Source organism: Neorhizobium galegae, from assembly GCF_021391675.1.
GTDB classification, from domain to species: domain Bacteria; phylum Pseudomonadota; class Alphaproteobacteria; order Rhizobiales; family Rhizobiaceae; genus Neorhizobium; species Neorhizobium galegae_B.
The window spans coordinates 4,576,963-4,632,562 of record NZ_CP090095.1 but is presented as its reverse complement, the minus strand read 5'-3'; the positions used below and the strand labels follow the sequence as shown (position 1 = coordinate 4,632,562).

At 60.6% G+C, this 55,600-nt stretch carries 53 protein-coding genes, 1 tRNA gene and 6 pseudogenes (2 of these 60 running past the window's edge); 23 read left to right on the top strand and 37 right to left on the bottom strand.

Annotation, left to right across the window (positions count from 1 at the left end; genetic code table 11):
* Positions 1-272, bottom strand: the 5' portion of a protein-coding gene (locus tag LZK81_RS22695) for a metallopeptidase family protein (protein WP_007764405.1). It extends 166 nt beyond the left edge of the window; only the first 272 of its 438 coding nucleotides appear in the window; it begins with the start codon at positions 270-272; its stop codon lies off the left edge, out of view.
* Between the two features lie 171 nt (positions 273-443).
* On the opposite strand from LZK81_RS22695, the gene LZK81_RS22690 reads away from it, so the two are divergent.
* From LZK81_RS22690 to bfr, 5 genes and pseudogenes are all read left to right on the top strand, one after another.
* Positions 444-1,382 carry an ImuA family protein gene (locus tag LZK81_RS22690; RefSeq protein WP_233954769.1) on the top strand — a complete coding sequence of 313 codons (939 nt, stop codon included), beginning with the start codon at positions 444-446 and terminating at the stop codon, positions 1,380-1,382.
* A gap of 40 nt (positions 1,383-1,422) precedes the next feature.
* Positions 1,423-2,844: a DNA polymerase Y family protein gene (locus LZK81_RS22685; protein WP_233954768.1), complete on the top strand. Its 1,422-nt coding sequence runs from the start codon at positions 1,423-1,425 to the stop codon at positions 2,842-2,844.
* Positions 2,841-6,278 carry an error-prone DNA polymerase gene (locus LZK81_RS22680; protein ID WP_233954767.1) on the top strand — a complete coding sequence of 1,146 codons (3,438 nt, stop codon included), beginning with the start codon at positions 2,841-2,843 and terminating at the stop codon, positions 6,276-6,278. The genes LZK81_RS22685 and LZK81_RS22680 overlap by 4 nt, the downstream gene beginning before the upstream one ends.
* Before the next feature lie 57 nt (positions 6,279-6,335).
* A pseudogene (locus LZK81_RS22675) lies at positions 6,336-6,739 on the top strand ((2Fe-2S)-binding protein).
* Positions 6,705-7,190 (top strand): bacterioferritin, encoded by a 486-nt coding sequence (bfr, locus tag LZK81_RS22670; protein WP_046606668.1) that lies wholly within the window; start codon positions 6,705-6,707, stop codon positions 7,188-7,190. Before LZK81_RS22675 ends, bfr begins: the two are co-directional and overlap by 35 nt.
* Positions 7,191-7,306: 116 nt before the next feature.
* On the opposite strand, the gene LZK81_RS22665 is transcribed toward bfr, so the two are convergent.
* The 10 genes from LZK81_RS22665 to obgE form a co-directional block, all read right to left on the bottom strand.
* A complete protein-coding gene (locus LZK81_RS22665; RefSeq protein ID WP_046606669.1) occupies positions 7,307-7,852 on the bottom strand; it encodes an RNA pyrophosphohydrolase in 546 nt (181 codons plus the stop codon).
* Positions 7,853-7,868: 16 nt separating this feature from the next.
* Positions 7,869-9,068 (bottom strand): divergent polysaccharide deacetylase family protein, encoded by a 1,200-nt coding sequence (locus LZK81_RS22660; protein WP_233954766.1) that lies wholly within the window; start codon positions 9,066-9,068, stop codon positions 7,869-7,871.
* A gap of 88 nt (positions 9,069-9,156) precedes the next feature.
* Positions 9,157-10,491, bottom strand: coding sequence for a S41 family peptidase (locus LZK81_RS22655; protein ID WP_046606671.1), 1,335 nt, complete (start codon positions 10,489-10,491; stop codon positions 9,157-9,159).
* Complete coding sequence (locus tag LZK81_RS22650) at positions 10,481-11,896, bottom strand: murein hydrolase activator EnvC family protein (protein ID WP_233954765.1); 1,416 nt, start codon at positions 11,894-11,896, stop codon at positions 10,481-10,483. The genes LZK81_RS22655 and LZK81_RS22650 overlap by 11 nt, the downstream gene beginning before the upstream one ends.
* Positions 11,897-11,987: 91 nt before the next feature.
* Positions 11,988-12,470, bottom strand: a complete 483-nt coding sequence (gene rlmH, locus LZK81_RS22645) for a 23S rRNA (pseudouridine(1915)-N(3))-methyltransferase RlmH (RefSeq protein WP_233954764.1) — start codon at positions 12,468-12,470, stop codon at positions 11,988-11,990.
* A 108-nt stretch (positions 12,471-12,578) separates the two neighbouring features.
* Positions 12,579-13,040, bottom strand: coding sequence for a ribosome silencing factor (rsfS, locus tag LZK81_RS22640; protein WP_046612078.1), 462 nt, complete (start codon positions 13,038-13,040; stop codon positions 12,579-12,581).
* Positions 13,041-13,156: 116 nt separating this feature from the next.
* Positions 13,157-13,753, bottom strand: coding sequence for a nicotinate-nucleotide adenylyltransferase (locus LZK81_RS22635; protein WP_233956670.1), 597 nt, complete (start codon positions 13,751-13,753; stop codon positions 13,157-13,159).
* Positions 13,754-13,795: 42 nt separating this feature from the next.
* On the bottom strand, positions 13,796-15,079 hold the full coding sequence (locus LZK81_RS22630) for a glutamate-5-semialdehyde dehydrogenase (RefSeq protein ID WP_233954763.1): 1,284 nt from the start codon (positions 15,077-15,079) through the stop codon (positions 13,796-13,798).
* On the bottom strand, positions 15,072-16,250 hold the full coding sequence (gene proB, locus LZK81_RS22625; protein WP_233954762.1) for a glutamate 5-kinase: 1,179 nt from the start codon (positions 16,248-16,250) through the stop codon (positions 15,072-15,074). The genes LZK81_RS22630 and proB overlap by 8 nt, the downstream gene beginning before the upstream one ends.
* Positions 16,247-17,308: a GTPase ObgE gene (obgE, locus tag LZK81_RS22620; RefSeq protein WP_233954760.1), complete on the bottom strand. Its 1,062-nt coding sequence runs from the start codon at positions 17,306-17,308 to the stop codon at positions 16,247-16,249. Before obgE ends, proB begins: the two co-directional genes overlap by 4 nt.
* A 114-nt stretch (positions 17,309-17,422) precedes the next feature.
* Between obgE and LZK81_RS22615 the strand changes: the two genes are divergently transcribed.
* Complete coding sequence (locus LZK81_RS22615) at positions 17,423-18,286, top strand: endonuclease/exonuclease/phosphatase family protein (RefSeq protein WP_046612081.1); 864 nt, start codon at positions 17,423-17,425, stop codon at positions 18,284-18,286.
* A gap of 45 nt (positions 18,287-18,331) precedes the next feature.
* On the opposite strand, the gene LZK81_RS22610 is transcribed toward LZK81_RS22615, so the two are convergent.
* The 4 genes from LZK81_RS22610 to rplU all read right to left on the bottom strand — a co-directional run bounded on the left by LZK81_RS22610 (position 18,332) and on the right by rplU (position 20,294).
* Positions 18,332-18,919: a GNAT family N-acetyltransferase gene (locus LZK81_RS22610; protein WP_233954758.1), complete on the bottom strand. Its 588-nt coding sequence runs from the start codon at positions 18,917-18,919 to the stop codon at positions 18,332-18,334.
* On the bottom strand, positions 18,916-19,551 hold the full coding sequence (locus LZK81_RS22605) for a GNAT family N-acetyltransferase (RefSeq protein ID WP_046606681.1): 636 nt from the start codon (positions 19,549-19,551) through the stop codon (positions 18,916-18,918). Before LZK81_RS22605 ends, LZK81_RS22610 begins: the two co-directional genes overlap by 4 nt.
* Positions 19,552-19,680: 129 nt before the next feature.
* Positions 19,681-19,950 (bottom strand): 50S ribosomal protein L27, encoded by a 270-nt coding sequence (gene rpmA, locus LZK81_RS22600; protein ID WP_046606682.1) that lies wholly within the window; start codon positions 19,948-19,950, stop codon positions 19,681-19,683.
* 32 nt (positions 19,951-19,982) lie between these two features.
* Complete coding sequence (rplU, locus tag LZK81_RS22595; RefSeq protein WP_007757413.1) at positions 19,983-20,294, bottom strand: 50S ribosomal protein L21; 312 nt, start codon at positions 20,292-20,294, stop codon at positions 19,983-19,985.
* 320 nt (positions 20,295-20,614) lie between these two features.
* Here rplU and LZK81_RS22590 point away from each other — a divergent pair.
* Both LZK81_RS22590 and LZK81_RS22585 read left to right on the top strand, forming a co-directional pair.
* Positions 20,615-20,704 (top strand) — tRNA-Ser (locus LZK81_RS22590).
* A gap of 91 nt (positions 20,705-20,795) precedes the next feature.
* The gene (locus LZK81_RS22585; RefSeq protein ID WP_233954756.1) at positions 20,796-22,697 is read left to right on the top strand and encodes a hypothetical protein; all 1,902 of its coding nucleotides are present in this window, start codon (positions 20,796-20,798) and stop codon (positions 22,695-22,697) included.
* A gap of 250 nt (positions 22,698-22,947) precedes the next feature.
* Here LZK81_RS22585 and LZK81_RS22580 read toward each other — a convergent pair whose 3' ends face one another.
* The 5 genes and pseudogenes from LZK81_RS22580 to LZK81_RS22560 form a co-directional block, all read right to left on the bottom strand.
* Entirely contained in the window at positions 22,948-23,259 is a 312-nt protein-coding gene (locus LZK81_RS22580) for a hypothetical protein (protein WP_233954754.1), read from the bottom strand.
* 410 nt (positions 23,260-23,669) lie between these two features.
* A complete protein-coding gene (locus LZK81_RS22575) occupies positions 23,670-23,834 on the bottom strand; it encodes a hypothetical protein (RefSeq protein WP_233954753.1) in 165 nt (54 codons plus the stop codon).
* A 55-nt stretch (positions 23,835-23,889) separates the two neighbouring features.
* Positions 23,890-24,171 (bottom strand): hypothetical protein, encoded by a 282-nt coding sequence (locus tag LZK81_RS22570; RefSeq protein ID WP_233954752.1) that lies wholly within the window; start codon positions 24,169-24,171, stop codon positions 23,890-23,892.
* Positions 24,172-24,452: 281 nt separating this feature from the next.
* A pseudogene (locus LZK81_RS22565) lies at positions 24,453-24,596 on the bottom strand (ANTAR domain-containing protein); the annotation flags it as partial.
* Positions 24,597-24,692: 96 nt separating this feature from the next.
* Positions 24,693-25,739 carry a LacI family DNA-binding transcriptional regulator gene (locus LZK81_RS22560; protein WP_233954750.1) on the bottom strand — a complete coding sequence of 349 codons (1,047 nt, stop codon included), beginning with the start codon at positions 25,737-25,739 and terminating at the stop codon, positions 24,693-24,695.
* A 297-nt stretch (positions 25,740-26,036) separates the two neighbouring features.
* Here LZK81_RS22560 and LZK81_RS22555 point away from each other — a divergent pair, with 297 nt between their 5' ends.
* The 5 genes from LZK81_RS22555 (at position 26,037) to LZK81_RS22535 (ending at position 31,647) form a co-directional block, all read left to right on the top strand.
* A complete protein-coding gene (locus tag LZK81_RS22555) occupies positions 26,037-27,068 on the top strand; it encodes a sugar ABC transporter substrate-binding protein (RefSeq protein WP_418936510.1) in 1,032 nt (343 codons plus the stop codon).
* A gap of 73 nt (positions 27,069-27,141) precedes the next feature.
* Complete coding sequence (locus LZK81_RS22550) at positions 27,142-27,960, top strand: ATP-binding cassette domain-containing protein (protein ID WP_233954748.1); 819 nt, start codon at positions 27,142-27,144, stop codon at positions 27,958-27,960.
* Complete coding sequence (locus tag LZK81_RS22545; RefSeq protein WP_233954746.1) at positions 27,957-29,207, top strand: sugar ABC transporter permease; 1,251 nt, start codon at positions 27,957-27,959, stop codon at positions 29,205-29,207. Before LZK81_RS22550 ends, LZK81_RS22545 begins: the two co-directional genes overlap by 4 nt.
* Positions 29,208-29,228: 21 nt before the next feature.
* The gene (locus tag LZK81_RS22540; protein WP_046668777.1) at positions 29,229-29,957 is read left to right on the top strand and encodes an SDR family oxidoreductase; all 729 of its coding nucleotides are present in this window, start codon (positions 29,229-29,231) and stop codon (positions 29,955-29,957) included.
* Between the two features lie 52 nt (positions 29,958-30,009).
* Complete coding sequence (locus LZK81_RS22535; RefSeq protein WP_233954744.1) at positions 30,010-31,647, top strand: FGGY-family carbohydrate kinase; 1,638 nt, start codon at positions 30,010-30,012, stop codon at positions 31,645-31,647.
* 325 nt (positions 31,648-31,972) lie between these two features.
* Here the strand turns inward: LZK81_RS22535 and LZK81_RS22530 are convergent, their stop codons facing one another.
* Positions 31,973-32,878, bottom strand: a complete 906-nt coding sequence (locus LZK81_RS22530) for a LysR family transcriptional regulator (RefSeq protein ID WP_046604172.1) — start codon at positions 32,876-32,878, stop codon at positions 31,973-31,975.
* Between the two features lie 208 nt (positions 32,879-33,086).
* Here LZK81_RS22530 and LZK81_RS22525 point away from each other — a divergent pair, with 208 nt between their 5' ends.
* The 3 genes from LZK81_RS22525 (at position 33,087) to LZK81_RS22515 (ending at position 36,628) form a co-directional block, all read left to right on the top strand.
* Positions 33,087-33,968: a tripartite tricarboxylate transporter substrate-binding protein gene (locus LZK81_RS22525; protein ID WP_233954743.1), complete on the top strand. Its 882-nt coding sequence runs from the start codon at positions 33,087-33,089 to the stop codon at positions 33,966-33,968.
* A 300-nt stretch (positions 33,969-34,268) separates the two neighbouring features.
* On the top strand, positions 34,269-35,354 hold the full coding sequence (locus LZK81_RS22520) for a tartrate dehydrogenase (protein WP_046604590.1): 1,086 nt from the start codon (positions 34,269-34,271) through the stop codon (positions 35,352-35,354).
* Positions 35,355-35,464: 110 nt separating this feature from the next.
* Positions 35,465-36,628, top strand: a complete 1,164-nt coding sequence (locus LZK81_RS22515; protein ID WP_233954742.1) for a mandelate racemase/muconate lactonizing enzyme family protein — start codon at positions 35,465-35,467, stop codon at positions 36,626-36,628.
* 50 nt (positions 36,629-36,678) lie between these two features.
* On the opposite strand, the pseudogene LZK81_RS22510 reads toward LZK81_RS22515, so the two are convergent.
* A pseudogene (locus LZK81_RS22510) lies at positions 36,679-36,824 on the bottom strand (integrase); the annotation flags it as partial.
* A 157-nt stretch (positions 36,825-36,981) separates the two neighbouring features.
* Complete coding sequence (locus LZK81_RS22505) at positions 36,982-37,860, bottom strand: SDR family oxidoreductase (RefSeq protein ID WP_233954740.1); 879 nt, start codon at positions 37,858-37,860, stop codon at positions 36,982-36,984.
* A gap of 125 nt (positions 37,861-37,985) precedes the next feature.
* Between LZK81_RS22505 and LZK81_RS22500 the strand changes: the two genes are divergently transcribed.
* Complete coding sequence (locus tag LZK81_RS22500; protein WP_233954739.1) at positions 37,986-38,630, top strand: TetR/AcrR family transcriptional regulator; 645 nt, start codon at positions 37,986-37,988, stop codon at positions 38,628-38,630.
* A 98-nt stretch (positions 38,631-38,728) separates the two neighbouring features.
* Here LZK81_RS22500 and LZK81_RS22495 read toward each other — a convergent pair whose 3' ends face one another.
* Complete coding sequence (locus LZK81_RS22495; RefSeq protein ID WP_046628720.1) at positions 38,729-39,112, bottom strand: winged helix-turn-helix transcriptional regulator; 384 nt, start codon at positions 39,110-39,112, stop codon at positions 38,729-38,731.
* A 135-nt stretch (positions 39,113-39,247) separates the two neighbouring features.
* On the opposite strand from LZK81_RS22495, the gene LZK81_RS22490 reads away from it, so the two are divergent.
* Entirely contained in the window at positions 39,248-39,982 is a 735-nt protein-coding gene (locus tag LZK81_RS22490; protein ID WP_233954738.1) for an NADPH-dependent F420 reductase, read from the top strand.
* Positions 39,983-40,202: 220 nt separating this feature from the next.
* Here LZK81_RS22490 and LZK81_RS22485 read toward each other — a convergent pair.
* The 6 genes and pseudogenes from LZK81_RS22485 to LZK81_RS22460 form a co-directional block, all read right to left on the bottom strand.
* Positions 40,203-40,831: pseudogene (locus LZK81_RS22485) on the bottom strand (tyrosine-type recombinase/integrase).
* A gap of 130 nt (positions 40,832-40,961) precedes the next feature.
* Positions 40,962-41,333: a nuclear transport factor 2 family protein gene (locus LZK81_RS22480; RefSeq protein WP_046604588.1), complete on the bottom strand. Its 372-nt coding sequence runs from the start codon at positions 41,331-41,333 to the stop codon at positions 40,962-40,964.
* Positions 41,334-41,510: 177 nt separating this feature from the next.
* Positions 41,511-41,582 (bottom strand): annotated as a pseudogene (locus tag LZK81_RS22475) (nucleoside deaminase); the annotation flags it as partial.
* A gap of 296 nt (positions 41,583-41,878) precedes the next feature.
* Positions 41,879-43,111, bottom strand: a complete 1,233-nt coding sequence (locus tag LZK81_RS22470) for a type II toxin-antitoxin system HipA family toxin (RefSeq protein WP_233954736.1) — start codon at positions 43,109-43,111, stop codon at positions 41,879-41,881.
* Positions 43,108-43,380: a helix-turn-helix domain-containing protein gene (locus LZK81_RS22465; protein WP_233954735.1), complete on the bottom strand. Its 273-nt coding sequence runs from the start codon at positions 43,378-43,380 to the stop codon at positions 43,108-43,110. The genes LZK81_RS22470 and LZK81_RS22465 overlap by 4 nt, the downstream gene beginning before the upstream one ends.
* A gap of 492 nt (positions 43,381-43,872) precedes the next feature.
* Complete coding sequence (locus LZK81_RS22460) at positions 43,873-44,694, bottom strand: SHOCT domain-containing protein (RefSeq protein WP_233954734.1); 822 nt, start codon at positions 44,692-44,694, stop codon at positions 43,873-43,875.
* A gap of 343 nt (positions 44,695-45,037) precedes the next feature.
* Between LZK81_RS22460 and LZK81_RS22455 the strand changes: the two genes are divergently transcribed.
* Complete coding sequence (locus tag LZK81_RS22455; protein ID WP_267967547.1) at positions 45,038-45,643, top strand: RibD family protein; 606 nt, start codon at positions 45,038-45,040, stop codon at positions 45,641-45,643.
* Positions 45,589-45,864 carry a dihydrofolate reductase family protein gene (locus LZK81_RS29275; protein WP_267967546.1) on the top strand — a complete coding sequence of 92 codons (276 nt, stop codon included), beginning with the start codon at positions 45,589-45,591 and terminating at the stop codon, positions 45,862-45,864. Before LZK81_RS22455 ends, LZK81_RS29275 begins: the two co-directional genes overlap by 55 nt.
* On the opposite strand, the gene LZK81_RS22450 is transcribed toward LZK81_RS29275, so the two are convergent.
* Genes LZK81_RS22450 through LZK81_RS22435 form a run of 4 tightly spaced genes read right to left on the bottom strand, consistent with a single transcriptional unit; the run spans position 45,823 to position 49,057 of the window.
* Positions 45,823-46,608 carry a class I SAM-dependent methyltransferase gene (locus LZK81_RS22450; RefSeq protein WP_233954733.1) on the bottom strand — a complete coding sequence of 262 codons (786 nt, stop codon included), beginning with the start codon at positions 46,606-46,608 and terminating at the stop codon, positions 45,823-45,825. The genes LZK81_RS29275 and LZK81_RS22450 overlap by 42 nt on opposite strands.
* Positions 46,605-47,648, bottom strand: a complete 1,044-nt coding sequence (locus tag LZK81_RS22445) for a glycosyltransferase family 4 protein (protein ID WP_233954732.1) — start codon at positions 47,646-47,648, stop codon at positions 46,605-46,607. The genes LZK81_RS22450 and LZK81_RS22445 overlap by 4 nt, the downstream gene beginning before the upstream one ends.
* Positions 47,645-48,043 carry a 6-pyruvoyl trahydropterin synthase family protein gene (locus LZK81_RS22440; RefSeq protein ID WP_046612005.1) on the bottom strand — a complete coding sequence of 133 codons (399 nt, stop codon included), beginning with the start codon at positions 48,041-48,043 and terminating at the stop codon, positions 47,645-47,647. Before LZK81_RS22440 ends, LZK81_RS22445 begins: the two co-directional genes overlap by 4 nt.
* A 12-nt stretch (positions 48,044-48,055) precedes the next feature.
* A complete protein-coding gene (locus LZK81_RS22435; protein WP_233954731.1) occupies positions 48,056-49,057 on the bottom strand; it encodes a zinc-dependent alcohol dehydrogenase in 1,002 nt (333 codons plus the stop codon).
* Positions 49,058-49,276: 219 nt separating this feature from the next.
* Here LZK81_RS22435 and LZK81_RS22430 point away from each other — a divergent pair, with 219 nt between their 5' ends.
* Together LZK81_RS22430 and LZK81_RS22425 are read left to right on the top strand one after the other, a co-directional pair.
* Positions 49,277-50,071 carry a CDP-alcohol phosphatidyltransferase family protein gene (locus LZK81_RS22430; RefSeq protein WP_052753635.1) on the top strand — a complete coding sequence of 265 codons (795 nt, stop codon included), beginning with the start codon at positions 49,277-49,279 and terminating at the stop codon, positions 50,069-50,071.
* Positions 50,058-50,807, top strand: coding sequence for an FkbM family methyltransferase (locus tag LZK81_RS22425; protein WP_046628413.1), 750 nt, complete (start codon positions 50,058-50,060; stop codon positions 50,805-50,807). Before LZK81_RS22430 ends, LZK81_RS22425 begins: the two co-directional genes overlap by 14 nt.
* Before the next feature lie 4 nt (positions 50,808-50,811).
* Here LZK81_RS22425 and LZK81_RS22420 read toward each other — a convergent pair whose 3' ends face one another.
* The gene (locus LZK81_RS22420; RefSeq protein WP_233954730.1) at positions 50,812-51,738 is read right to left on the bottom strand and encodes a lysylphosphatidylglycerol synthase transmembrane domain-containing protein; all 927 of its coding nucleotides are present in this window, start codon (positions 51,736-51,738) and stop codon (positions 50,812-50,814) included.
* 30 nt (positions 51,739-51,768) lie between these two features.
* Between LZK81_RS22420 and LZK81_RS22415 the strand changes: the two genes are divergently transcribed.
* The gene (locus LZK81_RS22415) at positions 51,769-53,421 is read left to right on the top strand and encodes a sulfatase-like hydrolase/transferase (RefSeq protein WP_233954729.1); all 1,653 of its coding nucleotides are present in this window, start codon (positions 51,769-51,771) and stop codon (positions 53,419-53,421) included.
* Between the two features lie 253 nt (positions 53,422-53,674).
* Here the strand turns inward: LZK81_RS22415 and LZK81_RS29470 are convergent.
* Both LZK81_RS29470 and LZK81_RS22405 read right to left on the bottom strand, forming a co-directional pair.
* Positions 53,675-54,082, bottom strand: a pseudogene (locus LZK81_RS29470) (ABC transporter ATP-binding protein); the annotation flags it as partial.
* Positions 54,083-54,159: 77 nt separating this feature from the next.
* Positions 54,160-55,600 carry the 3' portion of an ABC transporter permease subunit gene (locus tag LZK81_RS22405; RefSeq protein ID WP_233954727.1) on the bottom strand. 329 nt of this gene lie beyond the right edge of the window, so the window shows 1,441 of its 1,770 coding nt (coding positions 330-1,770); the start codon falls outside the window, past its right edge — the gene reads right to left on this strand; it ends in the stop codon at positions 54,160-54,162.

Below are 55,600 nucleotides of genomic sequence, written 5' to 3'. Positions count from 1 at the left end.
ATCCGGTTCGGCAATTCGCCCGTTTCCATGTTGAAACGCTCGGAAATGCCGCGGCCTTCAAAAAGGCCGAGCAGGTCGAAGGGGGTCTCGAGCGCCATGTCCTCGAAAACGTCGTCGTCCGGGAAATCCTCGATCTCGATTGTCAGGTTGACGGTGAGAGCCCGGAATTCCTCCGGCAAATGACCATAGGCCTCGATTGCCAGCGACTCGAACGTGCTGATCGTCGGTGCGTGGCGATCCTGCCAATCGTCGGTCTGGTCGATGCGGGCCATAGGCTCTCCTTCTGATAAGGCCCATATAGTACCTCCCACGATATTTTTCGAGTGAAGAATCATCGGCCTAGGATCCAAGGAAAAGATTCCCATGATTTGGCTGTTGACTCTTACCGGCAGCTCTGGAATCCATAAGAACATAAAGAGAACATTACGGATGGAGCTGACGCCATGGCCGAGCACGCCACGGCGCAGGAGACGCTTTTTGCCCTGCGCGAACAGATCGCCAGACTGGAAGGGAAATCCCTGCCGGCGCTTGCAGCGGCGGAACAGGCGGACTCGGCCGTCGATCCGGAAGGCCGGAAAGCCAGGGACAATCAGCCCCGCCTGCCATTCGGCATAACGCAGATGGACACCGCATTGGAAGGCGGCCTGCCGCTCGACGGCATCACGGAAATCCGCTCGCTCCTGATGGGGGATGCCGGGGCAGCAAGCGGCCTTACTCTCTCGCTGGCGTCTCACCTCAAAGCGAGACAGCCGAGCGAGGCGCCGCTTCTCTGGATCTGTGATGCCCTCTCCACGCAGGAAGCCGGTATTCCTTATTCCGTCGGCCTCAAACAGTTCGGATTGAGCCACCGGGATGTTCTTTACGCCTCGCCGCGCAAGCTGGACGATGCCCTGTGGCTTGCCGAGACCGCATTGGCGAGCCGGGCTCTTGTCGCCGTCATTCTCGAAATCCGGGGAAATCCTAAGCATTTCGGGCTCACCGAAAGCCGCCGGCTGGGTCTCAGGGCAAAGGCGGCGGGGCGGCCGCTCTTTCTATTGCGGCATGCGGGTGAGGAGGAGGCGAGCAGCGCCTCGTTCCGCTTTCTTGTCGAACCGGCGCCGGCGGCTCACCGGCATCTTCCGGATGGATCCGTGCTTGGCGGCAGCATCGGTCATCCCGTTTTTAAACTCACCCTGGAGAAGAGCCGCAACCCGGCTCCGCTGTCCTTGCTTCTGGAGTGGAACCCCCATGACCGTCAATTTTCCCTCGGCCGAGACACAGGAGAGGCTTTCTCTTTCCGCAACCCGCCAGCGCATCCTGGCGCTCTTCTTCCCGCATCTGCCGACCGACAGGATCGCGCGCCGGCTCTGGGGACTGTCATGGCGTTCGAAAGGGCGTCCTGAACATCCTCCGATCCTCTGTGCGGGCCGGCGAGAAAACGCCATGCGGCTCACAGCGCTCGACGAGGTTTCCGAACGTCTTGGGCTGAAACGCGGGCAGGGGCTTGCGGAGGTGCGCGCCATGTTTCCGAAGATCGACGTGGTGGACGAAGACGACGCTGCGGATCAGGGCCTTCTCGAGGCGATTGCCGATTGGTGCGATCGTTATACCCCACTGGTGGCGCTGGACGGCCGCGAAGGCCTGTTTCTCGACATCACCGGCTGCGCCCATCTCTTCGGTGGTGAAGGAGCCCTGCTGAAGGATATTCTGGGCCGGCTTTTGCAGATGGGGTTCGACGTCAAAGGGGCGATCTCCTCGTCGCCGGGCCTGTCCTGGGCGGCCTGTCGTTTCGGCCGTGGCGGCGTGATCGCCGATCAGGTGACGGAGGAGGTGCTGGCGCCTCTACCGGTCAACGCTCTGCGCATCGATGAGGCCACCGTCGCATCGCTTTACAAGCTCGGACTGAAAAGGATCGGCGATCTTCTGCCGATGCCGCGTGCGCCGCTGGCTCGCCGTTTCGGCATGCACCTGTTGCTTCGGCTGGATCAGGCACTCGGGCACAATGAGGAAGCCATCTCGCCTCGCCGTCCGGTGGCGGCCCTTTCCGCCGAGCGGCGGCTTCCCGAACCGATCCAGGCGGAAGAGCATATTCTCCAGCTCACCGGCCAGATTGCCATTTCGTTGAAATCGGAACTGGAGGCTCGCGGTGTCGGGGGGCGGGTTTTCGAACTGGTGCTTTTCCGTGTCGATGGCCGGGTGTTTCGCATCGCGGCCGGTGCCTCGCAGCCGTTGCAGGATCCGAAACGAATCTCGTCGCTGTTTTCCGAGCGGCTGAACGCCGTGCACGATGATCTCGACGCCGGTTTCGGTTTCGAACTCCTGCGCCTCAACGTGCTGCAGCACGACGTCTTCAGGATTTCGCAGGGCGATTTCACCGGCAATGGCGACAGCGAAATCTCACTCGCCGATTTTATCGACCGGGTTTCGGCCCGGCTCGGGGCCGACTGTCTGCAGGTCGCCGATCCCAAACAAAGCCATATGCCGGAGCGCGGGGAAATATTTGTGCCGGCGATCGCGGCACGGATCGTCCGGGAAGAAACCCGGGAGCTTTCCGCCTTCGTGCCGAGAAGCGATCGGCCCTTGCGGCTTTTCCGGCATCCGGAGCTCGTGGAAGCCTTTGCGGCAACGGTGCCGGATGGGCCTCCCCGGCGTTTCCGCTGGCGCCGCATCGTCCATGCGGTCATCCGCGCCGAAGGACCGGAGCGGATCTCGCCCGAATGGTGGCATGACGAGGAGGATGTTGAGGAACGCGATTATTTCAGGCTTGAAAGTGAAGCCGGCCGCCGCTTCTGGATTTTCCGCGCAGGTCATTACGTTGCCGGCAAGGCTGCACCGACCTGGCGGGTGCACGGGATTTTCGCATGACCGATGCTCCCGCCTTTTTCGAGATCGGCGCCAAGACCAATTTCTCCTTCCTGGAGGGAGCGGCCAAACCGGAGGAGATGATCATCGCGGCCAGCGTGTCCGGCTTGTCCGGTCTCGGTATCGCCGACAGGAATTCCGTTGCCGGCGTGGTGAGGGCGCATAGCCAAGTCAGGAACATGAAGGAAACCTTCGAGCTTCAGCAGAAACAGGGCAGAAAGAAAGACGAGGAAGCGGCCATCCTCCCTTGCGCGTTTTATCCGGGAGCGCGGCTCGTTTTTTCCGACCAGACGCCGGATGTTCTCGCCTATCCGCAGAACCGGAAGGGTTGGGCCAATCTCTGCCGCCTGCTGAGCCGGGGGAAACTCAGGGCAGACAAGGGGGCCTGCATTCTGGAAGAATGGGATCTTCTGGAATGGTGCGACGAGATGATGCTGGCAGTCGTGCCGGATTTTTCCCGCGCGGAAGAGATGACCTATCGGCATCATTTGGAAAGCTGCCTCCGTAAATACCGGGAGCGGTTCAAAAAGAACATCTATCTGGTTCTGTCACCGACCTATGATGGACGAGATGCCTTTGTCTTCAGCTCGCTTGCCCAGATTGCTGCGGGCAGCCGGGTGCCTTTGGTTGCGACCAATCTGCCCCTTTTCCATCTCCCTTATCGGCGTTCCCTGTCGGATGTGGTGACGGCGATCCGCGAACATGTGACGATCCAGGAAGCTGGATTTCGGCTCTCGCCGAATGGAGAAAGGTACATCAAGCAGGCCGCCGAAATGGCGCGGCTCTTCCGAGCCTATCCAGACGCTATCGCCAATACGGGAAAGTTCTTCAGCGGGCTGAAATTTTCGCTCGATGAACTCAGCCATAACTATCCCGACGAGAGCGTCCCGGGCGAAACTGTGTCCGAAACCCTGGAACGGTTAACCTGGGAAGGCGCAAAGCGCCGATATCCCAACGGCATCGAGGAAAAGGTCTCCAACCAGATCAGGTACGAACTCGATCTGATCAAGGAGATGGAATACGAACCCTATTTCCTGACGGTGCGCCACATCGTCTGGCATGCCAGATATGTTCTCAAAATCCTCTGCCAAGGGCGTGGATCCGCCGCCAATTCCACCGTCTGTTTCTGCCTCGGCATCACCGAGGTCGATCCCACATTCACGACGCTTCTCTTCGAACGGTTCATTTCGACGGAGCGGAACGAGCCGCCGGATATCGACGTGGATTTCGAGCATGCGCGACGCGAGGACATTATCCAGTATATCTACCAGCATTACGGCTATCGCCATGCCGGTTTGACGGCGGCGGTCACCAGTTACCGGACCCGCATGGCAGGCCGCGAAGTCGCAAAGGCTTTCGGCCTTTCCGAAGATGTGCAATCGGCGCTTTCCAGTACCGTCTGGGGCTGGTCGGAGGATGGGCTTTCGGAGCGGGACGCCAAAGTCGCCGGCCTGGATGTGACGGACAGGACGACACTCAAGGTGATCGCCCATGCGAAGGAACTCATGGGCTTTCCACGCCATCTTACCCAGCATGTCGGCGGGTTCCTGATAACCCGCGACCGGCTGGATGAAGTCGTGCCGATCATGAAGACGGCGATGCCCGGCCGTTACATGGTCGAATGGGACAAGGACGACCTCGATACGCTGAAGCTTTTGAAGATCGATGTGCTGGCGCTCGGCATGCTGACCTGCCTCAAAAAGGCATTCGAGCTTATGAAACAGCATTACGATCGGGAAGAGACATTGGCTGGCCTGCTTCAGGATAAGCAGGATGATGTTTACGACATGATCTGCCGTGCCGATACGATCGGGGTTTTCCAGATCGAAAGCCGGGCTCAGATGAGTATGTTGCCCCGTCTAAGGCCACGGAAATTTTATGATCTTGTCGTTGAGGTGGCGATCGTTCGGCCCGGCCCCATCCAGGGCAACATGGTCCATCCCTATCTGAAGCGGCGCGAAGCCAAGCGGAACAATCAGCCTATCGAATACCCCGGTCCTGAATTGGAGAAGGTTCTTGAACGGACGCTGGGAGTGCCGCTTTTTCAGGAGCAGGCGATGCAGATCGCCATTACTGGAGCCGGCTTTTCGCCAGCGAAGGCGGACAAGCTGCGCCGGTCGATGGCGACGTTCAAGCGTTCCGGAAGGGTGGAGGAATTCAGGCGGGATTTCATTGCCGGCATGCTGGAGAATAAGTATCCCAGAGAATTCGCAGAAAGCTGCTTCAGTCAGATCGAGGGCTTTGCCGAATACGGGTTTCCGGAAAGCCATGCAGCTTCATTCGCTCTGCTTGTCTATGCCTCTTCCTGGATCAAAACCTATTACCCGGATGTCTTCTGCACGGCGATGTTGAATTCCCAGCCAATGGGCTTTTATGCGCCAGCGCAGCTCGTTCGCGATGCGCGGGAACATGGCGTCAAAATTCTTCCCGTCGATATCAATCGCTCGGATTGGGATTGCACTTTGGAAGCGGCTGCCTTCGACAGGAATGCGATCGATAAGCGCCACGAATCCATGCGGGATGTCATCAAGACCCGGCGGGCCGTGCGGCTTGGGTTTCGACAGGTCAAGGGCCTTGCCGAAAAAGACATGGTCGAGAAGCTCATTGCCAACCGAGGAGAGGGCTATACCTCAATCCACGATCTCTGGCAGCGGTCCGGCCTCGACAAGTCGGATATCGAGCGGCTCGCGGACGCCGATGCCTTCAACTCCGTAGGTCTCAATCGCCGTGAGGCGCTCTGGGCGGTCAGGGGGCTCGATGCCAGGAGGGCTGCCGAGAAACTGCCTCTGTTCGAAGTGGCCGATCGCATGGATCTGAGGCCAGAGGCGAAAGCGACGCTGCCTGAAATGCTGCCTGGCGAACAGGTGATTGAGGATTATCGGTATCTCTCGCTTTCGCTGAAAGCCCACCCGGTCTCTTTCCTGCGCGAGGAATTCAAGACCATGGGGATTACCCGTAGCGTCGATCTTTTGACGGTTCCAAACGGGCGAAGGGTGACGATCGGCGGGATCGTTCTCGTCCGTCAGCGGCCTGGCTCAGCCAAGGGCGTCATCTTCATGACGCTGGAAGACGAGACCGGCGTTGCCAATGCGATTGTCTGGCCGAAGATTTTCGAACGCTACAGGCCGGTCGTGATGGGCGCGCGGCTGGTGAAGATCCGGGGGAGGCTGCAAAGCCAGAGTGGCGTCATCCATACCGTGGTCGAGCATATCGAAGACATTACGCCGATGCTGGGTTTGCTGCAGAAGGAGGCGAGGCGGTTCGGCGTATCGGCCCGCTCGGACGAGGCGTTGCAATCGAGCGGCGACCACCGTCAGAAGAGGCGTTCGAATGGAATGGAGGAGGCACGCAGGGGAAGTGCAAAGGAGGCGGTGCCTCGCGATTCCTACGAAGCCGGTCCAGGGAGCGTCATGCCGAAAGGCCGCAATTTCCACTAATTACCGATGCAATGATACAAAGGAAGAAGCCGTGGGTATGGCAGCCTCCCTTAAGAAGTGACTCATATATGTCGATTCTTTCTTGACATCCACTGTCCGCTTTCGCAAAAAGAAGATGTTACAGGTCATGTTTGGCAGGTCGACCGAGAATGCTGGTTTGCAGTTGCAATTACATCACCGACAGGGAAATCAAGGACGTCATCACGCAACTCCTTGACGAAGACTGTTGGCAGCTCATCGTACCGTCAAAGGTCTATCATGCCATGGCGAAACGCGGTCGCTGCTGCGGCTGCTTCCCGGGCGTTGTCGACCTGATCATCCGCACGACCGAGGAATATCACGACGCGCACCACTCGACGGAAGACGAGGTGGTCGTATATATGTCCCGCCTGAGACAATTCCATGAGGAAAACAGGAGAGCGGACATTGAAAGGCGACTCAAAGGTCATCGAGCGGCTTAACGAGGCACTTTTTCTCGAGCTAGGCGCAGTCAATCAGTATTGGCTGCATTATCGCCTGCTGGACGATTGGGGCTTCAAGAAGCTTGCAAAAAAAGAGCGGGCGGAGTCGATCGAAGAAATGCATCATGCCGATCGTCTTATCGATCGCATCATCTTTCTCGAAGGCCACCCCAACCTGCAGACGCTTGCCCCGCTGCGCATCGGTCAGAACGTCAAGGAAGTCCTGGAGGCGGATCTTGCCGGCGAATATGATGCCCGCACGGCCTACAAGGCTTCCCGCGATATCTGTCACGCGGCTGGCGACTACGTCTCGATGAAGCTCTTCGAAGAGCTTCTGATGGACGAGGAAGGCCATATCGACTTCCTCGAAACCCAACTCGATCTGCTGGCAAAAATCGGCGAGGAGCGTTACGGCCTCCTCAACGCGGAACCTGCCGATTCTGCCGAATAATCGGCTGTACCCGAATATACAAACCCGGCGAAGCATCCGCTTCGCCGGGTTTTTCATTGCGCCTACGAAGCCGTTTCACATGGCGGCCGGCCGATTCGGATGCCCACTCCCGCGGGTCAGAGCCGTTCGGTCGCCACCTTGGCCAGGTGGGTGAACTCCGCGACGACCTGATCGTAGACGGCGCGCTTGAAGGGCACGATCAGGCCGGGAAGGTCGGCCATCGGCTTCCATTCCCAGGCATCGAACTCCGGCGCATGTCCGCCAGGCGGCGGGTTGATGGCAATCTCGCTTTCGTCGCCATCGAAGCGAAAGGCGAACCAGCGCTGGGTCTGGCCGCGATATTTTCCTTTCAGCCCGATGCCGATCAGATGTGCGGGCAGATCGTAATTGATCCAATCCTTCGCCTCGGCAAGCAAGGTGACGGAGCGCATCCCCGTTTCCTCGTAAAGCTCGCGATAGGCAGCCGGAAGCGGCTCCTCGCCCTTGTCGATGCCGCCCTGGGGCATCTGCCAGAGCTGCGGCGAACCGTCAAATTCGCTGTTGCCCTTGCTGATGCGCCGACCCGCCCAGACAAGGCCTTCATGGTTCAGAATCATGATGCCGACGCAGGGGCGATAGGGAAGCTCTTCGGCGACGACCGAACGTTTGTCTTTCTTGCTCATGGATAACTCCGATCGACTACGGTCCGACGCTTTCGCCCGCAAGCGACGAGACGCCGACAATCTCGATACCGCGCTGCGAGACTTCCTCGCTCCATTGCCTTATCGCATCGATGCTCTCGTCGAAAGCCGAGGCGATGCCGATTGCCGTGCCCTTACGGCCGGCAATACGCTCGAGTTCGTCGAGCTTCTTGAGGATGGCGTCCTTCTGCAACTGCCCGTCAAGCGTCAGATCGCCAAAGGCATGGGGCAGTTCGATCGCCTTGGCAACGATCGCCGTCTTCGACTGCGCGGATGTCCCGTCGTCGAGGAAAAGCAGTCCCCGCTTGGAAATATCACGCAGGACCGGTTCCAACGCGCCGGCATCCGAGAGATAGCGGCCGCCGAGATAGTTCATGACGCCGGTATAGTTGGTAATCTCGCCCATGGCCCGGTGAAGGCGGCCGAGATTATCCTTCGCTGACATCTTGGTCAGCAGGGTCCCGGGGCCTGGATCGTTCGCCGGGTAATCAAATGGTTCAAACGGCACTTGGATCAGGATTTCGTGGCCGGCGCGGCGGGCTTCCTGCATCCAGCGCTGCAGGCTGTTGCCGCTGACGGCGAAGGCGAGCGTCACTGTCGGCGGCAGGTCGCGGATTGCCCGCTGGGTGCCCGTCTGACTGAGGCCGAGACCGCCGACGACGATCGCGATGCGGGTTCCGCGCGCGCCCGACCAGGGGCGCGCATATTGATCCATCGGCCGCTGCCCGCCGGGTCCGACAATCGGCAACCGGCCATGGGGCGAATCCTCCAGAAGCGCGTCGTTGGGCTGGGCAGCCATGCGAGGGTCCTGGCCGATCCGCTGGGTGCCGATCATTACCGGCCCGCTGCCATCGCGCGAGCGTGGCGTATACTTGGTCACGACCGACCCGTCATCGGTGAGCGTCCGCTCGATATTGGCCCCGGAACCGGGATCGGAACGAGGCATGCCGACGGATGGCTGCGGCGCCGCGTTCGGGTCGGGTTTGGCGGAGGGCTGGGTCTCTTCCGGCTTGGAAGCAGGCGGAATGTTGGAGGCGGTTCGCTTCAGGGCATCATCGCCGCGCATGGCGTAGAGCGAAAGTCCCAGGACGCCGGCAACCGTGAGCATCGCGAAAACGATTGCGAGAGAAAACCTTCGGTTCCGTCGCCGAGCGGCCGGCCGGTTCTGTCCGAGCGGTGCATGGAGATCGGTGCCCAAGGTCTGTTCCGCGTTTCTTCAGCAGATACGAAGAACCGGCCAGCGAGACGTTTTCGACGCGTCACGCTGGCCGGCCCGATGGATGTCTTTACTTCTTGATCGTGGCTGCCGCCGCCTTGTCCGGGCTGGGCGGGAAGGACGGGTCCTTCTTGGTACCGCGGAAGAGGTCGAGCGCATAGTTGAGCTGGATGTCGTCCTTGGCTTCCGGCGGCACGTAGGCTGCGGAACCGGAACCTTCGTCGGTCTCGGCTGCACCCTGGATGTGGCCGCGCAGGCTGGATTCACCTTCAGCCCGGATCTTGCCCTGCAGTTCCGGCGGCAGCGGCTGATCGACCTTGATATCCGGCTGGATGCCGGTGCCCTGGATCGACTTGCCCGACGGCGTGTAATAGAGCGCGGTGGTCAGACGCAGCGCGCCGGCATCGCCGAGCGGGATGATCGTCTGAACCGAACCCTTGCCGAAGGAGCGCGTGCCGAGAACCGTGGCACGGCGCAGATCCTGGAGCGCACCGGCGACGATTTCCGAAGCGGAAGCCGAGCCGCCGTTGACAAGTACGATGACCGGCTTGCCGTCGGTCAGATCGCCGGGGCCAGCGTTGAAGCGGCGGGTCTCGTCGGCATTGCGGCCGCGGGTCGAAACCACTTCGCCACGTTCCAGGAAGGCGTCGGAAACGTTGATCGCCTGATCGAGCAGACCGCCCGGGTTGAGGCGCAGATCGAGTACGTAGCCCTTCAGCTTGTCCGCCGGGACGTCCGCCTTGATCTTCTTGATCGCCTTTTCGAGGTCGTCATAGGTCTTCTCGGTGAAGGAGATGACGCGGACATAACCGACATCGCCGCCTTCGACACGGGACTTCACGGCGCGGACCGCGATGATGTCGCGTACCACGGTGATGTCGAGCGGCTTGTCGGCGCCCTGACGGATGATCGTCAGCTTGATCGGGGTGTTGACGCCGCCGCGCATCTTCTCGACGGCTTCTTCGAGCTTCAGGCCGCGCACCGGCGCGCCATCGATCTCGGAGATGAAGTCGCCTGCGAGAATGCCGGCCTTGGAAGCGGGCGTATCGTCGATCGGCGCGATGACCTTGACGAGTTCGTTCTCCATCGTCACTTCGATGCCGAGGCCGCCGAACTCGCCACGCGTCTGCGTGCGCATGTCTTCGGCATCCTTGGAATTCATGAAGCTCGAATGGGGGTCGAGCGAGGTCAGCATGCCGTTGATGGCGTTCTCGACCAGCTTTTCCTCATCCGGCGGCGTCACATACTGGGCGCGGACCCGTTCGAACACGTCGCCGAAGATCGACAATTCCCGGTAGGTCGAAGGGCCGGCGGCCTGCGCCGGCACACCGGCCGAATAAATCACGCTCATCGCGGTCGCACCCAAGAGTGCACCGACGATGACAAGAGAAGCCCTACGAATCATTTCGTGCCCTTCCAGTTTCTTTCGAGGTCCACCACGGCTTGGAATCGACCGGTGTGCCATCTTTTCGGAATTCAATGTAAAGCGTTGGACGATCTGTTTCCAGCGCCAATGCGGTTGCGCTTGCCACTCTTTTCTCACCCATCACGGCAATGGGTTCACCTGCGAAAACGAACTTGCCCTGCCGCGCGTTCACAACGTCCATGCCGGTCAGAACCAGATGGTATCCATCTCCGGCATTGAGGATGATCATCTGTCCGTAACTCCGGAAGGCTCCGGCGAAAACCACCAAGCCGTCAGCCGGCGCCGTCACCACGGCACCCGCGTTCGAAGCAACAGTCATGCCTCTCGCCGTGTGCCCTGTCCCGTCGGCGTCGCCGAACCACCGCAATACATCTCCGGCGACCGGAAGCTCCAGCCTCTGCTTGAGGCTCGAAAACGCGTATGCGGGCGCAATGCGGTTTTTGTCAGGCACGCCGCTTTGGGCAAGCTGCTTTGCCCTTTCGCGTTCGGCGTCCGACATCATGCGCTGGCGCTCTTCTTCGGCACGTGCCCGATCGATCGCCTCGCGCACCGAGGCGATGTCGCCTTCGAACGACTGGATGAGGTTCTCGAGCGTGGTGGCGCGACCGGCGAGCTCCTCGGAGCGGCGGCGCTCGGCGTCGAGATCGGCCGCGTTGCGCTTGTTCAACTTTTCGTTTTCCGCAAGCAGCAGGGCCATGCGCCGGTCCTCCTCGAGGCTCGCGGCAATGGTGCTGGAGACGGTGGTCTTCTCGGTCATCGCCAGCGCCTGGAGAGAGGCCAAGGATTGAAGGTCGGCAACGAGCTTGTCCGCCTCGTGGCGCATGCCGGGAACGACGGCGCCGAGCAGGATCGCGCTGCGAACGGAGGCGAGCGCATCATCGGGCGTCACCAGAAGTGCCGGAGGAGGATTGCGGCCCATGCGCTGCAGGGCGGCGAGCACTTCGGCCAGCACGGCGCGGCGGCCGCGCAGGGAGGTGCGGATACCGTCCTCCTTGAGCTTCAGTTCGGTGATCTTCTTCTCGCTGTCGAGGATTTTGGTTTCCAGCCCCCTGCGGCGTGCCGCCGAATCGATCAGCGCCTGGCGGACATCGGCGGTGTTCTTCCTGATATCGGCGATGTTCTTTTCGATGGCGGCAGCCCTGTCGCCCGAAATCTTCATGCTCTTGGTCAGAACTTCGAGCTCGCCGCGGGTTTCGTTGCGGCGGCGCTGCAGATCGGCCGTGGGATCGACTGCCGCGGCCGATGCCGCCTGGGGCGCCGTCGGCGAGGCCGCATTCTGGGCGCGGGCGGTATTGGAGATCTGGAGGGGCGGGATCAGCACGAAACCGAGACCCGCCGCCAGAAGCAGCGCGCGCCGGTACGATGTGATCTTGATTGTCCGCATTCCCGCTCCGCTATTCGCCGGATCGAGAAAGCCTAAGCTGATTTGCCCGGCGAGGCCACAAACAACATCGTGTTTGAAGGTAAACGATCGTTTAAGCTCTGTGATAGGGATGGCCCGAGAGAATGGTGACGGCGCGGTAGAGCTGTTCGGCAATCAGGATGCGCACCAGTTGATGCGGCCATGTCATCGAGCCGAGGTTGAGCACCATATCGGCCCGTTCGCGCAAGTCCGGGTCGAGCCCGTCGGCGCCGCCGATCACCAGCATCAGGTCGCGTTTGCCGCTGTCGCGATATCGGCCGATCACACCGGCGAAAGCCTCGCTGTCGAGCGCCTTGCCCCGTTCGTCGAGAAGAATGAGAACCGCGCCTTCGGGAAGCACCTTTTCGAGCGCGCCGGCTTCTTCGCGCTTGCGGGTATCGGCATTCGATGCGCGACTTTCCTGGATCTCGATCAGTTTCGACAATTCCAGGCCCACCGCCGGGCCAGCCTTGGCGAAACGGTCGAGATATCGGGACGCAAGTTCCTTCTCCGGTCCGGTCTTTAGCCGTCCCACGGCGAAAAGGCTTATTCGCATGTCCCTATCCGTTGGTTTTGCGGCCGAAAATTCCACCCTGCGGCGAGTTGGCACCCAGCCGCGTGATTTCGACCTCAGTCCGACCGGTTCAGGGCATGCCCGAACCCGTCAGTGCAGCAGCGTGCCTTCCTCGATATCCGGCGTCGCCCACATCTTTTCGATGTTGTAGAACGCGCGAATTTCCGGGCGGAACACGTGAACGATGATGTCGCCGGTGTCAATGAGCACCCAGTCACCCGTTTCCTGACCTTCGACGCGGGCGTTGCCAAGCCCCTCGTCCTTCAGATCGGAAATCAGGTGATCGCTGATGGCCATGACATGTCGGTTCGATCGACCGGAGACAACGACCATGTAGTCCCCGAGCGCTGATTTTCCAACAATGTTGATGGTGACGATATCTTCAGCTTTGGAGTCCTCAAGGCTTGCGAGGACCAGTTCGAGAGCACGGGCGGCAGCATCGGCGCCACGTTCCAGGCTCTGCGGGAGAACGGAGGCCGTCCTTCCCTTGGCGTGTACTGTTGTCAGGGTTTGTCCTTTCTTCCGGTAACAGCAACAGGCACTAACGCGAATCCGAGTCCGACTCGGCCGCTAACATATAGGTGACATCGAATTATTAATCTTTCAAGTAAGCGTCCGAAAAGGTGATAGAAAGATGTAGACCTTTTCGCGCCGCCTCGCGGCTGGCGCTAATCGGATTTCTGCCCGTTTGCGGCGCGGATCGCCGTGGAACTCAGGGCCGAACGCGGGCCGTGGATGAAGGTCCAGGCTGGCGCCCGCCGTTTCCAGAGCGTGCCGGCGTCGTCCTCATCGACGCGGGCGTAGTCGAAGGTGCGGGCCATTTTCGACGACAGGAACGACAGTGTCGCCCCCGGCCGGTCGATGACCGCGATCGGGAAGGTCGAGGCGATCGTCTGCCATTTCTGCCAGTGGTGGAAGGTCTTCAGGCTGTCGGCGCCCATCACCCAGACAAAATGCACGAGCGGGTTCCTGGCCTTCACGAAGGAGAGCGTATCGGCGGTATAGGAGCCGCCGAGTGTCTTTTCGAAGGCTGTGATCTTGATGCGAGGGTCGTCGATCAGCTTTTCGCTCATCGCCAGCCGGTCGCCGAGCAACGCAAGTTCGGAGCGGCTTTTCAGCGGGTTGCCGGGAGTGACCATCCACCAGAGCTGGTCGAGGCCAAGCCGGCGAAGCGCAATCTCGGCGACGAGGAGATGGCCCTCATGCGGCGGATTGAACGAACCGCCGAACAGGCCGACGGCCATGCCCCGTTCGGCATGCGGCATGACCAGATATCGGCGGTCGATCGTCTCTTCCCTCACGCGCGATCAGGGCCGGATCTGGCCGGTGCCGTGCACCCGGTATTTGAACGAGGTCAATTGCTCGACGCCAACGGGGCCGCGCGCATGCATCTTGCCGGTCGAAATGCCGATTTCGCCGCCCATGCCGAACTCGCCGCCATCGGCGAACTGGGTGGAGGCATTGTGCAGCAGGATCGCTGAGTCGAGTTCGTTGAAGAAACGGGAAACGACCTGCGGATCCTCGGCGATCACCGCCTCCGTGTGGCTGGAGGAATAGGTGTTGATGTGGCGGATGGCGCCGGAAATACCGTCGACGATCGCAACCGAGATCACCGCGTCGAGATATTCGGTGCGCCAGTCCTCCTCCGTCGCAGGCTTGAAGCCCGGAAACACCTTGAGGACGGCCGCCGAGGCGCGGATTTCGCAGCCGGCTTCCGTCAGTGCTTCAAGGACCGGCATCAGATGCGTGCCGATCGCGGCGCTGTCGATCAGCAGGGTTTCGGCCGCTCCGCAGACGCCGGTGCGGCGCATCTTGGCGTTGACGATAATCTTCTTGGCCATTTCCAGGTCCGCGGAGGCGTCCATGTAGATATGGCAGAGGCCTTCGAGATGGGCGAAGACCGGCACACGCGCCTCGTTCTGGACGCGGGCGACCAGGCTCTTGCCGCCGCGCGGCACGATGACGTCGATCGCGCCGTTAAGGCCCGACAGCATGGCGCCGACGGCGGCACGGTCGGTGGTGGGCACGATCTGGATCGCGTGTTCGGGAAGGCCCGCCGCCTTCAGGCCGGCGACGAGGCAATCGTGGATAGCCTCCGACGACCGGGCCGAATCGGAACCGCCGCGCAGGATCACGGCATTGCCGGCCTTGAGGCAGAGCGCGCCGGCGTCGGCGGTGACGTTCGGCCGGCTTTCATAGATCACGCCGATGACGCCAAGCGGCGTGCGGACACGTTCGATATGGAGCCCGTTCGGACGGTCCCAGGCGGCGATGACTTCGCCGACCGGATCCTTGAACTCGGCGATCTCGCGTAGCGCCTGCGCCATGCCGGCGATGGACTTTTCGGTCAGCGTCAGCCGGTCGATGAACGATGGCAGCAGGTCTTTGCCTTCCACGCCTTTCAGGTCGGCGGCATTGGCAGCAAGGATTCCGTCCTGTGCGGCAAGGATCGCGTCCGCCATGGCCTGGAGCGCCTTGTTCTTCGCTTCGGTCGAAGCCGTTGCGAGCTCGCGGGCCGCAGCCTTCGCATTGCGGCCGATCTGCTCCATCACGGCGGCGACGTCGCCTGCCTTTGCAACCATATCAAGCATGGGCGGCATCCTCCTTGCGATCTTCTTTTTTGGCTTTACGCTTCGCCGGCCCGGTCATCACCAGGTCGTCGCGATGGACCATGGCGGCGCGGCCGGCATAACCGAGGATCGCCTCGATCTCGCCGGACTTGCGCCCGGTGATCTGGCGGGCCTCTTCGGCATCGTAGCTCACAAGTCCTCGGGCGATTTCGCGACCGTCGACACCGATGATTGCGACCGTGTCGCCGCGATGGAAGTGGCCGTCGATCCTGCGCACGCCGGCGGGCAGCAGGCTCTTGCCGGTGCCGAGCGCGGTTTCGGCGCCTTCGTCGACGAAAAGTTCGCCGGCCGGCTGAAGCTGGCCTGCGATCCAGGTTTTTCGCGCAGTCACTGGGGTCCCCGAGGGCGCAAACCAGGAGGAGCGAGCGCCCTGTTCAATCGCGCGCAGCGGATGCTCCGTCTTGCCGGATGCGATGATCATGGCGCAGCCGGCGCCGGTGGCGATCTTGCCGGCATCGATCTTGGTGCGCATGCCGCCGCGCGACAGTTCGGACGCAGCGCCGCCGGCCATGGCTTCGATCTCCGGCGTGATCGCGGGCACGAGTTCCAGGAATTTCGCGTCGGGGTCGAGATGCGGCGGGGCGGTATAAAGGCCGTCGATATCGGACAGGAGCACGAGCAGGTCGGCGCTGGTCATGGTGGCGACGCGGGCGGCGAGGCGATCGTTGTCGCCATAGCGGATTTCCGTCGTGGCGACCGTATCGTTCTCGTTGATGATCGGCACGGCGCCGATCTTCAGAAGCTGGTTGATGGTGGCACGGGCGTTGAGGTAACGACGGCGCTCTTCCGTGTCGCCCAACGTCAGCAGGATCTGGCCCGCCACGATGCCATCGCGAGACAGGCTTTCCGACCAGGCGCGCGCAAGCGCGATCTGGCCGACCGCCGCCGCTGCCTGGCTCTCTTCGAGCTTCAGCGCGCCCGAGGGCAGGTCGAGCACGGTGCGGCCCATGGCGATCGCGCCCGAAGAGACGACCAGAACGTCGATGCCTCTCGCCTTCAACGCGGCGATATCGGCGCAGATCGCGTCGAGCCATTGCGACTTCAGGCCCGTCTTGCGGTCGACGAGCAATGCCGAGCCGATCTTGATGACAATACGGCGATGGCCGGCGAGAGGCTTGCGGACTGCCGTCATGCGTCCTCGTCCTCATCGAAATCCTGGATGGGGGTCGAGCGATCGGGCAGCGCGGTTTCATTGACTCCGCTCGCCTCGACGATGACATCGCGCAACGCGCGCAGCACCTCGGTCATGCCCTTGCCGGTGACGGCGGAGATCAGGAACGGCGTCTGGCCGCAGGCCTTTTCTAGTTCCTTCGCCTTCTTCTTCAGTTCCTTGTCGTCGAGCACGTCGATCTGCGACAGCGCCACGATGACCGGCTTGTCGGTCAGGCCACCGCCATAGGCCTCGAGTTCGTGTTTGACGGTCTTATAGGCCTTGCCGACCTTTTCCTCGACGGAGGAGACCAGATGCAGGAGCACGCGGGTGCGCTCGACATGGCCCAGGAACCGGTCGCCGATGCCGACACCCTCATGGGCGCCTTCGATCAGGCCCGGAATATCAGCGAGCACGAATTCGCGGCCGTCGATCGTGGCGACGCCGAGATTGGGATGCAGCGTCGTGAACGGGTAGTTGGCGATCTTCGGACGGGCGCGGGTGACGCTGGCAAGGAATGTCGACTTGCCGGCATTCGGCATTCCGACGAGACCGGCATCGGCGATCAGCTTCAGCCGCAGCCAGATGGTTTTTTCCTCGCCCTCAAGGCCGGGATTGGCCCAATTCGGCGCCTGGTTGGTCGCGCTCTTGAAATGGGTGTTGCCGAAGCCGCCATTGCCGCCCTTGGCGAGCCGGAACCTCTGGCCTTCGCGGGTCAGGTCGATAATCAGAGTCTCGTTATCTTCCTCGAAAATCTGAGTGCCGACGGGCACTTTCAACGTCACTTCGCCGCCATTGGCGCCGGTGCGGTTGCGGCCCATGCCGTGGGTGCCGGTCTGGCCCTTGAAATGCTGCTGGAAGCGGAAATCGATCAGGGTGTTGAGGCCGTTGACGGCCTCCACCCAGACGTCGCCGCCGCGCCCTCCGTCACCGCCATCGGGTCCGCCGAACTCGACGAATTTTTCCCGCCGGAACGAGACCGCGCCCGCGCCGCCGTCGCCGGAGCGGATATAGACTTTTGTCTCGTCGAGAAATTTCATCTTGTCGCCGTCAGTCTTGTGTTAGTCGGGATGCCTGTCGCTTCAGGTAGGGCGCTCAGTGCATGTCGATAGGGGTTTCGATATCGTCGGTTGGGGCGGAGGTCAAAGAATATCATGAAGTTTGTCAGCTATAACATTCAATACGGGATCGGCATGGATGGTATGTTCGATCCCGAACGCATAGCCGCGAGTATCGAGGGAGCGGATGTGATCGCGCTTCAGGAAGTGACCCGCGGTTTCCCCAGGAATGGCCATGTGGATCTTGTCGCCCGTTTCTCGGATCTGTTTCCGGACCATTTTCATGTCTATGGCGCACCTTGCGACCTGCTGCTCGACGTCTCGGTCGAGAACGGCCGCCGTATCGAGCGCCGCTTCCAGTTCGGCAACATGATCCTGTCGCGCTGGCCGATCCTTTCCACCCGCCATCTTCTGCTGCCCCGCAGCCGCACCGTCGAGATGCTCAACCTGCAGCGCGGAGCGCTGGAGGCGGTCATCGTCGCACCCGGCGGGCCGCTTCGTGTCTATTCCGTCCACCTCGATCATGTCTCTCCCGATGAACGGCTCGGCCAGATCCGCTATCTCAAGGAGCGGGTGGTGAACTTCACCTCTGAGGGCGGCTCGTTGACCGGTGCCGCCGAAGAGGGTTTCCCCGATCTGCCGCTGCCGGAGGATTTCCTGCTGATGGGCGATTTCAACATGGAGCCGGAATCGACGGAATATATCGCGCTCGCCGGCCAGCGGGACCGTTATTACGGTCGCATCCTGCGCGCCAACGAGCCCGTCGACGTGCTGGACCGCCTCGGATCGGTGACGCCGGAAACCTATACTTGGGCGAAGCCGCCGGGCGACGGGCCGATAAAGATGCATCTCGATCATTGCTTCGTGAATGCCGGGCTGGTGCCGCGGCTGAAAAACGCCTGGATCGACAATGAGGCGCCTGGTTCCGACCATTTCCCGGTCTGGGTCGAGGTCGAGTGAGTGATCCGGCGGAGTTTCCTCCGCCGGGCCTTTGTTACCTGAGCGTCACGGTCGGGCCGGCCGCCGGAAATCCTCGGGCAAAAGCATGGTCTCGATATGCGGGACCAGGCGGTTGCGGGACGTGCTGAAGAGCTGGTTCGCATCGACGATGGTGAAGCCGAGCTTCTTCTGGACGTTCAGCGAGGCCAGATTGTCCGCAAAGGCGCCGGAAAAGACCTGCGCTTCCGGCATCCGCCGGAAGAAACGTTCCAGCGCCCCGGCCACCGCTTCGGTCATGTAACCCCGATCCCAGTAGAGCCGGTTCAGCCAGTAGCCAAGACGCCATTGACCGCGTCTCGGCTCCAGGCAGACGGCGCCGATATGGGTATCGTCACCGGTGGTGATCGCCAGCGTCCAGTCCGGCAGGATGCCCGATGCATGCGGGACGAGCCAATCCAGCGCGTCCTGGCGGTCATAGGGCTGCGGCACTCGCGCCAGCATGCGGGCGACCTTGAAATCGCAGAGCGATTCGGCAATCGCCGTCGCGTCGGTGATCTTGTGCGGGCGAAGAACCAGCCTTTCCGTGGTGATGACCGGGCAGGGGCCGGGCATCGTGACAGTCGAACTCGTCTTCTGGAGGACGGCGGCGTTCATCGCAGTTCTCCCCAGCTTCTCAAGGACATCCAGGTCTTGCGGTCGAGCCGGAACCACTCGACGGCGACCATGCCGCCAAGCGCCAGGCAATCGATCATGCCGGTGCCCTGGAACTGGAAGCCGCATTTCTGGATCACCCGCCGGGAGGCGATGTTGGTCACCCGGCAACGGGCATCGATATGGTCGATGTTGTTGCGGGTGCGGAAGGCCATGTCGATCAGGGCATGGGCGGCTTCCGTGGCATAACCCCTGTTCCAATGGGGTTCGCCCAGCCAATAGCCGAGTTCGAGCGTTCTCTCGTCCTGTTGCGGTTCGAGCGCGCAGCAACCGAGAAAGGCGCCGTTGTCTCCTCGCGTGATGGCGTAGACGCATTTGCCAATCTCGCCGGCCTTCGTGCGTCGCACGAAATCGGCTGCGTCCTTAGCCGTATAGGGATGCGGCATACGCGACACCATGGTCGCGATATTCGCATTGTTGGCGAGATGGGCAAGTGCGTCGATGTCTTCTTCGTGGGGGGTGCGCAGAACTAACCTCTGCGACAGTAAGACGGGGCAATCGCTTCTCGACCGGTCGGGTCTTAACCGGTCCTCTGGCGGCCGGGATTGGCTCGCCCTCAGTAGTTCGCCTTGCATGTTCAGTCCTCCTGTTGGGGAAAAGAAAAAGGGAAGATGGTGGTGTCCCATCTTCCCTTTTTTCTGACTGAACCTTTGGGCGTTCAGCCGGGTCGATGTGACACCGGCTGCTTAAAACGCTTGCCGGCTTTATTCTGCTGCTTCGGCTTTCGGCATTACGGACACGAACACGCGACCATTGGCCTTGGTTCGGTAATTCACATTGCCTTCGGTAAGCGCAAAAATGGTGTGATCGGTGCCGATGCCGACATTGGCGCCCGGATGCCACTGCGTGCCGCGCTGGCGCACGATGATGTTGCCCGGAATGACGGCTTCGCCGCCGAACTTCTTCACGCCAAGGCGCTTGGAATTCGAATCGCGACCGTTGCGCGACGAACCGCCAGCTTTTTTATGTGCCATTGGAGTTCTCCTTTACCCTTCGAAACCCGTTGTTAAGCCAAGATGTCCGTGATGCGGACGACCGTGTGATGCTGGCGATGGCCGCGAATCCGCTTGGAATTCTGACGGCGACGCTTCTTGAAGGAAAGAACCTTCTTGCCGCGATTATGCTCGACCACTTCGGCCTTGACCGTCGCACCCGCAACAAAGGGAGCGCCGAACTTGGCATCGGCACCAACGCCGACAACCAGGATTTCGTTGAATTCTACGACAGAACCAGCTTCGGCTTCCAGCTTCTCGATGGTGAGCACGTCGTTGGCTGCCACGCGGTACTGTTTACCGCCGGTCTTGATGACTGCGAACATTTTTTATCCTTTCATGTTCGTTTCCGGCTCTGCCTTGAAAAGGCGGCCGTCTTTTTATCAGTCGGGCTCTAGCAGGGTTTCGAAAGAGGTGATCTTCCGGAACTTGCTGCCGGTGGAATTCGCGTGGCTGTTCCAACAACCTCCACACAAACAAAGAGGCATGGACACTTTTCCACGCCTGATCGCGAGCGGACATACGCGAGCGACAAAAAACTGTCAAGACGAAAGGATGTAAAGACTTGATATTCGCCCCTTGCCAGCCCCATGTTTGCCCGCTATGAGAACGCCCGCGCTGACCAACGCGTCGTCACGTCTTAAGCGGAGAGGTGGCTGAGTGGTCGAAAGCACCGCACTCGAAATGCGGCGTGCCTGCGAGGGCACCGTGGGTTCGAATCCCACCCTCTCCGCCATAGGTTGAGTAACTCTCCGCCAGATATCCGTAACTCCTTGGGTTTCCTCGCTAATCGCCAGTTCGCTCGCGGCTTCTGAGGAGCGAAAATCATGCGGGTATCGCGCCCGGTACACCTTCCGGTAAACGTCGGGGTATCGCCAGAATCACCGAATCAGGCATCGCGTTCAACGCGAAAGAAAATGGGCCAAGGCAAAGGTCCCGGTTCCTACCTGGCCAAATCAGGTTCCGTTTACATCTTCCAGATTAAGATGCCCAAGGCGAGCGGCGGCACGCGGGATATCCCGCCGCTGCGTTTGAGCCTTGGGGCCTGTTCCCATAGACGAGCCAGGCTGTTGGCCGACCTTCTGGCGGCTAAGGCCAGGCTGATGTTCGATTCGATGAGGTTTGGCAGAGGCATGCAGGAAGACGACCCAGCCGATAGCGAGATGCAGGCGCTCGAAAAGATCATCGAGATGAAAGGCGAGCTGAAAGCATACCTGCGAATGATCGAGGGGCCGGAGGCGCCAATCGCCGCCGAGGAACTGCAGAAGACCGCGGGCATTCGCGACCTCGTCAATCTTAGTCGCGAACTGGAGAAACAGGCGAGGGGCGAGCCCTTCAACGAACTGATCATCGGCCATGCCGAGATGCTGAAGCAATCGGCGATCGCCAAGCTCTCGAACTCATCCGCGCTCATGGATCCGAAGCCGAACGTTGCCGTCAACTTAACGCCGGCACCGCTGGTGAAGACGAGCCAGCCCGACGTCCATCAAGCCCTCGTCGCTGAGCCTCCTGCATGGAGCGGCCCCGATCGCCCTCGCGATGCAGAAGGAAAATTAATCCCGGCTTTCGAGCTGGACCGCCGATCGGTCAAGCGGCCACAGTCATCCCAGTTAAGACTGAGTGACGTGATCCCGACCTATCTTGCGACGCGAAGGCTTTCAGGCGGCGCCAATATCGAGCGGGATCTGGCCACGGCGGAGAGCCGTCTCGCGCTCTTTGTCGAACTGATCGGTGATCATTGCGTCGACACCTATGTTGCCGCCGATCTTCAGGCCTTCATCAATCACATGCAGTATTGGCCGGGAGACAATAATCAGCGCGATCCAAATCTCTCGCCCTGGCAGGTCATCGAGGACAACAAGGACCTTCACCTGAAGCCTTTGGCCGAGAAGACATTGAAGGAAGGCTATCTCGCCGTCGTCAAAGCGGCGGTCAGATCATCCATTACAGGGGGCGGTTTCACCGATCCTTTTGCCGGTGCGCGGCTGACCTTTCCGAAGACGGCAGCAAGCCCACGGAAAGCGACGCCCATTGGCACCTCTAAGATGAACGCGCTATTCCGTGAGGGCGTCGAGTCCGGGTTGATGGAGGACATCATGCTTCCGCTCCTCGGGCATCTGACATCACGACGACTTGGCCTGCTGATCCATCTGCGAGGCACCCATATCCGCGAGCAGTTTCCAGACGTCTGGGTTGGCCAGGTAACGCGTCTGTCAAACGTCAACGGTTCCTGGACCACCGTTCCCGTCAAGACGCAGGATAGTGAGCGTTACTTCGTACTCCACGGCTTCCTTAACGAAATCGGTTTTATCGACTGGGCAACACGTCAAGGATCGAATTTCCTCTTTCCCAACATCATGAAACTGGTGGATCCGAGCAAAAGCGGCTCGTCCTATATGCAGCGTCTGTTCAAAAGAGCAGGGATCAAGGGCAAGTCGGGCGAGGAGAGTTTCGGTCGGCGGGAGGTATTCCACTCGCTACGAAGCGGCAACATCCAAGACATGCGAGACTCGGGCGTCGATCCGCGCGACCGCCGCGTGCAGGCCGGACACAGTACCGGCAGCGATGAGCATGATCTTTACGGGTTTGACGTCGCGACGGAAAAGGAAGCACGGAAACTTAAAATCCTGCCGCTTGATCCTGAAATCGACTACTCGATCTTCCGAGGGCTGGATTTCGACGAGATCGCCAAAAATGGCAGGGTTGCGGGACCGCCGAAGCGGAAATGATTTCCTGGACGCGTGTGTGGATCGGCCAAGCGAAAGCGCACGCGTTCCATGGAGAGGCGTGGGCGATCCGATTGCCTGCTGCTCAGGTGCGCACCTGCGAGACCGAGGCCTGAAACTTCGGAAAATCGATTCAGAAGCAAACGGCGTTTCACGAAGTAACGGGGGGACGAAGTCCCTGTAAGAGAACGCCGTTTGCAACAACAGGCACCGTCACGTGCCATAAGTCGTCAATCTTGTAAGATTGAAATCGTCAGGCTCGAAGGCGAACTTTGCGACGGAAGGGACTGTCGTCGTGGCGATAGCGATCGACGAGCGCATCGAAGACCTCGTATGACGCCCGCTCGTCAAAGCCCTGGTCGAGCAGTTTTTCGACCAGGATATCGCCAAGTTGGTCAACGCGATCTGCCCGCCCCTCTTTCAGGTGCGCACTGATCGACCAGGCCAGCAACAGGCGGGCGACGTCGTCGCGATCCGGGCGCCGCTCGGCCTTGTGCCGGTCCCGGAGCTGCTGCTGCCTCTCCCTCTGCTTCGCATTCCGCTCGCGCTGCGGCTGTCGTGCCATCTGTTCCTCCCTTTGATGTCGTTGGTGATACCTTCAATGGTCAGAGGACCGGCGGACCGGCGCAAGCCGTTTGTTGCGGAAACGGAATCATGATGTTCTGAATCGGAATTCCATGACTTCGAATCGGATGAGCGCAATTTGTCTCGATTTGCCGGGACATTTAGACAGGTTGCTGGTGACGTGTGTGGAATGATAGTGGGCGGCCAGGCGGAGCCTGAAGAAGTCTCTACGAGCACCCGCGCTGATTTCTGAATCGGAAATCCGCGTTTTGGAATCGTTGGCGCTGAAGGCGGAATCGTTCGCTCGGAAATGAGAATCGTTTGCCGAGTGTTTTGAATCCCGAGCCGTTTGCTTTGAATCGAATGACCGCAATTTGTTTCAAAGCGCCGGCACTTTGAGGCGCTGTGGTCTCAACGTGTCCGCGACGGATGACGACCTATATCGCGGTACGGTCGCTGGCCGACAGGCTCGAGCACGCCGCCAGCTCGTAGCGGCATGACGGCGTGCTTGTGCGTGGCCTCATTGCCGCTCTTGCGCACCGCATGGAAAATATCTGCCACATCGCGCGGCAGCACCTGCTGGGTGGCGAGGCGCCGGAGAAGATCATGCGTCGTCTCACGGGCGGCGGCATCATAGACGCCGGAGAGCGTCTGCGATCTCCTTTACCATGTATTCGCCGAACTGACGGCTTTTGATCAGCGAGGTGTTGGCGTCTTCTGCGAAGAAACGCTCGGCGAGCACACCAAGGCGATGCAGTTCAGGGCTGATCTCTTTCAGATGATCGAAATTCGCCGACAACGCCCCACCCAGATGCTTCTTATCGCCCACGTCTGGAACATGCCCCAGGTTGTCGGGGCAGGCAACGAAGGTTGCACTCCCCGTCTGACCGACGTCTCTGAGGGGTGTGATCAAGAGCGGAAATCATTTCCGCTTTGGGGGCGGAGGCGGACCGTCTGCTCTTGGGCTATCGAAAACGGATGCCGTCGTTCGCATTCGCTAAAAGATGGTTATTCAACCCTTTGCTCCATACCCCAGCTCTGAACATGTGCTGTCGTGGATTGAACAGGATTCGCGACGACGACGATGTGGGGCTAGCGGGATGGGGGAGTCTACAGAACAACCTGTAGACGTGGTCAGGCCCTTAGCCCTAGGAAGAATCGAGATTCGTCGCACCCAGTTCATTGATGGTCGAGTTAGACGGTGTCTTCGAAGTGAACGGCCGCGATGATCGATTCCGCGACGGTCGCCACCGGCACCCGTTTCGCCGTCGTCCGATCGCGAAGCAGCTTGTAGGCGGCTTCTTCGTCAAGACCATTCATTGTTCGCAGCGCGGCTACGGGGGCGACTGGCTTGCCAAGTACGCCGCCAGTCGCATTGATCATCCTCAATGGCGAGCACTGTTCCCACAACGTGCTCGCTTTCCGTAACTTGCGTCACGCCGTTGGATCATTGATGAGTGCATAGTCGCTATCGACAAAGATAGGCGGGATCTCGATCAGCGAGGCGCCCTTGGCTCCGTGGTCGATGACCTCGAATACGGCGGTCAGCATGCCCTGGACGTCCTGTCGCACCATCTCAATCTGGTCGCCGAGCAGTGCCGCGAAGGGATCCCAGTCGAAGCAGCCCATGACAGGCGTGTGATTGGCATAGTGGCCGGAGCGCTTGATCCACCGCATGACACCTTCGAGCGAAATTGTGGAATTTACGAACATGCCGCTCGGCAGCTCACCTTCCGCCCTGGCCAGCGCTTGAAGGGACGTCTCGGCTTTTTCCGGTGCGTATCCGCAGGTCAGGATATGGCTTTCGTCGATCGGTACACCAATATCGGCATGGGCCGCGCGAAAGCCGCGAACGCGCTCCGCGGTGTTGTGATCGCTACCGCGGCCGCCGATGAAGAGAAGCGGGCGCGCTACGCCCAGCTTACGTTCGCTGTTGACGAGAATGCGCCGCGTCAATTCTCGGGCGCCGGTGAAATTGTCGGAGATGATGGAAGGCGCTTTGGTGCCGGGCAGATCGAGGTTGAGGCTTCCGACGCCCGCGGCTCCGCAGAGATCACTGATGCGGTCGGGATCCGTGGCGCCGGTCGAAACCAGCCATTCGACCTGATAGGAAAGCATGGTCCGGGCCGCTTCGACCTCCAATTCAGGGTCGCGGCGTGTGCAGGTGATGATCGGGAAGAGACCCCGCTCGCGTGCCATGGTTTCGAAGGTCTCGACGATCGATCCGAAATAGCGGTTGTCATATTTGGGCACGATCATGCCGATGATCTTCGACTTCTCCCTCCGAAGCAGGCTGGCCTGCATGTTGATGGCATAACCCTGCTCCTCCGCTAGCCGGGTGATCTTCTCTGCCAATTGACTGCTGATCCTGCGCTTTTTCCAGTTCCCGTTCAACACGGCGCTGACAGCGCTGGCCGACGTTCCCGCAAGCTCGGCCAGGTCATAGATCGTAATCTTTTTTGTCGGCCTGTCCTGATTCACTCATATCTCCACTTCGATCACAGCTTGACATTATTGAAGGAAGGTGGCAATTCTGCTTCATCGATTGAGCATGGTTGCGCAATCGATGAATTTGGTTGGCTGTGGAGGGTCGATCAGGGAGGCATCCGGGATAATCCACGATCATGACCGCGCCGATCCGTTCGGCGGGGACAGTGATCTCCATGCTTTGCCGCCTGTTGCGGCAAGGCTGGAGGAGAGGCTTGGGCATGAAACCGGAGCGCGTACCTCAACACGTGTTTATTCATTCAAAAGGAGGAAACCATGAAATTCCGTTCAATGATGATGGTGTCGGCCGCTGCCGCCGCCATGTTTGCCGGTTCGGCCTATGCGCAGGAGGCGGCTACCGTCGCATTCCTGATGCCGGACCAGGCGTCGACGCGCTACGAGAACCATGACTATCCGGGCTTCAAGGCGGAGATGGAAAAGCTCTGCCCGAAATGCAAGGTCATCTACCAGAATGCCAATGCCGACACGGCGCTTCAGCAGCAGCAGTTCAATTCGGTCATCGCTCAGGGCGCCAAGGTTATCGTGCTCGACCCGGTTGACTCGGCTGCAGCCGCCGCGCTCGTCGAGATCGCGCAGTCCCAGGACGTCAAGGTGATTGCCTATGACCGTCCGATCCCCGCCAAGCCGGCGGATTTCTACGTGTCGTTCGACAATCAAGGCATCGGCCATGCCATCGCCCGGTCGCTGGTCCAGCATCTCAAGGCACGCGGCGTTGCAGAAGGCGCCGGCGTGCTGCAAATCAACGGCTCTCCCACCGACGCGGCGGCCGGTCTTATCCGTGACGGTATCCATCGGGGCCTGAAGGATTCCGGCTACAAGACACTGGCGGAATTCGATACGCCCGAATGGGCACCGCCGAAGGCCCAGGAATGGGCTGCCGGCCAGATCACTCGCTTTGGTGCAGCTATCAAGGGCGTTGTCGCCGCCAATGACGGCACGGGCGGCGGCGCGATCGCTGCCTTCAAGGCTGCAGGCGTAAACCCTGTTCCGCCCGTCACCGGCAACGACGCGACGATCGCGGCCTTGCAGCTGATCATCTCCGGCGACCAGTACAACACGATTTCCAAACCGTCGGAAATCGTGGCGGCCGCTGCCGCCAAGGTGGCGGTACAGCTTCTGAAGGGCGAAAAGCCGCAGGCGAAGACCTCGCTTTACGACACGCCGTCCGAGCTCTTCGTGCCCGCCGTCGTGACTGCGGACAACATCAAGGCGGAAATCTTCGACAAGAAGATCCAGACTGCCCAAGAGGTCTGCACCGGTGAATATGCCGAAGGCTGCAAGAAGCTCGGCATTACCAAGTAACCTTCTATCGAGATGTCCGGCCGCGCCGATGCCCGGCCGGACATGCCCCCGAACCTAAAAAGAGCGTCAAGCCATGGTGCAAGAACACAAGGCGGACCCGGAGAAGGGCAGTCCCATTCTCCGGCTCAGCAATATCTCGAAAAACTTTGGTGCGGTGTCGGCGCTGACCGATATTGATCTGGAAGTGCGTGCCGGCGAAGTCGTTGCGCTCGTCGGAGACAATGGCGCGGGAAAGTCAACCCTGATCAAGGTTCTGGCCGGAGTGCACCAGCCATCGTCCGGTAAAATCGAGTTCTGCGGACGGGAAGTATCGCTCGACAGTCCAAGCCGTGCGCTGGAACTCGGCATTGCTACAGTGTTCCAGGATCTAGCCCTCTGCGAAAATCTCGACGTCGTCGCCAATCTTTTCCTGGGTCACGAACTGTCGCCGTGGAATCTCGACGAGATCGCCATGGAAGTCCGCGCTTGGACGCTTCTGAAGGAGTTGGCGGCGCGCATTCCATCGGTGCGAGAGCCGATTGCTTCGCTGTCGGGCGGCCAGCGCCAGACAGTTGCCATCGCGCGATCCCTGCTTCTCGACCCGAAAATCATCATGCTCGACGAACCAACCGCGGCTCTCGGCGTGGCGCAGACGGCCGAGGTTCTGAACCTCATCGAACGCGTCCGCGATCGCGGATTGGGCGTCATTATCATCAGCCACAACATGGAAGATGTGCGTGCGGTTGCCGACCGCATCGTCGTCCTGCGCCTGGGGCGCAACAACGGCATCTTCAGCCCCGACGCATCCAATCAGGAACTCGTCGCATCCATCACTGGAGCCACGGAAAACTCCGTGTCGCGCCGTCTGGACCGCAAGACGGGCCATACCGAAACCAGCGGGAGCGCCGCATGAGCCAGAATATGTCAAACAAGGATCAGGCGCTCGACCGCAGCGACATCAGGGTCAAGCATGACGATGGCCTGAGCGGCATGCTCAGGAGTTTCGTTGATCGCGTGCGATCCGGCGATCTGGGCATGCTGCCGGTGGCGGTAGGGCTGGTCGTCATCTCAACGGTCTTCAGCATCCTCAATCCGATCTTCCTGGCACCGAACAATCTCGTGAACCTGCTGTTCGACTGCGCGACCGTCGGCATCATCTCGCTCGGCATCGTCTGCGTCCTGCTGTTGGGCGAGATCGACCTGTCAGTCGGCTCGATGAGCGGCCTGTCATCGGCTATTATCGGTGTGCTCTGGGTCAATTCAGGTCTGCCTGTCATCGTCGCGATCTTCGCGGCGCTCGCGACTGGCGCTCTTGTCGGCGCGCTCTACGCTCTGATGTACAACCGACTGGGCATGCCGAGTTTCGTTGCCACGCTTGCAGGACTGCTCGCACTTCTCGGTTTGCAACTCTATATCCTTGGCCCGACCGGGAGCATCAATCTTCCCTATGCCTCGCCCCTGGTGCGCTTCGGTCAGATCCTGGTGATGCCGGATTGGATGTCGCACATTCTGGCGTTGGTGCCGGGTCTCATCATGGTCATTGCCGGCTTTGCCATTCGCAAGCGCAGGCAATCGGTCAACCTCTCCTCGCAACCATTGAGCAATCTCCTGATCAAGGTTGCCGTGCTGACGGTCGCTCTGGAATTCGCCGTCTATTATTTGAACCTTGGCCGCGGTGTGCCGTGGATGTTCGGCCTGTTCGTGGCGCTGGCCGTCATCTTGAACTATGCACTGACGAAGACGCAGTGGGGGCGGTCGATGTTCGCGGTCGGCGGAAATCGTGAAGCGGCCCGCCGCTCGGGCATCAATGTCCGTCGCATCTACCTGAGCGCCTTCATGTTGTGCTCGACCTTGGGCGCCCTCGGCGGCATCCTCTCGGCATCTCGCCTGGCATCATCCAGTCAGCAGGCCGGCACCGGCGATGTCAACCTGAATGCGATCGCGGCAGCCGTCATCGGCGGGACAAGCCTGTTTGGCGGTCGTGGCAGCGCTTATTCGGCGCTGCTCGGCATCATCGTCATCCAGGCGATCTCCAATGGCCTTACCCTGCTCAATCTCAATTCGTCCCTGCGCTACATGATCACCGGCGCGGTGCTTGCGATTGCCGTCATCGTCGACTCGCTTGCGCGCCGTTCGCGTGTCAGCCATGGCCGTGCCTAACAATAAACTGGAGGAAATCTCATGGCTGAACTGATGAAGGGCAAAGTTGCCGCAATCACCGGCGCCGCATCGGGCATTGGTCTGGAATGTGCCCGCACCCTCTTGAGGGAAGGCGCAACCGTGGTGCTGATCGACCGGGCAAAGGACAAGCTCGAAGCGCTGTGCTCGGAACTCGGAGACCGCGCTAAACCGTTGGTGGTCGATCTGCTCGACGGCAAGGAGTTGTCCGGTATCCTGCCGCGCATTCTTGAGATTGCCGGCGGTCTCGACATCTTCCATGCCAATGCCGGTGGCTATATCGGCGGTCCGGTCGCGGAAGGCGATCCGGATGCCTGGGACCGGATGCTCAACCTCAATATCAATGCCGCTTTCCGCTCGGTTCACGCGGTGCTGCCACATATGATCGCGCAAAAGTCAGGCGATATCCTGTTCACGAGTTCTATTGCCGGTGTGGTGCCGGTTGTGTGGGAGCCGATCTACACCGCATCGAAATTCGCTGTTCAGGCTTTTGTCCATTCGACCCGCCGACAGGTCGCAAAGGATGGGGTGCGCGTGGGCGCAATTCTGCCCGGTCCCGTGGTCACCGCTCTGCTCGATGACTGGCCGAAGGCCAAGATGGAGGAAGCGTTGGCGAATGGCAGTCTGATGCAACCGAAGGAAGTGGCCGATGCTGTCCTCTTCATGCTGTCTCGCCCTCGCAACGTCACCATCCGCGACCTCGTCATCCTGCCCAACAGCGTTGATCTCTGATCGGCGCCGACGGCACCTTCCCGATATCCCAAGATCTGCAAGAGCCAACACCATGATCGACGCAGCGAACACCACAGCGCCCGCCGCCTCACGCTATCTCATCGGCGTCGATGTCGGCACTGGAAGCGCGCGTGCCGGGCTCTTTGATCTTTCGGGCCGGCTGCTGGCGGTGGCCAAGCGCGATATCTCCCTCTTCCGGGAGGCCGGCACCATTGCCGAGCAGTCGAGTACCGAAATCTGGGACGCCGTCTGTACGGTTGTCCGCGAGGTGGTCATGGCTGCCGGGGTGGATACGGCGGCGATCATTGGTCTTGGTTTTGATGCAACGTGCTCGCTGGTCGTGCTCGGCGAAGGCGGGCGTCCTCTCGCTGTTGGTGCATCAGTGGATCCCAACCGCGACATTATCGTCTGGATGGACCACCGTGCCGTCGCCCAGGCGGAACGGATCAACGATATGGGGCACGATGTCCTGCGATATGTGGGCGGACGGATTTCCCCCGAGATGCAGACACCGAAGATCCTTTGGCTGAAGGAGAATCGTCCGGAAACGTTCGATGCGGCGTGGCAATTTTTCGACCTCGCCGATTTCCTCACCTGGAAGGCAACCGGCGACCTTGCGCGCTCCACCTGCACCGTGACCTGCAAATGGACCTATCTTGCCCACGAGCGAAGATGGGACCCGACCTATTTCCAAGAGATCGGTCTCGGGCCGCTTGCTGACGAAGGTTTCGCGCGGATCGGCACACGCATCGTCGAGCCAGGGACACCGCTGGGGCAGGGGCTGACGGCGGAGGCCGCGAAGGCCATGGGATTGCAGCCAGGAACTGCTGTCGCCGCTGGTATGATCGATGCCCATGCTGGCGGGATCGGCACTGTTGGTATCGGTGGCCGTCCGGCAGCCAATCTCGCCTATGTCTTCGGAACCTCGTCCTGTACCATGACATCCACCGTCGAGCCCGTCTTTGTGCCGGGCGTTTGGGGACCGTATTATTCAGCCATGGTGCCTGGCATGTGGCTCAATGAAGGGGGACAAAGTGCCGCCGGCGCCGCGATCGATCAATTGCTGGCCTTTCATCCTGCCGCAGCAGACGCGAATGGGATAGCAGAGCAGCGACGTGTGCCGCTGCCGGTCCTGATCGCTGATGCAGCCGCTGAAAAAGCCGGCACCACTTCGGAGGTCGTACGTCTGGCGACCGGCCTGCATGTCGTTCCAGAATTTCTTGGCAACCGTGCGCCTTTTGCTGATCCCCATGCCCGAGCGGTGATCGCAGGCCTTGGCATGGAGCGCGATTTTGGCAGTCTCGTCGCGCTGTATGTGGCGGGGCTCTGTGGCATCGGTTACGGTCTGCGACAGATCATCGAGGCCCAAGCTGAAGCCGGTGCACATATCGAAAACGTCGTCATCAGCGGTGGTGCGGGGCAGCATGAACTGGTCCGACAGATACTTGCCGACGCCTGTGGCGCGCCGGTGATCGGGACCCTATCGGAAGAGCCGGTTCTCTTGGGTTCGGCTGTCCTTGGAGCGGTCGCAGGCGGCGCCTTTCCGGACGTAGTCTCGGCGATGAAAAGTTTCTGCAACCTTTCGCATGTTTTCAGGCCAACGGGGGGCGAACTGGCGGAGATCCATGCCAAACGCTACTTCGCCTTTTCGGAATTGCAGAAGCTGGCCAGAGGGTTGAAAGATAGTTGATTTTGCTCGAAGTTACCCAAGCTGCTAGCGGTCGCGAAGTCGCCGTCGGCAAAGTAGTGGCGAAGAAGGCTTCCTGTCTTCCCGTCGGACCGCACTATGCTGATGGTCGGATTGCAAGCCAAGCGGGCCCGCAGCTTCCGGGAAATTGCAAGGCCGGTTTAAATGACCGCAATGGGCGCGCAAAATAGCCGTTCCTCAACGCGAATTTCGATGTCCGCTTTGGGGCCGCACCCCGCCATAGTTGAGCACCCAGCGCATGGGGCTGGCGCTCCGTGGGGACATCGTTTGGTTCCTCTAAGGGCCTAACGGCTCAAATCGCATGAAGTTACTTCCGTGCAGCCATCACCGTCGACCAAAACTGCTCCGCGAGTTCCGTCATTCTCGTCCGGGGACGGATGAGAACGATCTGGACGGCAACTGTCCATTCTTCATCGCCCGCAATGGCGAGTTTGCCGTCGCTAGCCAATTCTGCAGCCGCCAGACTCTGTGGAATCCACGCAACGCCCTTTCCCTCCATCGCCAGAGCCTTCAAGACCATCGCGAGGTGGGAGGTGAATACCCGAACCAGCTTCAGGTGTCCCGCCCGAGTTGGGATGGTGGCTGCCAGTATCCGTCCCATGCCAGACTTTTCGTCGAAAGCGATATGCGGGACGGGGTCTTCAGGCGTTCCAGGAAGTTTGTAGGTCGGTTCCCCGCTGTCGGAGCGCATCGCGATCGGTATTAGAAGATCGCTAGCCAATTGGACATGCTTGAAATCGGTGTCGTGCAGTCGGATCTCGCTGTCCGGATGGTGATGACAGAGCAGAAACTGAGCGCGTCCGTCCGCCATCATCTTCTCGCATTCGTTCATATTGTCGGACAGGAGGCGTATCGGCACCGTCGTGGTGGAAGAGCCCAGGCTCTGGACCCAGCCTGGAAAGAACGTAAACGATAAAGCGTGGGTCGCGGCGAACGTCAGCGTCGCGCTGGCCGATCGTGTCTGTTCAAGCTCGTGTCTCGCCCTTTCGATGCGTTGTAGTACATCGGCGGCTGCCGAAAGCACGATCTCTCCGGCGGGAGTGATCTTCAGGCGGTGCGTGGAGCGGTCGACCAACGGTGTCCCGCTCCAGTCTTCGAGCGCACGGATTCTTCTTCCGAAGGCCGGCTGTGTGATGTTTCGGAGCTCTGCAGCTCTTGAAAAGTTAAGGGTCTCGGCGAGTGCACGCAAATCGGCAAGCCAGGCGGTATCCATCTCATCTCCTCGTCGTCGGCATCAAATGAAGCCGAATCGGCATTGGACCGTCAACCGGTGGTCGGCAAAGGTTCGCGAAGGAGTGCCGTTGTTGACGTCAACGGCAAAAAGAGGAGGAAAGAAATGAAGCCCGCTCTCACTATAGCCGCGCTTGCGGTTTCCGTCACCCCTGTCTTCGGGAGCCGACTATCCGGACCGAAACATCTTCATGGTGGTGCCATATGCGGCAGGAGGCCCCACCGACACGATCGCACGGCTTACCGCCGTCGCGATGTCAAAGTCGCTCGGCCAGCAGATCGTGATCGAAAACGTGGCGGGTGCAGGCGGCACCATCGGTGCCCGTCGTGTCGCCGACGCAGACCCGGACGGCTACACCATCCTGGTCCACCATATTGGGATGGCAACGGCGCCTGCTCTCTATCGCCAGCTCCCCTACAAGCCGCTCGAGGCCTTCGAGCCCATTGGTCTTGTCAGTGATGCCCCTATGACGGTCATCTCTCGCGCCGACCTGGGGCCGGAGTCCTTCGAAGACCTTCTTGCCTTTATCAAGCAGAAGGGCACCAACGTCACCTACGCTCATGCCGGACTTGGGGCTGCCTCCCATCTGTGCGGCACGCTCTTCATGTCAACGATCGGCACACAGATGACCACGGTCCCATACAAGGGCAACGGCCCCATCATGACCGATCTAATCGGCAAACAGATCGACATGACTTGCGATCAGGCGACGAACACAGTTGGCCCGATCACCCAGAATCAGGTCAAGGCGTACGCGATCACGAGCGACGAGAGAGCCGAAACGCTTCCGGATGTGAGGACCACGACGGAGGCGGGCTTGCCCACGTTCAAACTTGGCGTCTGGCACGGCGTCTATGCTCCGAAGGGCACTCCCAAGGAGATCGTAGACAAGCTCTCGTCAGCTTTGCGATCCGCAATGGAGGACGCGACGCTCAAAGAACGCTTTGCCCAGATCGCGACTATTCCGGCGACCAAGGAACAAGCAACTCCCGTCGCCCTCCACACGAAGCTGGACAGCGAAATCAAGCGGTGGGATCCGATCATCAAGGCCGCCGGCCAGTTCGCCGACTGAGGTCGGACTGTGGGCTCAGGATTTCCTGGGCCGACACCAGGTGTTCCAATGGATATAAAAAACCTCGCGGCGTCGCTCCTGTTGTTAGCGACCGGGTTGAGCTTCGGTCTCCTCGGCCTTCCCGTCCGGCTCTTCGGGCCGCGGATTGGAGTTTGACGAAATGGACTTCATCAGCAACTCGGCACTCGGTTTGAGCGCAGCCCTGACTCCGTACAATGTTCTCTTTTGCTTTGTCGGAGCCCCCCTCGGAACCCTCGTCGGCGTACTTCGTAGAAGAAGACTGATCGATTGGAGACAGGCATGACCAACCAAAAAACGAACAGGATCTACAGGATCGCCTCCATCGCCGGCGACGGCATCGGCAAGGAGGTCGTACCTGAAGGGCTACGAATCTTGGAAGCCGCGGCGAAGAAGTTCGGATTCGAGTTGCAGATCGACTCCTTCGATTTCGCCTCATGCGACTACTATTTGAAGCATGGGCAGATGATGCCCAAGGACTGGAAGGCTCGGATCGGCGGCCACGACGCCATCTTTTTTGGGGCAGTCGGCTGGCCTGAAGTTGTTCCCGATCATATCTCGCTGTGGGGCTCTTTGATCCAGTTCCGTCGCGAGTTCGACCAGTACGTGAGTCTGAGGCCATGCCGGCTGATGCCGGGAGTGGCCTCTCCTTTGGCAGGTCGTGGTCCAGGTGACATTGACTTCTACGTGGTCAGGGAGAACACGGAGGGAGAATATTCTTCGATCGGCGGCAAGATATTCCCCGGCACCGACCGAGAAACCGTCGTCCAGGAGACTGTGATGACTAGGATCGGCGTCGACAGGATTCTTAAGTTCGCGTTCGAGTTGGCCCATAAGCGCCCAAGGAAAAGATTGACCTCAGCGACCAAGTCGAATGGGATTTCGATCACGATGCCCTATTGGGACGAGCGCGTCGAAGAGATGGCGAGATCTTACCCTGGCATCACTTGGGACAAGTACCACATCGACATACTGTGCGCGCATTTTGTGCTCAATCCCGACAGGTTCGACGTGGTCGTCGCTTCCAACCTGTTCGGTGACATCCTCTCGGACCTCGGGCCTGCCTGCACTGGAACGATCGGAATAGCACCCTCCGGCAACATTAATCCAGAGAGAAAGTTCCCATCGCTGTTCGAACCAGTACATGGTTCGGCACCTGATATAGCCGGGAGAGGCGTTGCCAACCCCATCGGCCAAATATGGTCCGCGGCCATGATGCTGGAGCATCTAGGTGAGCAGGAAGCGGCTGATGCCATCATGGCGGGAATCGAAGGATCGCTCGCCGATTCACGGCTGCGGACGCGGGATCTCGGTGGAACTGCCAATACCGTGACATCCGGAAAGGCCGTGGCCGACTTCCTCATCTGAGCGCGAAGCGGTGGTTGACGGGCAGCGCGGCGAGGCCCCCCGACGGATCACTGCCACGACCCTCAAAGCTCAATACTGATATCAACGTTTTCTATCCAACGGAGTACATGATGCGTATCATCGACGTCTGCGAAGTTACGAAACCGATCGCTTCGCCTATCCGCAACGCCTATATCGATTTCTCGAAGATGACGGCCAGCCTCGTCGCCGTCGTGACGGACGTCGTGAAGGACGGCCGGCGCGTTGTCGGCTACGGTTTCAATTCGAACGGGCGTTACGGCCAAGGCGGCCTCATCCGCGAGCGCTTCAAGGATCGGATTCTTGAAGCGTCTCCGGATGGCCTGATGAACGACGCCGGTACCAATCTCGATCCGCACAAGATCTGGGCGACGATGATGCAGAACGAGAAGCCTGGCGGTCACGGCGAGCGTTCGGTGGCCGTCGGCACCATCGACATGGCCGTTTGGGACGCTGTCGCCAAGATCGAAGGCAAGCCGCTCTTTCGACTCCTCGCCAAAATGAAGGGTCGTGAAGCTAACCCGAAGGTCTTCGTCTATGCGGCAGGCGGCTACTATTATCCTGGGAAGGACAACAGCGCGCTGCGCAAGGAAATGCGCGGATACCTCGACCGCGGGTACAATGTCGTCAAGATGAAGATCGGCGGCGCCTCGATCGACGAAGACCGGGGCCGGATTGAGTCGGTTCTCGAAGAGATTGGCTCCGAGGCGCGCCTCGCCGTTGACGCGAACGGCCGCTTCGACCTGGAGACGGGCGTCGCCTACGCGAAGATGCTCCACGCATATCCGCTCTTCTGGTACGAGGAGATCGGCGATCCTCTGGACTATGCGCTGCAGGCTGCCATCTCGGAGTTCTACGACGCGCCGATGGCGACCGGCGAAAACCTTTTTTCGCATCAGGATGCTCGCAACCTGCTCCGTTACGGCGGAATGCGGCCCGATCGCGACTATTTGCAGTTCGACTGCGCCCTTTCCTATGGGCTCGTAGAATACCTCCGTACTCTGGACGTCCTGCGCCAGTTCGGCTGGTCGCCGTCGCGCTGCATCCCGCACGGAGGGCACCAGATGTCGCTCAACATTGCAGCCGGGCTGGGGCTAGGGGGCAACGAGAGCTATCCGGACCTATTCCAGCCGTACGGGGGCTTCCCGGACGGTGTCAAGGTCGAGAACGGCCACATCGTGATGCCGGACCTTCCCGGCATCGGCTTCGAAGGCAAGTCCGACCTCATCAAGGTGATGCGGGAACTAGCGGAATAACAAGACGCGGAGCGGGGGACTGCCTCGCCCGCTCCTTCTCAGGACATCTTGCCTTGGAGCTTACTGTCGATCGCGAGATCAAACAGCGCGCGATCTCTCATGCGCCCCTCCCGGTCGAGGAGGAAGCGGATCGCCCAAATCTGGCGCTGCTTCAGGGGCTTCTTGACGCCGACTTTCGGCCGGCGTTCCAGGTCATCTATGCCGCCGTCAGGCGGCAATAGCGCCTTCCGGCGGTAGCACTGGCCTCAGACACCCTACGCGCAGCGAAGCTACTGCGACCCTTTATCTCACATGCAGGCCCGAGTGGCCCCCTCAATGGGCGGCAGGTGGCACCACCCGCCAGCCGAAGAGTGTCAAATCATGCTCGACATGCCGAGCGAAGTGAGCAGGTCGTTCTGAATTGGGCTTACGGCTTCGTTCAACCGCTGGACACCGAGATCCATGCCTTCAGGCATGACGACCGTGCGCAATGGACGCCGTTCCGTGGCCTCGACCAACTGCGCAATGGCATCGGCCACACGTTGGGGCCGTGGCGGATTAGCCTCGTCGCGTCCGTCGTTGGCGTGGGCCTTGATCTGACCGGGGATCGCCGCGACCTCGCCGTAGGATGTAAGCACGGCCTGGTCGGAGGGCTCCGGGCTCGACGAGATAAGGTTGCTAGGGAATGGCCCTGGCTCGACGATGACGGAGTCAATTCCAAAACCCTTCAGTTCGTACCGATAGGCTTCGGCAAGCGCCTCGAGCGCGAACTTGCTCGCAGAATAAACGCCGAAGAACGGAAAAATCACGCGGCCCATCAGGGATGTCACATGAACGAGAAGTCCGCTGCCGGCGGCACGCATGTGCGGTAGTACGGCGCGGTCGGCCCGTAGGGCGCCAAAGAAATTGACCGCAAATTGCCGTTCGACGTCCGCGACCGTATAGGCTTCCGTGATCCCGACGGCCATCGTTCCCGCGTTGTTGATCAGGGCATCGATTTTTCCGTGCTGCCTGATGATCTGCTCGATCGCGGAATTGACCGATGCCTCGTCGGCGACATCCACTTCAAGGACGTGCAATACATGCCCTTCAGCTTTCGCCGCGTCGATGAGCTCGCTCCGGACCTTGGCATTTCTTCCTTCGACGTCTCGCATGGTCGCAACCACCGTATGACCCCGCCTGGCGAGCTCCAATACTGTCAGTTTCCCAAAACCACTGCTCGCGCCGGTCACAACAACGACTTTTCTGTTCATCTTAAGTCCTTTCTCTGAAATCCAAGGGCGCCGCATCCACATAGACAGACCTGTATGTATTTGCAATCTTTAAATTGACAGAATAGTCTGTATATCAGTGTACGAAGAATCTGAGGTGACGAAGGATGGAAACGCGCGGCATGCTTGAGTTCGTGGATGTAGAGGGGCAGCCGCTCAACGCCCTTGCCCCGCGAGAACGTATATTGAAGACGGCGTCGGACCTGTTTTACCGGTTCAGCATCCACTCAGTTGGGATAGACCGCATCATTGCCGAAAGCGGCGTGGCGAAGATGACGCTCTACAAGCACTTTCCATCAAAGGCAGACCTGATCGCTACCTATTTGCGTTACAAAACTGACACCTGGTTTCAGATGCTCGCAACCTCGACTGAAAGAGCCGGGCTGTCGCCGCTGGAGCGTGTCCTCGCCATCTTTGATGCGTTAGAGGAACCGTTCCGTGCGCCTTCTTTCCGCGGCTGTCCCTTCGTGAAAGGACTGGCCGAGTTCGGGCCGGAGGCTAACTCCCCAGACGTGCAGGCAACCATCGCCGCGTATTTTAAGGGCTTACATGAATTTGTTGCGTCACTCATCGAGCCTTTGGCATTAAGCAAACCCGAAAGAGCCGTGATCCAGATCCTGTCGCTCTTCCAAGGCGCGATCGTGATCGCGCAATCGACGCGCGATCCTGCCATAGTGGAGGCAAACCGCGATGCAGCCAAGGTGTTGCTTGAGGATGCGTTGATCACGTCGCCTGAACCTGAATTTCGTTAAGCGGCGGTGTAGACGATCTCGGCCAGCGCGGCTCGACGCAACGGCTTCCTTTTGATCTGGCGATGCACAGCGGGCAGTCACCGAAATATGCTGGTCGCTTACGCCGGATCTTGCGACGTTGCGGCACGCGCATCACGTCGCATGAACGCCCAGTCGATTAGTTCCGCCATGGACGGACCGAGTGCGATCCCCATATCACTCAGTGCATATTCGACCTTTGGCGGCACCTGTGGATAGACGGTTCTTGTCACGATACCATCCTTCTCCAACTCCTTGAGTTGCTGGATCAGCATCTTCTGGTTCACGCCCTCGACGCGCTTTTCGAGTTCCGAGAATCTTAGCGGACCCTTTGCGGCGAAGAGCTGGCAGATGATGACGATCTTCCACTTCCCTTCAAGGACCCGCAGAGCATCTTGGGTTGCCGCCGCCCATATCATTCGCTGCTTCGGGTCCTCGCAGCGCCAGTCTCGTTCAACTGCCATACATACCTCTGGGTAGGTTACCCACCTTTTAGTCGGTTCTTGCCGTATCCGGTAGCTAACCCTATTCTTCGGAGCACAACAAGTCAGGCCTCCGTTCGAGTGCGTTAATTCCAATATTCGCAGCAAGGAAATGATATGAACATCGGGATTGTCGGCGCAGGAAACATCGGCGCGACACTTGCACGCAAGCTCGCGGCCGCAGATCACGAGGTCAAGCTCGCTAACTCAAAGGGTCCGGAATCCATCCGCGATCTCGCCGCGGAAGTTGGTGCGACGGCAACGACCAAGGAAGATGCCGTGACGGGGGTGGACATTGTGATCCTTTCCATCCCGTTTTCGGCTCATCGCGATCTTGCCAATTTATTCGCAAATGTTCCCGAGAACGTCGTTGTCGTAGACACGTCCAACTACTATCCGTTCCGTGACGGAGCGATCACCGATGTTGATGGTGGCAAACCGGAAGCGGTCTGGATCAGTGAGCAGATCAACCGACCGATCATTAAAGCTTGGAATGCGGCGCTTTCTGCGACTCTCGCGGAAAAGGGCGTAGACAAGTCGCAACCCGGCCGCATCGCCCTTCCGGTAGCGGGTGATAACCTCGAAAAGAAGTCGATTGTCATGCAACTGGTGGAGGCGACGGGCTTCGACGCTCTCGATGCCGGGGGTCTCGCGACCTCATGGCGACAACAGCCTGGCACGCCTGCCTATTGCACGGAACTGACTGCTGAAGAGCTGCAAACGGCTCTAGAAAAAGCTGACCAAAAATGCTCGGCAGGTAACCGTGAGGCCCTGATCAAGGTCTTCATGGAAAAAGGCGGCAGCCTTACTCACGATGAAATCGTAGCCCAAAACCGCGCCGGGACCGCTTGAGCGATAAGGAGATGAAGGTTGGTATCCTCGGACTAATTTCACGCCGTGATGGCGACTCGAGTTTTTCCGACGATATCCGCGCACACATGTCATGGCTTCAAACATCAATGCGATGGCCGCTTTCGGGCAGATGCATCAACTGCATCTATGGCTGACAAGGAGGGCGCATAGCTGCTCGGGCCGAAACGCACGACCCCGCTGTGTGCAGGGCTGTATATTTTTAAATTTCGGTGTGCTCCGCCAGTTCCAGCGCATCCTCGATGTCCACGCCCAGATACCTTACAGTGTTCTCGATCTTGGTATGTCCGAGCAGGATCTGGATCGCACGAAGATTGCCTGTAGCTTTGTAGATCATCGCCGCCTTGTTGCGTCGGAGCGAGTGCCGTAGTCTTCGCTTCGTAGCCCAATCGCGGTAACCCACTCATCGACCAATCTGGCATACTGGCGAGTGCTGAGATGATCGGCATTATCGACCCGACTGGGAAAGGCAAAGTCATCGATTGTTCTGCCTCTCCGTTCAAGCCATGCAAGCAAACTAGCCCTAACGTCAGCCGTGATCTCGAATTGGACAGGACGTCCGGTTTTTTGCTGGACGACCATGGCTCGGGTTCGGATCTCCTGGCCTGTGACGAGTGTTCCGATTTTGAGCTTAACGAGATCGCAGTCTCGTAGCTTACTGTCGATCGCGAGATCGAACAGCGCTCGGTCTCGAATGCGTCCCTCTCTATCGAGGTAGAAACGAATTGCCCAAATCTGCCGCTGCTTCAAGGGTTTCTTTACGCCGACCTTACGGCCGGCGTTCCATGCCGGGCGACCCAATGCAGCAGGATCATATTGTGCGATACCCATTTGAGTTCTCCTTCGGCCACCATTGGCCCTCGGAGTAACGCACAAGTTCCAGGTTCAAGAGGGGCGGCCGGAAGCTGACCGACGGCTCAAAGCTGAGGCACTTCAAGAGCGTCAACATCTGGTCTTGTGGCTACTCGACGATCTTCCAATAGGAATCTTTGCGGATCACCTGGCCATTCCGAAATGTATAAAGATCGCAACCCTGGACTTCCGTCTTTGTCCCGTTGACCGACGTACCCATGAGGGTCCATCTCGATATCCCAGTTCCGGATGCTTCATCAACGAAGTGCTCAGCGTTGTTGTAGGTAACGTCAGGCAGGCCCTGAAAGCGCGACGCCAGAGCCTCTCGCACCTTGGTCTTGCCTTCCAAGCGAGACCCCCATGGATCGCGCCCGCGTGGCATCTCCAATATGCAGTCTTCAGCGAAGTAGGTCATGATCAGATCGAGATCATGAGCGTTGAAGGCATCGCACAGATCCCTCAGCCGCCGAAGCAAGTCCATCACGGTCTCCATCAGTAGGGAAAGCGAGCTCGCGATCCTACCATGTTTCCTCCCGTTCTGCAGAAGGTGCATTACTGCGCGGGCAATGGGTGAAGACCCAATTTGAAAAGATGCGACGGAACTGGTCCAGACACACCACCTCGATGCTCGCCCCAGCAGCATTTCGGACGAAAGAGACTATGCCTTGCCCAGATGCTTCGGCCAGAATTCGTGATGAACTTTGGCTGCTTCGTCTTCGAGGTTCGTCGGGCTCGGTGACCAATCGGACCGGCAGCTTTCAGGACATCGCAAGATCGGGTTGAATGACCGCAATGAGGGCGCAAAGCAGCCAAAGCATTCCGATGCTGATAGAGTGTCCGCTCGGAGCCGAAGCGGAAACAATTTCCGCTAGACCTCTCCTGTGACTGGGACTAAAGCCGAGGTACAAAAGTAGTAGCGGCGGTCGCTTGGGCCGGGAAAACAGATGGGATTTCGAGACAATCTCGATAAACTTCCGAAATGATGTAAGCCTCCAGGTTCTCTGGAGACGATGCAATTTCCCGAGTTCAAAGCTGCCTGTGAATTCGTTTGGATCGCTTCTGAACGTTATGGCTGATGCGCTCCAGAATTCTTGTCGGATCGCCGGAGGCCTTAAACAGTCGCGTCGCGACATCATCGCAGGCGTCACCAACTACGGCCGCAAGTTCCTCGACCCGCCTGGCAGTCGATGCGCCGCTCAACCCGATCTCCTCGGCCACCGCTTGCCAATCGCGTCGATGCAAGTCGGGCGCGATGAAACGTCCGGCAATGCCCTGCGGCAGGCTCTGATCGACCTGACGATACACCGCGGCACACATCAAATCGTAAAGCGGCGCCATCTTCGCAGATCCGCCCGCACCGATCAGGATGGAGTAATTCTTGGCGTGCGAGTCGGAGTTGCAGATCAGTACGTTGAAAATCACCGCGTCCAGAAGCTTCAGGCGCTCGCCAAGTGAAACGAGATCGCTGACGGCATCGAACATCATCTTCAGCGTCACGCCGCGGCCTGTCGAGGAGCGCTCGTATTTCTGCGACGGAAAATGACCCGTTAGCTGACAAAGATCCTCCTGATGCAGCCGGCGGATCTCACCCTGCGGGTCCGTGAAACGGTCGTAGCGCTTCACCAGCAGATAGCGTCGTTTGCCGGCTACGCCTATTGTCGCCTCGGCCGCTTCCAATCCGCATGCCCTTGCAAGGGCAAGACAGAAGGCTTCGTTTTCGACGCTTCCCGCCAACCGCGTGGTATCCGGCTTGATGATGTGGGTCGATGGTGTTCCATCGACAGGGATTGAGATGATCCCTTCCTCGTCGATGAAGACGGGCAATTTCTCCTGCACGCCGGCAAGCGACATGGACACGCCCCGCTCTCCGACCAGGAAGGGTTTGGACGGAAGCTCGTTGAGGATGCGCTCCAGTACTTCGTCGTCCGGAATGGGCTGCAGGTTGACGCCTGCCTTGCGTGGTTCTCCGATCGAGAGCGCTCCCGCCGTGTCGCGGCCGATGTGACCGAGCAGGCCCACGATGTCCTGGGGAGACACTTTCAGCCGCTGACCGATCTCGGCGAGATGGGTTTCCGGCAGCAGGTTGGCGAGCCACGGCAGCAGCCTGTCTGCGTGGACCGCTCCTGATCGCAGCGGCATGGTCAGTGAGATTGGGAAGGCCGAGCGGCGCGCCTCCCATGACGGATCGTAGTCGAGCCGCCATTCCCCCTCGAACGTCATCTCGCCAACGAGGAAGGCTTCGTAGAAGATGGTTGTCATCGGCCATCACCGAAGGTCGGCAGGAAGCCGAGGTCATCGTCCGGTGCGGTCGGTGTCGCCTTAACTGTCTTCAGGTCACCGATCTCGATGCCAACCGTGCGCGCGACGATCAGCGCCTTCTCAAGCTGGCAGCTCGGCTTGCCGGATTCGAGTTCGATGATGAAACGTTCGCCTGTTCCGGACCGGGCGGCAAGCGCCGTCTGAGTCCAGCCGAGACCTTTGCGTTTTTCCCTGACGGCGGTGCCGAAATCACGTGCGGACCTGAACATCCTGCGTCTCCTTTACAGGCTTACCGTACAGGAAGATTTTCTGACTTTCAACGCCATTCTTACCGATCGGGAAGTGCGATCGTCAGAGACGCCTATTCATACCGATCGGGAAGTTTTTACCATCGAGCAATCCCATAGAATAGGGCCCTTGAGATCCGGGTATCGCGTGTGGTACACCTCCGGGTATCGTATTTCCACAATGCGGGCAGAGGCTTACGAAAAACGCAGGTTTTCCGGGTATCGCGCGGCTATCTGGCGGAGAGTCCCACCCTCTCCGCCACTATGAACCTTGGTTACCAGTGTTTTTCGCTGTCATCCTGATCACCCATTAAATTGGGCTGCCGTCGCGGGGTATCAGCTCGGGCCACACTAACCGCGCGACCTGCCTATTTGCTCGCCACCCCTCATGGCATTTTCTATTGTAGAACCGGCCGGGTTCATGCTTTGCCGCGAACACCTATTTTGGAGCTGTCCAGGTTGCTGCCCTAAACCCTACAGCCGTTGGAGCAGCTCAGTTTTCTTCGCCGCAAATTCATCGTCGGAAAGTATGCCTTTCGAATGCAGACCAGCCAGTCGTTCAATCTTGCTGAAGATATCGTCTGGATCGACGCCAGCCGGCGAGGAGCGAATATTTGTGCTCGGAACCGCCATTGATGGAGCAGCGACGCTCTGGCTCTGGCCTGCCGGCGTTTCCTGCTCTTCTTTCGGCGCCGGCGTGTTGTCAGCGGCCGATACGATCTCCAGTTCCGATACGCGCACGAGGCCGTGCTGTGAGGTGAAGGTCAACGACTGGTCGCCGCTCTGCTGCTGCGAAAAACCGCCGATGTTATGGTCTTTTGTGTCGTATACCGTGATCTGCCCGTTTACATCGATGGCCAGGCGGCGGCTTGCCGGGAAGAAGGCATAGCGAAGGTTATTCTGCGCGCCCGTCGATGAGGGTTGGCCGAGATGTTGAGGCCACGAACTGCTATGCGAACTCGACTGGTAAAAGAAGCTGTTTCCGTCGCCCTGGCTCTGAGATTGATAGGGCCGATCTACCTTCGGGCCGGAGAGTTCCCCAGACCGGATATAAGCGGCGATCTCCGAGCAAAGCATATCCACCCGGTGCTTCAACCCGTTGTTGAACATGTCACCGATCATGATCATGCCCCCGCTTGACCATTGCCCCATGCCGCCGAGCTCGACGTGGTTGAACTGTGCCTGACTGGCATGCCCGGCGATCAAGGCCATCGCAAGATGCTCGACCACACCAGGGCTGAACCCGTGCCGCTGGGACAGGCTTTCGATAATACTCTGTTCCTGGATATCTCTCATCACAAGCTGCACTCGATTGGCCGGGCTTCATCTATTACATTTGCATGGCCTTGAGGATACCCATGGAGATCGCATCGCGACTATCCGAAACCGTCGGGGGCATTGGCAAGCACAGGCGTGGTGGCGTTGCATAGACCCGTTTGAACGATTCCGGCAGCAGAAATCGATGGGAATGGGCATCCGTCTTGGCGATATCGTGAGCCCTGTCTCGCGAGACCATTGACGGAATGTTGATCTGGTGAAATTTTCCGCTCGTATTACAGCTGGAAGCGAATACGCCGGGCGAGGAACCTTTGGGAGGGTGCCGGCATTCTTTCTTTTCGGCCGGAAGACGAGGCGGAATATGCGATCAGTGAGGATGACCGAAGAGCTGTGGCAGCATCTGCTTTCGCTTCGTGAAGGCTCCGTGCGCCCGGTTGCGCTTTCCGCTGATGTCGATGCGTCCTGCCTGTCGCTCTACAGGCCGATCGCGATCCGCGGTAAGGCTCTGGTTCTGGCCCAGGTCGGCCAGTCTCTGGATGGCCGCGTCGCAACGCCGACCGGCGATGCCCAGGATGTGTCGGGCTGCGACGGCATTGCCCATCTGCACCGGTGCCGGGCGCTGGCGGATGCGGTGGTCGTCGGGGTCGGGACGGTCGTTGCCGACAACCCCAGTCTTTCGGTTCGTGCGGTCAGCGGCAGAAGCCCCGTGCGCGTCGTGGTGGATTGCAATGGCCGCATGCCGGAGCGGGCCAAGATGCTGCATGACGGGGGCACGCCCGTGCTCGTTCTGCAGGCCGACGACATGCCGCTCCTCAATGTCCGGCACACGATCATCCGGCTGCCGCGCCAGGCGGATGGGGGCTCGCGCCGCGGGATATTCTCGAGGCGCTCGCCGAACGCGGCCTCACCACGGTGCTCGTCGAAGGAGGCGCCACCACCATTTCCCGCTTTGTCGATGCCCAGATGATCGACCGGCTGCATATCTCGGTCGCGCCGATCATCATCGGTTCGGGTCCCGCCGGCATCCGCCTTTCGCCGATCGACCGCTTGTCGGAAGCCCGCCGCCCGGAGGTCCAGGTCTACAATATCGGCACGGACATTGTATTCGACTGCAATTTCCGCATGGAAGCGCGGCAGGCGACCGTCTCAGCGGATTGCGAGGATGTCCTGATGGCCGACCTGGCATAGGCTGCCTTCGCGGTCGACCATTTTCCGCCGGAAATCGGCCCAGTCGCGGATTTCGCTCTCGTCGAGCTGGCCGTATTCATAGACTGCGCGCACCACGCCGTCGAGGAACAGACGCTGCAGCTCGCGATGGTCTGCGGTCATCGTCCATGGGCTTTCGGCGGTGCTCACCGTATAGCCGCTCTCCCCGAGGCAATCGGCCAGCATCTCCCACGCCCGCGGCCCCAGCGAAAATCCAAAACCCTTGTCGCTCAGCTGATGGGCGTTGAAGCTTGCAAGCACGGCCTCGTCCAGCGGATGCGGCTTCGACCAGCGCATTCGGCCGTCATAGTTGAGCGCCGCGTAGAGACCGGCGCCCTTCTGCGCGATATGGGCGACGAAGCGGCGAATGAACTGCTCCGAACAGAGATCGAAGAGCGCAGACGCGGTCACGAGACTGACTTCGGCGAGCGGCAGCGCTCCGAGCTCGTTGAGATCCCCCTGAATGAGGTCGACAGCATCGCCATGCAGGCCGCGGGCTTCGTCCAGCAGCCGGTGGTCGTGGTCGAAAAGCCGAAAGTGAGCCGGCTTTCGAAGCCTGGGGGAGAGCACGCGGAAGGTCGAGCCGGTGCCGCAGCCGATATCGAGGACGGTTGGGGCCGAGACGCTTTCGAGGGATTGTATAGCCGCTCCCAGCAAGTCCGCGTCCCGTGCGAGAACATCCACGGGTTCGCGCAGCGCCAGCCAATCCCTGTGGAAGCCGCTCATCGAACGGTTTCCAGAAAACCGGAGATGGTGATGGCGGTGTCCCGCCAGGAAGGAAGCCCGGCACCGGCGATCGCTGCGGCGTCGGCCATGGAAATGCGGGTTTCGGGCTCTTTCAGCAGCCGTCGCAGCGCGGCTGCGAAAGCGGCCGGGTCGTCCGGCGGAACGAGAAAGCCGGCGCTTTCGGGCACGACGTCCGGCACGGCCCCCGCCGCACAGCCGACGATCGGCAGCCCCTGGGCGAGCGCCTCGGCGAACACCATGCCGTAACCTTCATAACGGCTCGCCAACGCAAAGATGTCGGCCTTGGCGAATTCGGAGCGTGTGTCGTCGATCTGGCCGGCGAATTCGATGCGGTCGCCGAGACCGGATTGGGCGACCTGGCGTTCGAGCTCTGCTGCGATGCCGGGATCGAGCATCTTGCTGCCGACGATGCGGCAGGTCCATGGCAGATCGCGCAGCTTTTCGAGCGAAGAAATCAATATGTCGTGGCCTTTGCGGTGGGTCAGCGTGCCGATGCTGAGGATCAGAGGCGGATCGCCGCCACCAGCAGCCAGCGGTGCCGGATCCATGCCCGGGATGGCGACCGTGATCTTTTCCGCGGGGATGGCGTAATTGGCGGCCAGTTCGGCAGCGGTGGAATGCGACGTGACGATAACGCCGCGGGTGTGCGCCAGAGCCGCCTTCTCCCGGGCGGCCGCGGCTTCTTGCTGCTTGCCGTCGAGCCCCGTCTCCAGCGCCAGCGGGTGGTGCACGAGCGCCATGATCTTCAGGCGTTTCGCGTGTCGGCCCGCCCATTCGTCCATCGCGCCGAAGGCTAATCCGTCGATCAGCACGAGACTGTCATCGGCTAGCCCGGAGAGCCTTCCTCCGGCATCGTCGAGCTGTTTTGCGTCCGGGTTCGGAAAACCCTCGCCGAGGGAGATCAGTTCGACATTCCAGCCGAGGTCGCGCAGGGCCGCGACGACACGGCGATCGTAGCCGTAACCGCCCGTGCGGGTTTCGAGCTCGCCCGGATAGGCGAAGACGAGATCGCGGCTCACAGCTCGGCCTCGAACCAGCCGCGGGCGGTGTGCGATTCGTGCAGCATGACCCGCAGTTTGCGGATGCGGCTACCACCCTCACCGAGCCGGCCGTTCCGGACGGCATCGGCGATGCGGTCGAATATGTGCTTGGCGAGGAATTCCGTCGTCGTCACCTTGCCGGCGAAAATCTCCAGCGTGTCAAGGTTCTGGTAGTTGAGCGGCGCCAGCACTTCCTTCAGCACGTCGGTCGCAAGCCCGATATCCACCGCAAGGCCGTTCTCGTCCAGATCGCTGGTGAAGAAGGCGGCGTCGACCACGAAGGTTGCGCCGTGCATGCCTTGGGCGGGGCCGAAGACCGGGCGGGCAAGACTATGCGCGATCATGATGTGATCGCGGACTTCGACGGCGAACATGCGGGATTTCCTTCAATACTTGATGCGATGACAGAGCGTGGCAGCCGAACCGATAATTTCGGCATAATCGGCGGCGATGGTCTCGAACGGTGTTTCGCCCGAAATCAGGTAGTCGAGCCGGTCATCGGCGAGAAGCTGGAGCGCCTTGCCCATGCGTCGCCTTGTGTCCCAGCGGGCCCGTCGCCCCGGCGGCAGGGAGGCCACCTGTGAGCTGACGATGGAGAGCCGCTTGGCATGGAAAGCGCCGCCGAGAGGGATCTCCACGTGCTTTTCACCATACCAGCTGGCCTCGACGATGCGCGCCTCGATACCGGCGTGATCGAGCGCCGTCGCCAGGGCGTCCGCCGACGCGGAGGCATTGATCAGCACGTCGCAATCATGGGGCACATGACCGGCAGATAAAAAACGGAGGCCGAGAGCCTCGGCGGGTCCGGCACGCTCCGCCTCGATATCGGAAATCACCACCTCGGTGCCGATGATCCGCGAGGCAAGGTAAGCGACCAGAAGCCCGATCACGCCGGCCCCGAACACCGCTACCCGGTCACCTGGCTGAATGCCTGCATCCCAGGTGATATTGAGCGCGGTCTCCATATTGGCGGCCAGCACGGCGCGCTGTGGGGACAGGCCGGCGGCAAGCGGGTGGGTGGCGGAAACGGGCACGCGAAAACGGTCTTGATGGGGATGCAGGCAGAAGACCGCTTTGCCGACGAGGCGTTCGGGCCCTTCTTCGACCAAGCCGACGGCGGCATAGCCGTATTTCACCGGGAAGGGGAATTGGCCGGCCTGGTGCGGGGCACGCATGCGCTCGTATTCGCTTTCCGGCACCTGTCCGGCAAAAACGAGCGATTCGGTACCTCGGCTGATGCCGCTATAGAGCGTTCGGACGACAACCTCGCCCTCGCAGGCCGTAGGCCGCTTCTCCTGCCGAAGCGCGCAACGGCCCGTCTCCTCGATCCAGAGGGCTCTTCCGTCCTTCTGCGTTGCCGCATTCGGAACTGTCTCACGCCTTGTCACGCCTCACACCTTTCACGCCATAACAATCCAGACCTAGAGGCTTCGACGATGACGGCAAGGGAGCCGTCCGGCGAGAGGGCGATATGGCCATCACGTTTATTTGACGGCGGTTTTTCGGATCCGGCATTTGCTGCTCACCGTATTCTTCTCCATGTAGTGCCTGTGAGGAGAGCGTCATGAATATTTCATATCATCCCTTGGACGAGGAAGGCACGTCCGATGGCTGACTGGATGAATGCCGGGCCGCTGGATCGCCAGGCGGCACGCAGAGCTCACCGCTTGCTCTCCCTGGATGCCTATGCCGTAACCATGACCGTCGCGGCTGCGCTGGTTGCGGCCATGCATTTCCTTGGCGACTGGCTCGGCATCGATACGGCCGCGGCCTGCTGCGCCTTCATCATCTATGCGGCGATTTCCGCCGTAGCGCTCGGCAATCTGCGCGCGCATGGGCATGGGCGTTTCGGCGCGGCCAATATCGTGACGACAATCCGTGCCGCCCTCACGTCGGTTTTAGGCGGGATGGTGCTGGCGTCGCCGCAATTCGGCGTGGGCTTCGACCAGGGCGCCTTGTGGATGCTGGGCTTCTTAGTCGCTTTCGCGATCGTCCTGGATGGTGTCGACGGCTTCCTCGCACGGCAGGCGGGCACGTCTTCCCGGTTCGGCGCGCGATTCGACATGGAAATCGACGCGCTGCTGATCCTCTTCCTGTCGCTCGCGGCAGTGTTGCTCGGCAAGGCGGGACTTTGGATCCTGCTGATCGGCCTGATGCGCTATGCCTATGTCGGGGCGCAGGCGGTCTTTCCGGCGCTGAGGGGCGAACTGCCGCATTCGATGCGCCGCAAGGCGATCTGCGTCGTTCAGGGCGTGGCGCTCTGTCTGATGCTGTTTCCGGTCGTTACCTCGCCGGTCTCCACCCTGCTTGCGGCTGCGGCCCTCGCTTCGCTCACCTATTCCTTCGCCGTCGACGTGATCTTCCTGGTGAGTGCGAGCAGGAGCCATCATGCCGCGGCCTGATTTTTCCGCTTCCCTGGGGCTGACACGCTCGCTGCTGATCTATTACGGCCAGCCCTGGCGGCGTTCTTCGCTGAAGCGGTTCTATGCGGGCCTCGTCCGCAAAGGCGATCTCGTATTCGATATCGGTGCGCATGCCGGCAGCCGCAGCCGGACGCTTCTGTCGCTCGGCGCCAGGATCGTCGCCCTGGAGCCGCAGCCGTTGTTTGCCGATTTTATTGCCAGATCCTTCGCGGGCGAAGAGTTGACGCTGCTGCGCAAGGCGGTCGGCAAGGAGCCCGGCAGCGTCGATCTGCACATTTCCAGCCGCCATCCGACCGTGACGAGCATTTCCTCGTCGTGGATTTCGAAAGTCGAGAAGACCGCCGGGTTCCGCAACGTCACCTGGGACCGGGTCGAGCGGGTGGAGATGACGACACTCGACGCGCTGATCGAAGAATACGGGTTGCCGGCCTTCTGCAAGATCGATGTGGAGGGCGCGGAAGCGGATATCATCGCCGGGCTGCACCACCCTATCCCGCTGATCGCCTTCGAATATATTCCGGCAACCATGGAAATCGCCGAGGAGGCGATCGGCCATTTGCGGAAACTTGGGCCCTATCGCTTCAACCGCGTCGAGGGCGAGCGGCATCGGTTCGTTCATCACCAGTGGATTGCTGCCGATGAGATGCTGGGCGAGATTGGCGGCCTTTCCGGCCAGGCGCCGTCCGGCGATATCTATGCCCGGCTGGAGGGCTGAAAGATCAGCGGTTCCGTCTGCCGACGAGTGTCGCCAGGATGAACATCAGGCCGGGTGCTGCGCCCGCAAGCGCCAGAATGCCGTAGAGGATGCTGGCGGTCACGCCGTCGGACGCGGCATAACCGAAGAGCGGCCAGAGCGCCGCCGCTGCCGCCTCTCTGGCGCCCCAGCCGGCGATCGTGGCGGGGATCAGCATCATCAGCAGACAGAGCGGGATGGCGGTGATGGCCGCGAGTGCCGGCAAGGGCGCCCCGACGGCCGCCGAGGCGAGCATGAACATCGCAATATAGCTTGCGACGATGACGAGGCTGAACAAGGATTGCACGATCCAGGCTCTATCCTGCAAAAAGACCTGAGCCAGGGCGGCCTTCAATTTTTCAAGCGGCGGTCGGATGCGGCGCGGCGGGAAACAGAGCGTCAGCATAAACACGATGGCGAGGCTTGCGACGGCGAGCGCGAAGCCGGAGAGAAGATGGCGCAGGTCTTCCGGGATCGCTGCTCCGCCCAGAAGCGGCCAGAACATGACGCCGAAGGTCGCTATGACGAAAAATACCCCCTGGCCGGCGACCCGCTCGAAGAGCACGGCCTGCGTCGGCACTTTCCAGCCGCCGTCGCCATGGGTTCTATTGCGAAAGGCGCGAACCGCATCGCCTGCCACTCCGCCCGGCAGGAGTTGATTGAGCAGGGTTCCCAGATAATAGTCGCCGATCGCCTGCCCCACGCCCAGGTGCTGGCCCAGCCGAGCTGCCGTAAACCGCCAGCGGAGCGCCGAGAGCATGATCTGCACCTGAACCAGCAGAAGCCCCGCAACCACATAGGCTGGATCGGCCGATGCCAGGCCTGCGGCAATCCGTTGCGGATCGAAGCTCAGGATCACGGCAATGAGAAGTGCAAGGGCCGCAGATAAGCCTATAAGTTTCAGAAAACGCATGGGCCGAAGGTTTTGCAGGAATGGCAGCGCATGAACGAGTATCGGCCTTTTCGCCAGAGTGACGCCGTCAGAATAGGGCATATCGCGCAACGCAAGGCAAATGGATCACCGATCCCGAGGATCACGATTTCGCTTGCGATCATGGTCGCGATTCTGACTCTGCCTTCCAATTACAACGAATTCTCGGAACTGCGGTTTCCGCTGGAAGTCGTCGGGATAGCGCTGCTGGCATCGGCGTTTAGGGGGATCGGCTTTTCTCTCCTGCGCTGGGCCGTCACGCTGCTGCTTGCCGCAATGCTGTTCCTGAAGCTTGCGGATATCGGCACCGGCACGGCCTTCCAGCGGCCATTCAATCCCTATCTGGATCTGAAGATCTTCACCGACGGCTGGAATCTCCTGAGCGGCGCCTTGGGCATCACCGAGGCGGTTGCAATCATCTGCATGGGCCTTCTGGCATGGCTGGTTGTCGCTACCCTTCTCCATTGGTCGCTCGGCGGTTTTCGGCGCCTCTCATTCGGGGGCCGGCGCAAGTCCGTTCTCGTCAGCGGCACGGTGCTGCTGATCGGACTGGCGGCGCTGGTGGTCCAGAACCCCGATCGTCGCAATCTCGGGGTCGAAGCGCATGCAGCTTCCTATTTCGTCAATCGCGTCGGCATGGTGAAGGACTCGATTGCCGATCTCGCCCGGTTCGAGGACGAATTGAAGCAGGATCCGCGGCCCGCCGGGCCGTATTTCTCGGCGCTTGCCGGTACCGATGTCGTCCTGATTTTTATCGAATCCTATGGCCGCAGTGCGATCGAGGATCCGCGTTATGCGGCGCGCCTCAACAGCCGGCTGACCTCGGTGGAGAAGGAGATCGAGGCAGCAGGCCTGCAGGCACGCAGCGGGTGGCTGACTTCGCCGACGGTCGGCGGCATCAGCTGGCTGGCGCATGGCACGCTGCTCTCCGGCCTCTGGGTCAACAGTCAGGGCCGCTACGACCGGATGATCACCAGCGAGCGGCCGAGCCTCAACAACCTCTTCCGTTCCTCCGGCTGGCGCACCACGGCGGTCATGCCGGCGATCACGCTCGACTGGCCGGAAGCCGGTTATTTCGGCTACGACAGCATCCATGCCGCCGCGGGACTCGGATATCGCGGAAAACCCTTCAATTGGGTGACGATGCCGGATCAGTTCACGCTCGAGGCGTTCGAGAGGCTGGAACGGCAGGCCCGTGACAAGCCCGGCCACAAACCGGTCATGGCGGAAATGGCGCTGATCTCCAGCCACGCCCCCTGGACGCCTATCCCGTCGCTGATCCCCTGGGATAAGGTCGGCGACGGCGCCGTCTTTAATGCGCAGGCGGAAAGCGGCGATCCACCCTCGGTCGTCTGGGCCGATCCCAACCGCGTCCGGGCGCAATACCTCACCTCGATCGATTATACGCTCGAAACGCTCGGCTCCTACATGGCGCGTTACGGAAAGAACACGCTGTTCATCCTGCTCGGCGATCACCAGCCGGCGTCGATCGTTGCCGGCGAAGGCGCCTCGCGCGACGTGCCGGTGCATATCGTCACCGGCAACCCGGAACTCCTGAAGCGTCTCGAGGGCTGGAACTGGCAGAAGGGCATGATCCCGCAGCCGTCCACCGCGGTCTATCGCATGGACGAATTTCGCCGGAAGCTGGTCGAGAGCTTCGATTGATCGACCGCGGCCCGGCCGAATTATCTCGTCAGGAATGGGTGCCGAGATAGCTTTCCATCAAAGCCGGATTGACCGCCATTTCACTTGCCGGGCCCGAAAGGCGGACTTCGCCCAGTTCGACCAGGTAACCCTCGTCGGCGATTTCGAGCGCGGCCCGGGCATTCTGCTCGACGAGCAGGATCGAGACACCGGTCTTTCGCAGTTCCGAGACGATGTTGAGGATGTCGATGACGATCTTCGGCGCGAGGCCCAGGCTCGGTTCGTCGAGCAGCAGCAGGCGCGGCCGGCTCATCAGGGCCCGGGCAAGCGCCAGCATCTGCCGTTCGCCGCCTGAAAGCGTACCGGCAAGCTGCTTGCGCCGTTCGGCCAGGCGCGGAAAACGCGCGTAGACGTCGTCGCGCGTCTTGGCGCGCTCAGTGGCGCTGCGGAGGAAGCCGCCGAGCTCTATATTGTCCTCGACCGACATGGTGGAGAACAGTTCGCGTTTTTCCGGCACGAGGCAGAGGCCGCCGGCAACGCGGCCTTCGACCGAGCGCGGCACGGGTGCGCCGTCGTAGACGATCGTGCCGGAGGAGGGGACGATGCCCATGATGGCGTTGAGCAGCGTCGATTTGCCGGCGCCGTTCGCACCGATCACGGTAACGATGCTGCCGGGCTTCATGCTCATCGATATGCCGTGCAGCACCTCGGCTCGGCCGTAGGAGACGTGAAGGTCGGAGAGTTCGAGCAGGTTTCCGCTCATGCGACACCTCCCAGATAGGCGGCGACGACCGCCGGATGTTTGCGCACGTCGGCCGGCTTGCCTTCGGCGATCAGGGTGCCGAAATCGAGCACCACGAGATGGTCGACGAGACCCATGACGAAGCCCATGTCGTGTTCGACGAGGAGCACGCTGACGCCCTCTTCGCGCAGCTTCTTCAAGAGGTTGGCGAGCTCCTGTTTTTCACCGTGACGCAGGCCCGCCGCGGGTTCGTCGAGCAGCAGCACGGCCGGGTCGGCGGACAGGGCGCGGGCGATCTCCAGGATGCGGATCTGGCCGAGCGCCAGATCGCCGGCTGGCCGGTCGCGATAGGCGCCGAGCCCGACGCGGTCGAGCTGATAGGCGGCCTCTGCAAGCAGCGTCGCCTCCTGCCTCCGCTCCAGCCGCAGGAAGCTCCTGAAGACGCCGGCCGAGCCGCGCAGATGCGCGCCGAGCGCGACATTTTCCAATACCGACATGTCCGGCAGGATCTTTGCGTGCTGGAAGGTGCGGGCGATGCCGTGTTTGGCGACTTCGCGCGGGCTGTCGCCGGACATCGGCTGGCCCTCGTAGAAAACCGATCCGCTGGTCAATGAAGCGAGGCCGGTGATGAGGTTGAAGGTCGTGCTCTTGCCGGCGCCGTTCGGGCCGATCAGGCCGACGACCTGGCCGGCGCGCACTTCGAAACTGACATCGTTGACCGCGACCAGCCCGCCGAAGGCTTTTCGCGCCTTTTCCACCTTGATCAGCGACGAGCCGGCCGGCGCGAGCGTTCGTTTGGCAAGCCTGTCGTCGGAAGTGGGCAGAGGCCGCGCTGGCCGCTTCGGCAGGAGCTTCAATACGAATGGCCAGAGACCGTCCCGGGCGAGCTGCAGGGTCACCACCAGCAGGATGCCGAAAACCACCATTTCGAAGTTGGCGGTCGTGCCGACCAGATCCGGCAGGAAACGCTGCAGCAGTTCCTTCAGGATCAGCACGATGCTGGCACCGAAGATCGCCCCCCAGACATGGCCGGAGCCACCGACCACGGCCATCAGCAGATATTCGATGCCCATGCTGAGCCCGAACGGCGTCGGGTTCACCGAGCGCTGCATGTGGGCGTAGAGCCAGCCGGAAAGGGCCGCGACCACGCCGGCGAACACGAAGACGGTAAGCTTGGCGCGCACGATGTTGACGCCGAAGGCTTCCGCCGCCTGGCCGCCGCCGCGCAGTGCCCGGATACCACGGCCGATCCGCGAGTCGAGCAGGTTTTTCGCGCCGATTGCGACCGCAATCACGAAAAACCAGATGAGGTAATAGATCGACCCGTCGCTCATGAAGCGATAGCCGGAGAATTCAATCGGCGGGATGCCGGAAATGCCGTCGTAACGGCCGAGGAGGTCGATCTTGCCGAACAGATAATAAAGCGCCAGGCCCCAGGCGATCGTGCCGAGCGGCAGG

Coding starts and splice junctions, on each gene's coding strand:
- LZK81_RS22665 (WP_046606669.1), bottom strand. CDS start 7,852: ATGAGCAAGAAAGACAAACGTTCGGTCGTCGCCGAAGAGCTTCCCTAT.
- LZK81_RS22495 (WP_046628720.1), bottom strand. CDS start 39,112: ATGGCAGTTGAACGAGACTGGCGCTGCGAGGACCCGAAGCAGCGAATG.
- LZK81_RS22470 (WP_233954736.1), bottom strand. CDS start 43,111: ATGACAACCATCTTCTACGAAGCCTTCCTCGTTGGCGAGATGACGTTC.
- LZK81_RS22545 (WP_233954746.1), top strand. CDS start 27,957: ATGAGCCAGAATATGTCAAACAAGGATCAGGCGCTCGACCGCAGCGAC.
- LZK81_RS22630 (WP_233954763.1), bottom strand. CDS start 15,079: ATGCTTGATATGGTTGCAAAGGCAGGCGACGTCGCCGCCGTGATGGAG.
- LZK81_RS22535 (WP_233954744.1), top strand. CDS start 30,010: ATGATCGACGCAGCGAACACCACAGCGCCCGCCGCCTCACGCTATCTC.
- LZK81_RS22425 (WP_046628413.1), top strand. CDS start 50,058: ATGCCGCGGCCTGATTTTTCCGCTTCCCTGGGGCTGACACGCTCGCTG.
- LZK81_RS22650 (WP_233954765.1), bottom strand. CDS start 11,896: ATGCGGACAATCAAGATCACATCGTACCGGCGCGCGCTGCTTCTGGCG.
- LZK81_RS22465 (WP_233954735.1), bottom strand. CDS start 43,380: ATGTTCAGGTCCGCACGTGATTTCGGCACCGCCGTCAGGGAAAAACGC.
- LZK81_RS22460 (WP_233954734.1), bottom strand. CDS start 44,694: ATGAGAGATATCCAGGAACAGAGTATTATCGAAAGCCTGTCCCAGCGG.
- rlmH (WP_233954764.1), bottom strand. CDS start 12,470: ATGCGAATAAGCCTTTTCGCCGTGGGACGGCTAAAGACCGGACCGGAG.
- LZK81_RS22685 (WP_233954768.1), top strand. CDS start 1,423: ATGCGGCTCACAGCGCTCGACGAGGTTTCCGAACGTCTTGGGCTGAAA.
- LZK81_RS22420 (WP_233954730.1), bottom strand. CDS start 51,738: ATGCGTTTTCTGAAACTTATAGGCTTATCTGCGGCCCTTGCACTTCTC.
- LZK81_RS22680 (WP_233954767.1), top strand. CDS start 2,841: ATGACCGATGCTCCCGCCTTTTTCGAGATCGGCGCCAAGACCAATTTC.
- LZK81_RS22530 (WP_046604172.1), bottom strand. CDS start 32,878: ATGGATACCGCCTGGCTTGCCGATTTGCGTGCACTCGCCGAGACCCTT.
- LZK81_RS22520 (WP_046604590.1), top strand. CDS start 34,269: ATGACCAACCAAAAAACGAACAGGATCTACAGGATCGCCTCCATCGCC.
- LZK81_RS22690 (WP_233954769.1), top strand. CDS start 444: ATGGCCGAGCACGCCACGGCGCAGGAGACGCTTTTTGCCCTGCGCGAA.
- LZK81_RS22525 (WP_233954743.1), top strand. CDS start 33,087: ATGGTGGTGCCATATGCGGCAGGAGGCCCCACCGACACGATCGCACGG.
- LZK81_RS22610 (WP_233954758.1), bottom strand. CDS start 18,919: ATGAACGCCGCCGTCCTCCAGAAGACGAGTTCGACTGTCACGATGCCC.
- LZK81_RS22655 (WP_046606671.1), bottom strand. CDS start 10,491: ATGATTCGTAGGGCTTCTCTTGTCATCGTCGGTGCACTCTTGGGTGCG.
- rplU (WP_007757413.1), bottom strand. CDS start 20,294: ATGTTCGCAGTCATCAAGACCGGCGGTAAACAGTACCGCGTGGCAGCC.
- LZK81_RS22440 (WP_046612005.1), bottom strand. CDS start 48,043: ATGTTCGCCGTCGAAGTCCGCGATCACATCATGATCGCGCATAGTCTT.
- proB (WP_233954762.1), bottom strand. CDS start 16,250: ATGACGGCAGTCCGCAAGCCTCTCGCCGGCCATCGCCGTATTGTCATC.
- LZK81_RS22505 (WP_233954740.1), bottom strand. CDS start 37,860: ATGAACAGAAAAGTCGTTGTTGTGACCGGCGCGAGCAGTGGTTTTGGG.
- LZK81_RS22490 (WP_233954738.1), top strand. CDS start 39,248: ATGAACATCGGGATTGTCGGCGCAGGAAACATCGGCGCGACACTTGCA.
- LZK81_RS22515 (WP_233954742.1), top strand. CDS start 35,465: ATGCGTATCATCGACGTCTGCGAAGTTACGAAACCGATCGCTTCGCCT.
- rpmA (WP_046606682.1), bottom strand. CDS start 19,950: ATGGCACATAAAAAAGCTGGCGGTTCGTCGCGCAACGGTCGCGATTCG.
- obgE (WP_233954760.1), bottom strand. CDS start 17,308: ATGAAATTTCTCGACGAGACAAAAGTCTATATCCGCTCCGGCGACGGC.
- LZK81_RS22555 (WP_418936510.1), top strand. CDS start 26,037: ATGATGATGGTGTCGGCCGCTGCCGCCGCCATGTTTGCCGGTTCGGCC.
- LZK81_RS22540 (WP_046668777.1), top strand. CDS start 29,229: ATGGCTGAACTGATGAAGGGCAAAGTTGCCGCAATCACCGGCGCCGCA.
- LZK81_RS22585 (WP_233954756.1), top strand. CDS start 20,796: ATGCGGGTATCGCGCCCGGTACACCTTCCGGTAAACGTCGGGGTATCG.
- LZK81_RS22605 (WP_046606681.1), bottom strand. CDS start 19,551: ATGCAAGGCGAACTACTGAGGGCGAGCCAATCCCGGCCGCCAGAGGAC.
- LZK81_RS22500 (WP_233954739.1), top strand. CDS start 37,986: ATGGAAACGCGCGGCATGCTTGAGTTCGTGGATGTAGAGGGGCAGCCG.
- LZK81_RS22635 (WP_233956670.1), bottom strand. CDS start 13,753: ATGCCGCATGCCGAACGGGGCATGGCCGTCGGCCTGTTCGGCGGTTCG.
- LZK81_RS22615 (WP_046612081.1), top strand. CDS start 17,423: ATGAAGTTTGTCAGCTATAACATTCAATACGGGATCGGCATGGATGGT.
- LZK81_RS22550 (WP_233954748.1), top strand. CDS start 27,142: ATGGTGCAAGAACACAAGGCGGACCCGGAGAAGGGCAGTCCCATTCTC.
- LZK81_RS22450 (WP_233954733.1), bottom strand. CDS start 46,608: ATGAGCGGCTTCCACAGGGATTGGCTGGCGCTGCGCGAACCCGTGGAT.
- LZK81_RS22415 (WP_233954729.1), top strand. CDS start 51,769: ATGAACGAGTATCGGCCTTTTCGCCAGAGTGACGCCGTCAGAATAGGG.
- LZK81_RS22580 (WP_233954754.1), bottom strand. CDS start 23,259: ATGGCACGACAGCCGCAGCGCGAGCGGAATGCGAAGCAGAGGGAGAGG.
- LZK81_RS22480 (WP_046604588.1), bottom strand. CDS start 41,333: ATGGACTTGCTTCGGCGGCTGAGGGATCTGTGCGATGCCTTCAACGCT.
- LZK81_RS22455 (WP_267967547.1), top strand. CDS start 45,038: ATGCGATCAGTGAGGATGACCGAAGAGCTGTGGCAGCATCTGCTTTCG.
- LZK81_RS22430 (WP_052753635.1), top strand. CDS start 49,277: ATGGCTGACTGGATGAATGCCGGGCCGCTGGATCGCCAGGCGGCACGC.